The sequence below is a fragment of the Methylorubrum podarium genome (assembly GCF_040270385.1).
GTDB classification, from domain to species: Bacteria; Pseudomonadota; Alphaproteobacteria; order Rhizobiales; family Beijerinckiaceae; genus Methylobacterium; species Methylobacterium podarium.
In genome coordinates, this window is the sequence record NZ_JBELQE010000085.1 from 111,042 (window position 1) to 168,712 (window position 57,671).

Sequence of the window (57,671 nt, forward strand, 5' to 3'; positions counted from 1 at the left end):
GGCCGCCCCTAGGATCAAGCCGCGAAACGGGAAGGACCCCTGAGGCGTCCGAGGCAGAGTATCCCGGGCTGACGCAGGTGCATCGCGGATCGTCGCAGGTCGCGGGCCGGCACCGTCGCCTGCCCGGCTACACGACCCTGTCCGCCTCACCCTGCATGTCGTCCTCCGGCTTCCGCCTGCGATAGCGCCCGCGTTCGGCCCTGGCGAAGAGCCGTTTGTGATGGATGCGCTGGTTGATCTTCTTCCTCAGCGTCGTGTGGTTCCATTCCTCCTGGTGACCCCTGCATTCCTCCACGAGATCTGCCCCGAGACGCTGCTCGATCTCCTGGACGCTGAGGGCGCCTTCCTCCGGCAAGAGCTTCCAGATCTCCTGCACGACGCGTTCCCAGTAAACATCGGCGCGGACGGCCTGTAGGTGCCTCCTCGCTTCCTCCAGTTCGGCCTCAAGCGCCGCTACGTGACCCGCCAGAAGCCGGGTTTCCGCCTCATGGCCCTCCAGCAGGGCAAGCGCTTCGTTCCGCATCTCGCGTTCGCCGTCGACCTCCTGTTGCATCCGCTCCCTGTCGCGAACGTAGACCGCGGACGCTTCAGCCTGGGCCGCCTTCCAGAGCGCCACCCCGGCTGCGGCCATCTGGGCCGCGACCGCTTCGGGCATGCCGGCGAGTTCAATCTTCGGGCTGTACGCTCGCTCCCGCTTCCAGTCGTTCAGGAGGGGGCCGACGTCGTTTGGCGAGCCGGCGGCGCCCCGGTTCTCCCTGAGCCACGCTCTGACTGTACGGAGAGAAACACGCTCCCTCGCGCCGGCGCGAAGCTCGTCCGCCGCCTCGAAGACATCCCGCTTGGTCACCATCTGTATAGCCCTCCAAGCAGAATGGTGGGTCAGATACGGTTAATAGAATGTGCCGTCGTCTGTAGAGCATATCGGGTTGCGATATGCGCTACCCATCACGGGTTCCGTACTTCTACAGGCGCGCGACCGTGCCTGACCGCGGCTCGAAGTCAGCCCCAAGCTCGGAGTGGGGGAAACCGCGCGATGGGGTGGACGCGAGGACGCGGAGGCTGAGGAGTACCTCGGGGACTAGGGGCCGGAGTTCCCCCACGGCGCGGTCGACCGGCGGATTGCGTATCAGAAGTTTTTTGCCAGTTACGAAAGCGACCGGTACGGCAGGCGCCGGCCCGAGGACGATGCAGCCTGAACACAGCGAACCGACCCTCCGGGGCGAACGGATGGAGTATGTGTGCGATCTGCCGTGGACGAGGCCAAGGTGCTACCATAGGGCGTCGAAGAGCCGTTCCCTCCCCAAGGCGTTCAACAAAGTCGGAGATCGCCCTACAAATCTACGCAGAATATAGTGATTAATATCCTCACGCGCTGATGCAATGCCAAGTAACACGATGACATTATGACAACTAAAATAAAAAACTAGGACTCTCAATACAAACACTTCCCGTATAATTTTCAAATTTGAGAATGTATAGCAGACGCCAAGTCATCGGCGCCGAAACCTCTCAACGGAGCACGAAAAACTGTTCCGTGTTGCATGATTGTTACTACGTAGATAGATTACTTATAATATAGTTTGATTCGCGATTTCTAAAGTAAGGGAAATCAAATGGTATCCGCGCGCATTGCGTATAGGAAATTCGTGCGCATGTTCTTGTTGGCATGCGCAGGATCACTGACTTCTGGATGCGCTATAATACCGTTTACAGAAAATGCGGCCGGAGTAAATAGCCAGCAAATTTCAGAAAAAATCAAATGCGAAACTAGAACCGCTCTTAAGCGCATTGTTCTTGACGTAATTCGCGACCCAAGATCAGACGGCGCGAAAAGCAATGCATCTGCAGCGAATGATATCGAAAAAGATGACTCGATACTCAAGAACAAAAACTATTTCCGAAGGTTGAGTAGAGATACCAGGGCTGCGCTGGAAAAATATGACGGCGCAGCCATCGGATTTGATTTCACCTTTACGATGACTGAAAACAATTCCCTTCAGGGCAATTTGAATCTCCTATCGACACTAGGGCGCGGAACGGATGGTTTGAATTTCGGAGCAAGTAATACTAGAGAGCGCAAGAACATCGAAAATTTTAGAATTACGAAAATACTTTCCGATTTTTTTCAGCCAAACTTGCGGTGCGACAACTATCATGGTGCAAGCAATTACATTTACCCCATATCAGGAGAAATCGGAATTTATGAAATATTAAAGAGATTTTTTGACTTGAACGAAGGCGGGGATCTTGGGATTTCATCTACTGACAAAACATCTTTGTATGCTGTAACAGTGACTTTTACAACTTCCTTTACTGGGTCCGTCAACCCAAAAATAACAATCATTCCAATTGGAAAAGCCTATGGAATACCGGATGCCGGCATAACTGCTGCAGCAACACGGAGCGACATACATACCGTGATCATAGCTTTGTCGCTTCCTCCGGACCGCACAGTCAATTTCGTTGGTCCTGGCGGTGTGCCATTAGGTCCGCTGCAAGGAAGGAGCTTGGCAAGGGCGAACGTAGATGCGCAGTTAACATATCAAATTGATAAAAATCGGCCTCTTTTATTCTTTCGTCCTGGTGTGTTCGACGGCGGCCTGTTTCAATAAGACTGTCAATTAAGCAGATATCCATAACTTGCAAATTTACCCTATAAATTAAGCCGAGATTCTCCCATACCATTCCTATCGGGTCCAGTTCCTCGCGTCTGGGTGTAGCTGGAGTTACGTAGAGGGACCCGCAACGCGCTATTTCAAAAGCCGCGTGTCGCGTCGTCGACTCTTGAGCGCGGCGAACTCCTGCAGGTGGCAGGCACAGGTTGGGTTGTCCGCCCCATCTGCCTGACGGCGAGATAAGCGGTATTTCAAGCCTCCTGTTAGACTGACGGCTCTGGTCGCTCCGAGCTACCCAAGACCGTGCATCATCGCTTACGAAGTCTTGCTCGCCAAGGACGTGTAGGCGATCATTGCTTTTTTTTATGAGGAGATCCTTCAACATGAAACGCGCGGCCCCGCCCCCCTTCAATTGATTCTGGAGTGCCGCGCCGCGTGCCGAGCCTCCTTTGTGCGAGGCTCGTATGTCATCCCGAACCCTTTTCGTTTCGGACACCCACTGGGGCCACAGGGCGACCCTTGGAAGTCGCCTCGGCCTGAACCGGCCCTTCGCCACTATTGAGGAACACGACGAGGCACTGATCGCCCGCTGGAACGCGGCCGTTGGCCTTGATGACATCGCCTGGCACCTCGGCGACTTCTGCCACCGGTGCTCGGAGGACCGTGCCCGCGCCATCTTCGCGCGCCTGAACGGTCGCCAGCGCTTCCTCGTCCAGGGCAACCACGACCGCATCGGTGCGCGCCTGCCCTGGGACGGCATCTACGACGTAGCACGCGTGCTCGTCCCGCTCCCGGATGGCACAGTGCAGGGAGTCTGGTGCTCGCATTGGGCGTACCGTGTCTGGCCTCGGCAGAACCGCGGCGACATCCACCTCTACGGCCACTCCCACGGACGGCTGTCGGGCACAGCGGCGAGCACCGATGTTGGTGTGGACTGCTTCGACTTCCGTCCGGTCACCCTGGATGAGATCCGAGTGCGCCTCGCTGAGAACGCCAGGGCCGCAGGAGGCACGCCATGACCGTGCCGGCCCAACGCCTCTGGATCTTCAGCGACCTACATCAGGAATGGCCGGAGAATGCCTGGGACCCTACCGCGCACGCGCCGGCGGGCGGCTTCGACGTAGCCGTCGTGGCCGGCGACGTCCACATGCCCCTGACGCGGTCACTGGACTGGCTGGCCGAGCGCCTTCCCGGGATGCCGGTCATCTATGTCCCAGGAAACCACGACTTCTGGTGGGACCGCGGCGAGGAGCGCTATACAATCTACGACCAGCTCGAACGAGGCCGGGAGCGGGCCGCCACGCTCGGCATCCATCTGCTGCTCGACGACGCCGTGGTGATCGGCGGCACGCGCTTCCTGGGCGGCACGCTCTGGACCGACTTCCGGCTGGGAAGCCTCGGCCTCACGCACGCCTTCCGGTCCGCCCAGGGGCACTTCGGCATGGTGGACTACCGGCGCATCAGGACGGGCCCACGGTCTCGGAACAGGATCGAGCCCGGCGAGGTGCTGGCCATGCACCGGACGACGCGCGCCTTTATCGAGGCGGAGCTTGCCCGGCCGCACGACGGCTCGTCTGTGGTCGTGACCCATCATGCCCCGCATCCAGACAGTCTGCCGGACCCGCACGCCGATCTTACGTGGTGCTACGCGTCGGACCTGACAGACCTGGTCGTGGACCGGGGACCGGACCTATGGATGCATGGTCACGTGCATCACGCGGTCGACTATGGGGTCGGGCGGACGCGGGTAATCTGCAACGCAAGAGGTCACACGGACGAGGCAACGGGATTTCTGTCCGGCCTCGTGGTCGAATGCGCTTGATCCTCAGGCGGCCGGCCGAAGGCCGACGATCTGGCTCACCCTATCGCGCAGGAGTTCGCTCCTGCGGAGCACCTCGGCGCCGCCTGGTACGTCCTGGACAGCTGCCCCGGTCGTGATCCCGAGTTGGACGTTGTACCGGTTCCACTGCTGCCCGCTCGGGTGGAGCACGCCACCCAGGAGCCGGTCACTGTTGATAAGGCCACGCGCGGCGAGGTCTTCCAGCACGAGCAGAGCGTTGATGCCGAACGGCACAATCCAGGCATTCCGCACCCGGGCCAGCTCCGGGACAAGGTTCTCCTCGACCATACGCCGCATGAGAGGACGCGACATGATCCGCCGGTCGCCGGCAAAGTTCGAGCCGTCCTTGAGGACCGGATAGCGCAGCACCGAGGTCGAATGGACGCGCGAGGCGGCAGAGGTGAAGAGGTCGGCGGTGCTGCGCAAGCCGAAGACCTGGTGAAGACCAAGATGATCCATGAGGCGGGCACCCAGGTCCCGCATACCGGCGAAGGATGCAGTGGACTTGGCGGCCGCGGCAGCCTCCTCGACCGACGCTCCTCTCACCGCCGCCGAACGAAGCGCCAGGAGGGCATCCTTTGCTTGGCGCCTCCCCGGGGTGACGCCGACGATGACAACATCGGCCTCGTCATTGATCCAGTCGAAGGGGGCATAGAAGGCGCTGAAGCGGCCCTCGTAACCGAGGCCGAGGATGTCGTCCCGGAAGGGGGAATGTCCGGGCGCGTCGATGCCGCGTGCGATCTCATCCGCGGATCGGGACAGCAGGGCGGGAAGGGCGCGCTCGATATGGGCGCGAGCGGAATCGTTGAGGCTCATCTGGGAACTCCTTTGTCGCTAGCGGGTCGAATGCAGTTGGGGGTCAGATCCGAGCAGCGGCCTCTGCAGCCATCCTGTCGAGGGCGGTTCGGGTGGTTCGCTCCCAGCGAACCCCGCGTGCCTGTGTTCGGAGCCCACGCGGTGTCGGGCGCCGCCAGATCGGCTCAGCTGACCTCTGCAGCGCCGTCAGCGCTTCCTCGAAACTCGGCCAAGTCGTCTCCTTACCGGTCGGCCCGGTCGTGTAGCCGTCCTCACCACCGACGCCGGGATGGAAGGTCGAGCCATCGGCGGCGACGGGGACGAACAGCATCTCCTCGTCCAATTCAAAGCGGTCGGCCGTGGCGAGGTCCTCGAACGTGTTCTGGTCGCGCCAGGTGGAGGGGCGGAACTGCTTGCGCTGCTTGAGCCAGTCCAGAGCCTGCGCCGCAGGCACCCCGCCATCCTTCGGTTCGAAGACACGCTCGCCACCGGCCATCATGTTGCGGATGCGCCTTTCGCTGACGCCCCCGAACTCGGCGAGCGCCCAGGGTTCGATGAGGTCGCCGGTGTCGAGGGCGAAGCGACCGCGCGCCAGCCGCAGGGTGCGACCCGCGTCAGCCGGATCGATCTCCCAAGCCGCGAACGGCACCTTGTCCATGAAGGCGCCGGCCAGCGCGATCTCGCCCTTGAGATAGGCTTCCCGGTCCTGCGCAGCGGATGCGCCAGTCAGCGCGATGCCATAGTAGGCGTAGGCGTTCAGGTTGTGGAACGTCGCCCCGAGCTTCCATGAGAATGCGTCACCGAACGCATCGTCCTTCAGGACCTCGGCCCAATCCTCAGGAGCTTCGACGCGGTAACCGAGCTGCCTTACGAGCGCGGCCATGCCGACGTTGGCATTTTCCGGCCCGACGATATCGGTCAGTAACTGGCCAGCGCCGACAACGATGTCGATGAGCGTCGAACCCTCGAAATCGTACCCGTTGCCGTACTGGCTGTGAAATTGCTCACGGAGCATTTCAGCGTCTGTCGGTGCATCATCAGTGGCCATCGCTATCTCCGTGATGTCGGGCAGTACCGCCGTCACGGATAGGTGTCTCATAAGCTGGACGGCACCTCAACGAGGTTTTCGTGATGATGGGCCATCACGTCATCCTACGGGGTCTGCCTTTCTGCCACAGTTATGCGGATTTGGACTGAACGAGGGTATGGTTTGTTCGCATATGCCGCTTGGAGTCCACCGTGTCCGACCTCCCGCTCTCCGTCCGCTACGTGAAGAACGGCGCGGGCGGCCGCTGGTGGCCCGATGCCAAGGGCCGGTCGCGTTTGCACGCCGGTTGGAGCCAAATTCCAGATGACGCGCTGGAAGAGATCAATATCGCGGTCATCTCAGCCACCCTCCGCGAGCAATACGGCTCGAAGCCCGGTGCCACGCAGGACCTCAACGCGCTTCGGACACTTCTAGAAGGCCCCAGTCAACATCTGTGGATCACGTTCGAAGACGGCTTCATGTGGTGGGCCACCGTACGCGACGGCATAACTGTCAGCCCGCTCAACGACAGGGCTCAGCATGGCCATTTCTGGCTCGATCTCGAACGTCCCTGGGACAACCGTTCGCTGGCTGGCCGCTACCTCGCGATGTCAGAATTGCCCGGCACCGTCACTACGACGGCCGGATTCCAGGGTACGGTCTGCGAGCCGAAGGGTTGGCGCGAGATCCTTCGCTTGATCCGCGACGAGGAGGATGCCGACACAGTCGCCGCGATGTCCGCACGACTCAATTACCAGGCAGCGGTCGGCAAGCTCGTCGCGCGGCTCCGGCCGAAAGATTTTGAGCTACTCATCGACTTGATCCTCTCTCGGTCAGGCTGGACACGGATCGCGAAGATCGGCGGGGCTACGGAGGGCATCGACGTCGAGGTTGAGAACCCAGCAATCGACGAGGTCGCCTTCGTGCAGGTGAAGGGCGAGGCCGGGCAGGCCATCCTCGACGACTACGTCGCCAGGTTCCGGGCACGCCGCGAACGGTACCATCGCATGATCTTCGCAGCGCATACGCCCAAGGGAGCGCTCAAGGCACCAGATGGGGAGCCGGTCCAGGTCTGGGATGGCACGAAGGTCGCGGAACTTGTCGTCCGCCTCGGCCTCGGCGATTGGCTGGCAAAGCGAGTTTGAGCGGAGCCTCGGATTCGGCTTTCTATTTTCGATAGACCAGCACGTCACCAGAAACGGATTTTTTTTGGCTTCCGCCTAACGAACACGCTCAAGAGGGGCATTTTCGATCCGAAGAGCATAGAACTACTCAGCCCCGATCCCCAGGCTGGTTCCGAGCGTTACTTTGAACTTCGCCACCGCCTCCTTCACTGCATTCTCATCTACCAACTCTGCCACATCAAAGCTTTGCCTAACAATCTTGAAGGGCGGCGTCGCATGCTCCACCGGAATACCATCCTCCTCCGGCCATTCACCCTGATGCCACACCCCATTGAGCCAGTTCCGCTCGCACGATGCCGTGCAAAGCCAACCATGCAGGTAGATCGTCGACGACGTTGACGCGGCATCTGCAAAGTCCGCGGCATCGGGCTCATCGCCGGTTTCTGGATCAACGAACCCGTCATCCGTCTTGACCACGACCTCAAGCATCCACTGACCTGCAGTGGGGCGGTGGCGGTCGGCGTCCGGGGGCAGATAAAGGAAGCTCGCCTGATGAAGAGGCAGCAGGTCCCACGCCCACTTTACGGTCGGATCTTTCGAACGACCGCAAGGCCTATCGCGGGGATACGTCTCCCACACGTAGAACTCGTGCTCTTCGAACTCGCCCGCGATCAAGGCTACTATATCGAGGATACGCCGCTGGTATGACCATACGAGGCGGTAGGCACGACGAACGTCGGCGAGTGCGGACTTCATCTCTTCAGAGGCCGGCATCGGATCTCCTAAACTGCATCACGCTGGGCTTCGCCGAGATCGTCCGCCAGGGAGCAATTTTATCGGGCCAGCCAGAAAGCGTTTTCGGGCGAGGCTCCTCAACGTTACTGGTCAGACGTTCGTGCATAGGGCGGAGGACTTCCGCCGATCTTGCGAAGGAACCGACTCGATTTTCAACTGAAGCAGCGAGGTCGCTAAGTGGCCTGACGCGCCGGTAGCCATGTAGTGCAAGTGCCCGACGCAGATCCTCGACGACTCTTCTTTCAGCCCCCTCAGGAATCTCCACCTTGTGGAGGGCATGCATCAGGTCAGACCAGTCGGCAGCCGCCGCCATTATAGGTGTGCTAGCTCCGACCGATGCCGGCGTTGCAAAGGCAGAGACCATCTCCTGCGGCTTGCCTTTGAACACGCCAAGCCCTCCAAGAGCGAGGAAGAAGCATTCGTCAGGTTCATCGTCCCCCGCGAACTCCATCTCGTGAGCGATCCATTCCCGGCGCCACTGACCTGCCTCCTGCCAGCGGCCGAGCTTGCACTCGATGACGAGAGTGACCCTGACTGGTGGATCTCCCACAGAGAACCGCAAGATCACGTCCGGCTCGACATCCTGTTCGAGCGTTGGATTGGCCTTAGACCACCGTGGCCAGAACTCGATCTCGTCCAGTTCCACCACCTTGCGATCAGGGAGAACGTCGGGACGGAAAGTGGCCCGAAGGACGGCCCAAAGCGTCGAGCCGCCGAGATAAGCCAGACGCTCGAAAACGGTCGCGGTCAGAAGATCCTCGGAGACCTTGTAGACCCGTCTCAACGAGTCTCCGGCCTTCAGTCCTTCCGGAACCGTGCGGCCCTTCCCGTCGAGAATCGCCCTCAGCATCCGCCTGACTCATGCGAGGCGCCTAGATGGTGTTCGACCGGCATCGACTACCTTCCCCGCTACGCATCGACCATGGCAGGCACGTCGCCCGACCGAGCCATCTCCAGAGCTTTCAACGGGCGTCGTTCCAGATCGAAGGTGTCGACGAACCGCATCGTGGCGTCCGGCCGCGACCCGATTAGGGCCGTTACGTCCGCCGCGGAGCTGCGCCAGAGCGGATGGAGAACGATCATCTTAAGCGCCGACCTGCCGGTAGTCTGTACGATGGAAGCCAAGCCCATCGGCCCAACCAACTTCACCTCTAGGCTGCCTGGACGCATAGCAGCCACCGATGACGCGAGCTCCCTGCTGCGCTCCAGCCAGCCGCTCAGCTCGGGGTACGCGTCAAAGCGGTTGTCGAGTCCACAGACATAGTCCGGATCGACCATTGCCCTTAGGTAGGACAGGGCCAGCCGCCAGTCCAGTAGGTTGTGGACGCGTCGATTGCCGTACTGCTGGATGCAGCGGTAGCAGGCGGTTTTGCAGTTGGAGTGGTGGTCCTCCGCCCGCAGCTGCGCCAGCGCCGAGCCCCGATCCGCTTCTGATACGATCCGCTCGATCAGGCGGACGATCTCGGGCCTCGCGCCTTCACCGAGCCTACGGCAGAGGCCGGACCCGTTGATCAGGGTATCGGCTATCTGAAGCATGGGACGGCCCTCTCGCCGCCGCGGTTCGAGCGCTTCGAACTCGTCGGGGGCGACGTCGAGAAGGAGTGCGGCCCGCTGCACGAGCAAATGGGTCGCGCTGATCGCGGCGGCCCGAACCGCGGTCGCGGATTGCGCCGGGCCTCCCTGCTTCGCAACCAGATCCAGACGGAGGCGCGGGTCGAACTGCGTGAGCTCGATGTAGAGAGCGTCCGTCTCCTTCCGCGAGGCGAGGCCGAAAGGCCCCTCCTGCCCCAAAGAGTTTTTCCAGCGCGAAGGCTCGTTCGCCTTGGATATGGTCGGATCGACCGCCTGCAGCTCAAGCGGGGTCGCCTTCGCGAACCGGAACTCGCGCTGAACCCACGTGTCCGTCAGATGATCGACGCCGAAGCGCTGGGGCGTGCCGTCATCGCCCTCCGGCCCGTCGTTGAGGTGTATGACGGTCACCCCAGCGCCACTCCAAACCTTTATTGGGCCGCACTGGGTCTTCTCGCCCTCGTGCAGCACCGTCGCCACGGTTCTGGTCGACATGGTGCCGACCTCGTCGACTTCAGTACCTTCGGGACGGAAGTCCGTCCGGAACGCGGTGGGCGTCACGTAACGGATGAAGTTTTCGGGCGGGACCTGCTCGTTGCAGTCGTCGCATTCTATGCCCTCGTCCGGGTTGAGATGGCGGTAGGACGCCGACCCGCAGGACGGGCACTTCGCGACGTAAGCCTCCTCCGTAAACCAGTTGCCGAGCGGCGTGCCCACGTCGATCAGGTTGCCTTGCTTCTCCGGTTCCGGGAGCGTTCCCGTGAAGCCGATGACCCGATGCTTCATCTTGTCCTTGGTTAGGACGGCGCCTGGCGCGTACTCGAAGACCGCGAGTTCGACGTCACGGTCCATCGTCGACCATTCGAAGTCCCTGTCTTGCAGCGGGCCGCGCCCCGTCTCTGGCGCCAGGCCGGTGTAGAGCAGCCTCACACGTGTCGGCATGCCGTACATCGGGAGCTTCCCACGCTCGGCCAGGAACTGGGCAAGGCCCGCTCGGCCCTGCGGCCGCTGAGCGGCGAGTTCCATGATCTCGGCAACCACGGCATCCGCCTGGGCGTCGTGAAGCAGCCGTTCCCGCTGACGGTCCCCGATGATCGATGCCTCGACGAAGCGGACCATCTCCGGCCGGGTATGGTTCAAAGCGCTCCGAAGCCTCTCCGGCCAGGCGGAACCATCGGCGTAGAACTCGTCGGTTGGGACGAACTCGCCATGGACGTCGGGCGGTGTGAGCCGGTCGCCCGGATAATCCTCGCCCGCGGCCTGACAGTTCGACCTAAGGTGGGCGAACGCTGCGCGCAGCCAAACCTTGCGCAGCAGCCTCTGCGGGATCGGCAGGTGATCCACCGCAAGGAACGGCGGTGGCGGCGGATCGCCGGTGATCGCGCGCGGGTTCCGGAAGTAATACTCGTCGTGACTCCGTCCCCTGCAGAAGGTCGTGACGAACGAGAATGCCTGGCCGCGCCGGCCCGCACGGCCGACCCGCTGCTGGTAGTTGAACCTCTGCGGCGGCATGTTCGCCTGCAGGACCGTCTGCAGCGAGCCGATGTCGATTCCGACCTCCATGGTGGTCGTGACCGACAGGAGGTCGATGTTCGCGGCCAGACGCTGCAGGGGGGTCGGCGGCTTGCCTGAGGTGCCGACGAGGATGTCTTTGAAGCGGCGCAGCCGGTCGCCGAAGTCGTCCGTCTGGCCCGTGAGCTCCTCGCACTTCAGGCCGAAGCGGGCCACCTCGTCACCGCGTCCGCGGACGATGCGCTTGCCTAGGAAGTTGCTCTCCCAGAGCCTCTCCACGTTGCCGGAGTGCTCCTCCGGCAGCGCCTTCCGGCAACGGGTGCAGTACCCGACCCCGCGGTGAAGGTGGATGCGCTCGCAGGATACACAACGCCAGAATGGGTCACCCATCTTTGAGACACGGATGTACAGCTTGCCCACGTTGACCACGCAGTTGTTGTGGCCAATCGTATCCATCTTCTGAATGACTTCGTTGAAGCGGGCAGGCGCTTGATCTTGCCCGAAAACGTCCTCGGCGAACCGCTTCACCTTCTTCCTGTTCACCGTCGAGTAATCGGTCCACTGCTTGATGTTCTGTGGATTGAAATATTTGTTCTCTTGGACGCGATAGACCCCGGCGAACACACGCAGCCAAGCGTCGAGCTCGTCGGTTTCCCGGCTGGCATCGTGCCTCACAGAAGGATAGCCGAGACCTGTCTCCTCCATGGCGAAGAAGGTGTTCGAGAAGATCACGTCCTCGACGAGCTCGGACTGAGCCTCCAAGATGGCCGTGCCGACCTTTGCGCGCTCGACGGCGCTCAGGCTCGGAGCGTACCGAACCTTGCCATTGTCCAACTCGAAGGCGTCGTACCAGGGCCGGTCGCCGACGCCCTTCCGGCCGAGCTCGTCGAAGGGATGGATGCCGAGGCGCACGTACTCTGATGCCACGTACGAAATCGGGCTCTCGGAACCTCCATCGTCGTCCTTGAACTGGAGGAGCCGGTCGATCTTCACCTTGCCCGTGGAAACGTCGACTACGCTTTTATCGGCCTTAGCCCATTCGGCCATGAGACCCATGAGCTTGTTCATGCCGTCGACGCCTTGCTTCATCAGCTCGTTGGAGATTCTTAATTTCTCTGCTTCGGGGACCTGCTTCGCCTCGGCTTCTTTCATCAGTTTGATGGCCGCTGTGACGAAGATCTCGCGGCGCAGGTCCCTGAGGTGCAGCCTCTCAATTTCTAAGCTCTGGTTGGCGGCATCCTGCCTGCTGTCGGAGAAAATGATGCTCTTCGGCTGGGAGCCGATGGCATGGAGTAACTCGAACATTTCGGTGGCGACGAGCTGCGACGCCTTCGTGAATCCAGTCCGGAACGCACGGATCGGAGACTGCCTCATCGTCGAGGGCCTTGCCGCATAGTCGGTCCCGCACCGCGGGCAACAGAACGGCTGCGCGGACCTCTTCGAAGGGTCCTTCTTGGGATCGGGATGCTGGAAGTAGATGCGACCGTGCAGGATCCCTGGCCGATCATTCTCCCCCTTGGTGGATACGACCCCGGTGCGGGTGTCGAGGGTCGCGCGGTCCCAACGGTCCCAGTTGTTCTCGGCGTTGAAGGGCTCGACCTCGGACGGCCAGAAGACCGCGAACTGATCGAACGACATCCTGTCGTAGAGCTCAGGGGCGCCGCGGTCCGGAGCACTCTCTAGGTCCGCCGCCGACGGAAGCAGCTCGAACTCCTCGGCGGTGTCCGCTGGCTCGCCCCGCTGGCCGCCGAGGAACAGGTCGCCGCACGCCTCGCAATAGAGCATCTCGAAGAGGCGGGCGCCCTTCTCCGAGCCGTTCCGCGCCTTGCCGTGGGAGACGCCTCGGACGATGGTCAAGTCGGAGAACTTGACCTTCTGCCCGCCGCCGGCGGCAGGAGCGCCGAACAGGCCTTCCACGTTCCGAATGAAGGTGTGGACCCGGAACGACGGCGTGCCCTTCGGCGCCTGGGCTTTCCATAGGGCGCTGTCCGGAATGGCGCGGGCGAGGAGCAGCCCGCGCACGGCATCGGGGGCCGGGCTTCCGAACACCGCTTCGCCGATCTCGGAAGTGGGCGTGGCACGGGAGGTGCCGGCGGACACGCAGGCAGCGGCGAGGGCTGAGGCGGCTTTTCCGGCCACCTTGCCGGCAAGCGCGTCCGCATTGGATTCGTGCACGCCCAGCGCTGCCCCGACGTTACGGAGCGCGTCGATCTCCGCATCCGCCTTCGGAAAGTCGGCGATGAGTTGCCCAGTCCCGCCGGCGGCGACCAGCAAGTCCTCGAAGGGCTTCCGGGGCAGCTTGGCATCGAGCGGCGGCGGCGTTTCCGGGTCGCCGGGCACCACGCAGCCCTTCCAGAAATCCGTATCGAGCGAGCCTCCGTCCGTCTTGCTTGAGAAAGTCCCGAACGGCGCGAACAGGTCGCGCAGGTACCTCCGGCTCTGCTCCCCCCGCTCATCCTCCATCGGGAGCGACGCACTCGATGCCAGAATGCGCAGCTTGTGGCGGTGTTCCGGGCTGTCGAGGCCGAGGCGCGTCAGCAGGCTCTTGACCAGGAACGACACCTCCGTTCCGGCCGAGCCGCGGACCAGGTGGAGTTCGTCGAAGACGAGGTAGAAGTAGGCCTCCGGGTCGTTGGCGATCCATGTGCGGGTCTGGTCAAAGATCGGGTCCTCGACTTCGCGGGCAAGCATCGCGCCAAGCATCGATGCGTTGGTCACCATGATGTCGGGCGGCGCATGCTGCATGTCCCAACGTGACACCATCTCGCCGCCGTCGAGCGCCGGGAAGATGAAGGACGTCTTCTCAGGCTTCGGCTTGCCCGCCTTCCGTGCCTCCTCGGCGGCATGGCTGTCGTGGTCGATGGCGGCCCTTTGGTCCTCGTCGAACCGCTTCATCGCCTGCCGCAGCCGTCCCAGCCGCCGGCTGCGCCGCTGCTTCTCGAACTCCTCGGCATGGAGCCGCGGATGACGAAGGTGTCCGGTCACCGGCGTCTCGCCGGTGTAGTGGCCGAAGAAGATGCGGTTGCCGTCGAACCGCTCCTCCATGATCTCCCGCGCCTCGTCGGAATCCAGCGCCTTGCGAAGCCTCACCATCTGGTCCGCGACGAGTGCGTTCATCGGGTAGAGGATGAGAGCCCGGACCGCCGCCGGCCGGTTCTCGCCGGTGCGCTGACGCTTCGTGGCATCGAAGCGCCTATCCGGGCGCCACCAGTGGTTTTCGAGGTAGCCGGCGGACGGGCGCGGCCACTGGATAGCTTCGTTGGACAGGCTGGCGAGGATCGGAAGCATGAAGCTTTCCGTTTTCCCAGAGCCCGTCCCGGAGGTGACGATGCTCGGGAGGCCCGGCCGGATGCCGCGCTCTAACATCTTCACTTGGTGCGTGTAGGGCGCGTACTCGGATTTCCTCTTGACCGGGCCGGCGCTTGGCTGGCCGGAAAACAAACCGCTCAATGCAAGTTCGACGAAGGCGGTCTGTCCCTTCTCGTCGAGCGGGTCGAGGATGTCCGTGCCGATCAGGTCTTCTAGCTTCGTCTTGCTTTCACGGTAGCGCAGAACCGGCTCGACGAGAGGTTCGGTGGAAAGGACGTCGGTTTCCTCAAGCAGGCGCCGCCGCTCGTCTGCCGTATCCTTGTCCGCGATGCGGAAGGCCGTCTCGATGTACGAGACGAAGAAGTCGCGCATGCGGGTGAACCCGCCGATTGGATCAAGCATTTGAGGCCAAGCTCAAGCGGATTGGGGTTGCGGTCGACGATGGCTGTCCAGGTGGTGCCGGGCAGAGGATGCCGGCCATCCGCCCGGCGAACGTTCGTCCACGCTCCTCACCCAGAGCGGCTCTCGCTGCGGCATAGATGCGGCTGAGCCTGAGCGCCGCTGTTACGGAAGTGACCCCATGCTTGGAGAGGAGCAGGGCATCCGCCGCGTGATCTTCGGCCGGCGGCCTGAGATCAAGCTCTCGGGGTTTCGTCGTCAGGGAGGACGTCAAGCTGGGCAGAAAGGGGATGGCCTCCCGATTCAACAGCCCATCGGCGTCAATCAACGCGCGATCCTTCGGCATCGCCTTCGCTTCCTCGGACTTTCCGTCGTCCAGCGAGACGATGATCATGAGCTCGCCGGGTACCAGCCCACGACGCTTGGCTTCGGCGAGGGCTGGGAACCAGAACCGCGCCGCGGACCGGTCCGCACCGGACACATGCGCCACTAGCGGAAGTCCGGTATCCGCCACCCATGCCGCCGCCGCCCCGAATGCCGTCAGACCGGCCCCGCTTGGCCGAGACCAGAGGTCATCGAAATTGACGAGGGTCGGGTCCGCGTGGAGGCTGGCCAACCTACCGCCAGCAAGGAGCATGGCAGCCATATCGGCCACATCCGTTGCGGGCCCGGTGACGACAGGAACCTCCCTCGCGGCGGCGAGCACCGCGAACTCAATCATCACTTCGACGCCTCGATCCGAGAACACTCCGGCGTCGCGGGCCGCTTGCTCGATATCCTTGAGCTGCAAGCGGTCAACATCTTCTTGGACCTCAAACACCGGATGACCGACAGCCGACCGCGTTCGACGGATCAGACGCCGCTCCTCGATCGTGAGATCCTCCATCCGGCCGGCAAGCGCGATTTCTGCCGCGCCCAAGTCCTCGACAGCTTTTGAGAGGTCGGAGTGGCGGACTTCCAAGTCCGCGAGCTCTGCGGCGGCTGCATCGACACGGCCCTGGTATTCCGCCATTTCAGCCTGCAGGCGGGCCTTCGCCCCCTCGGCGGCCTCTTCAGCCGTTCGCAAGGCTTCGGCCTTGGCGGCCTCAACGCTCGCCTCGATCTCTGAAAGAGCCTCGTTCCGCTTGCGCGAAAGATCTGCAAGTTCGCTCGCTTCCAGTTCCGCGACAGCGGCGCGAACCTGCTCCAGCCTACTCGCGGTTTCGACGTCCCACTCCGCCTTCACCTTGGACAGAGCTTCGGCTTCCAACCTCGGGATTTCGGCGAGGGCCTTCTCGTCCGCGAGTCTCCGCAGGGCTTCCTTTGTCTCCGGCTGCGAGGCGAGCGCGATCAGGAAGCCACCCATGGCGGCCATGTCTGACTCCAGCCGTTGGGCTATGGCGCCAGACCGCACCGCCTCTTCCAACACGAGGACATCGACGCCGCCGGCGACCGACAGTTCTCCGATCTCGTCCGCACGGGCGGCTAACGCCTCCAGCGCGGCAGCGGCTTCCTGTCGTGCGCCGGTTGCCAAAGCGCCCGAAACTGCACGCAGGTAATCCGCGTCGGACAACCAGTTCAGGGAACGGCCCGCCTGACCGGAGCTCTCGATATCGTAGAGTGTTAAGGGCTCGCCATCGACATCCAAGGGCAGGACTGCGGCGGGGTCGAATGCTCGAACGGGCAGACGGGCGAGATCTTTCCCGTAGGCACGATACCTGCCGTCAGCCTGCTGGTTCATGGCGACCCGCACCACTTCGGTGGCGCTGATTTTAACGGCCCAATCCCCGGCCGAGGCACTTTCGAGCCCAATCTCCACGAGCGCGCGGCGGCGGCTCTCAGGCGTCTCGCCCTCCGGAAGGTCCAGAAACCGCGAGACCCGTCTCGCGGCCAGGGCCTTCATCTTGGTGGGTGCGCGGTGTCTGTCGTTGGTGCCCGCAGAGAAGACGAACCAGTCCCCATCCTTCATCTGGGATGCCAGGACGCCGCGAAGCTCAACCGCTCCCTCCGGCGGAAACAGCGCGCGCCCATCCGCAACCTGTTTCCAAGTGCCGTCCTCCTGCCGCTCGGCAAACGGCGTGATCGTCCCGATAGCGTTCTGGCCCCGGGTCCCCCGTCCGGCCAGAAGATCCTTGCCCTTCGGCATCAGGACTGTTCCCCCCCAAAAACCGCACGACCGGGATCGAATGCGGCAAGCTGACCGCCGCTCCAGGCCAAACGAATCCTACCGTTCGCATGACGCGAAGATGATACCGCGTCGGTTCCAGTCTTACGATCGGTTACCGGCAAACCCTCGATCAGGGATGGCATGATCTTGCCAAGCCATGACAGGTCGTCATCGTCGACAACATAGGTTCTAATATTATCTAATACGCCCGCGTTGGAAGCATTCTTGATCCTCAGCGTTTCCGCCAAAGCATCCGGCAGATGAGCCTCCCGGGAAAGGCCAATCATCAGACCGTCCCTCGCCGCGAACAGGTGAGCGCCTGCGAGGCCGTGCGCGAGCACGACGGCGGCTGCGCGCGAGAGGAGCCTGGTCGTCTCGCCGGTCTCGTTGTTCGACACCAAGTAGATGTCGTGATCGCGGGCCCCGGGCTGTGACCATCGGGTCAGGGAAATGCGGCCCTTTCCCTCCTGGCCGTCGGCGACGAACCGCCTGGATTGCCAGTCCCATCTCGATGCTGGCTGACGGCCGATGAGCAGCAGAGGGGTGGGTTTCACTGCAAGACGACCGCCCGGACGTGCCACGTTCGGCAAAATGGGCCATCCGAGCCTGGCGCAGACCAGGTCGGCCCCGTCAGCTGCACACCCGATCACGGCCGGTGCAAGCGGCACCCGGCTGTTGCGCCTGAAGGCCTTCACGCCCGCAAGGGCGCATGCTTCCTTGAACTCGGCGATGAGCCGGGTGCCGACCGCTCCGTCTACGACCGCTACGTCGCCTGCCATGCGGAGCGCCGGCGGGCGAAGCGTCCAAACCCTGCCCCTCCATTGCGGGCGGAGGCGCGGCTGTACGAAGGATGCGTCCGCAAGCACCCGCAGGATCGCCCAGGGATCGACTGTCGGACCCAAACCGCTTTGGATAAGCGCGGTGAGTTCCGATTCATCCCACCCGGAGCGACCGCCGGCGTATACCGCTTCCGCAAGGTCATCCAACCCGGTCAGCTCGTTTGACCAACCGGTGGAGAAACCCTTGGCCAGGACAGGCGTGCCTTCGGGACCTTCCCAATCCACGGCCATCTCGAAGTTCGCCGTCGCGCCTCTTGGCCCATCGTGGACGTAGGCGGCTGTTGCGAAGGTCAGCCGCTTACACCACGCGCGGCCTTCGGAGGGTTCGACGAACCAGGGACCGCCCACCGGTCGCGTCGAGCGAAGCTGCATGGTGCCTCCCGCGTTCACCACGGAAAGATCGCCCTCCGCCTCGCGGCCCGGCCGCACGGTGCCGGTAGCACTCCCCGATGCGATCCGTGGCAGGAAGGGCGGAAGGCCAAGCCAGCTGCCGCCGGTCCTAACCCCGTCGAAGACCGATACGGGCTCCAATCGGACGTCCTTGTCCGCCCTGACCCCAGCGAGCGATGCCAACTCGTCGGCCTTGCCCGCCGGCATTGGCTTGATCGAAAAGTACCATGCCTCGGACAGGGCGAAGAGGCCCCGGAAGTCTCGAAGCCTCTTGTGCGCGTCCGGGGCGAACGCGAGCCGCAGCGAACCAGCGGTCGCCTCAAGTCCCGGCACGGAGCGCCACTGGCCGTACCCGGACTGCTCGAAGGCCAGCATACCGTAGCGCAGGGTCGGCGCCCTAATCGGCGCCTCCTTCTCCGCGACCCTCAGAGCATCCGAGAGGGTGGTCGGAGCCGGCGTCGGGGTGGTGCCGTCGGCCCGGACCACCCTGAAGATGGGCACACCGTCCTCGTCGAAGCTGCAGATGATCTGCCCCTCTGTCGCCGCTTCAACGTCCGTCGTCGGTGCGACGCAGAAATTCGCCAACCTCCAGAACGGATGCTCGGCGATGAAGCGATCCCCGGCCAGCCGCGCCGTCGAGAATTCCTGGAAGCTTTCTCTCATTCCGTCGGACGCCCTGGGAGAGTTGGCCAGGTACGGCTGGAAGAGGTGGATGAATTCAAGCGGCCGGGAAAGAATGTTCGGGTTGGACGTCAAGAACGTCCGGATCAGCGTTGCGTCCGACTTTGCCGGAAACGCGAGCTTACGGGTGAGCCCGATGTGGATCCAGTTCGCAGGGTAGGCCGGGAACACCAGGCTTCGGTATGGAAGGCCGGCCGACCGGCGGGTTTCCAACCATTCCTGAAGGTCATGCCACTTGGTCGCGACGCCAGGCAGCGCCCGGTAGCCGACGGTGACATTGAGGAAGCGGCGCAGCTTGTCATGGAAGTCGCCCCCAAGCCTCCTGCCGTCGTCGGGGCTGCTAGCGACGAGAAGCGTCAGGCAGAGGTAGGCGAAGTACCCCGGGCTCTCGTCGGACGCAGCGCTTGCCGGAAACCAGTCATGCTCAAGAGCGTCACGGAGGTTGGCGCTGCAGACGTGACGCTTGAACGAGGCGAGTGCCTGGCCGGCTGCATCGTCGCCGTCGAAGAAGCCAGCTTCTGCCAGCGTGGCCGCGGTAACCTCGAAGCTGGTGATGGGTGATGCATCGCCGCTCTCGTCGACCATTAGAAAGTGCCGCGTGAGCGCGCGTTCCCATCCCACAAAATCTGTGGGTGGAGCGTTGCCCCCCATCTTTTTCGTTCCCGAGGTCACACGGCCAAGGTAGCACCTTTTGGTTACGCCGCCAGACCTAAGCGAGCCTGCTACGATCTTAAGTCTGCGGCAGTTTCATGCTTGGCCGTTGGCTATGATCCATGCACTCCTGGACGGCACCAGGAGATTCGGGGGCGGGGTTCAGGGGGCGATGCCTAAGGCGGTTTCACTGTTCACCGGGTGCGGAGGCAGCGATGCCGGCCTCCACGCGTGCGGCTTCGACGTCGTCATGGCGAACGACGTCATGAGCTACGCGCGCGACGTCTACCTGGCCAATCTCCCGGAGACCGACTACGTCGTGGGCGATGTGAAGGGTATCGAATCCTTCCCCAAGGCCGACCTGCTCGCCGGTTGCTATCCATGCCAAGGGTTCAGCGTCGGCGGCGTGCGCGATCCCGACCGCGGCATCAACTACCTGTACCGTGAGTTCGACCGCGCGCTGCGCCAGATCAGGCCGAAAGCCTTCATCGTCGAGAACGTTTCCGGCATGCGCCGGGCCAACAACCAGCACCTCGCCGTCAATCAACTGACCCGCTTCCGCATGGCGGGGTACAAGGTTTCCTGGGCGGTTCTCGACGCACGGGAGTACGGGGTCGCCCAGGAGCGCTCCAGGATGTTCTTCGTCGGCATCAGGTCCGACCTCGGCATCGAGTACGAGTTCCCGGCGCCCACCCATGCCCTGCCCGGCAATGCCGCATCCGGTCTTCCCGGTTGTCCGACGATCAAGGACAGGATCGGGGGCATGCCCGAGTGGCCCGAAGGCGAGTTCGACGCCCAGCCATTCCATTGGTACTACCTGTCACGCGACCGCTGGCGCGGGTGGGATCAGGTGAGCAGGACCATCGTTGCCAACAGCCGGCATACGCCGCTGCATCCGATCAGCCCGAAGCTAGAACGGCTGGGGCCCGACGAGTGGCGCTTCGTTAGCGACGCGCCTGCCCGCCGGCTGTCCTACCGCGAGGCGGCGGCCCTGCAGGGTTTCGATGCCGACATGACGTTCCCTGACACGGGCGGCACCCGGCTGCGTTACCGGGTCGTCGGCAACGCAGTGCCCCCGCCGCTCTTCCAGGCCGTGGCGTCGGCCATTCCAGACATCTGGTGAGCGCCCACAAGAGCTGGGAAGGCGTACCGGAAGCCGTACGCACCTCGATGCGGGCGAACCGGTCGAAGGATACGCGTCCGGAGATGGCCGTCCGCTCCCTCCTGTGGGGGGCCGGTTACCGATACAGGCTCCATCGTCGCGACCTGCCGGGCAAGCCGGACATCGTGTTTCCAGGACGCCGGAAGGTGATCTTCGTCCATGGCTGCTTCTGGCACCAGCACGAGGGCTGCCGACGGGCAAGCAAACCGAAGTCCCGAATGGACTACTGGCGTCCCAAGCTCGAACGGAACCGGTCCCGCGACGCTGCTGCGCGGGAGGGCCTCTCCGCGGGCGGCTGGTCTTCCCTCGTCGTATGGGAGTGCGAGATCAAGGATCTCGACGCGTTGCTTGTGAGACTGCGCTCCTTCCTCGGCGTGAATGGAACACCCGAGGATGATTGACGCAAAGCCGTCCGCGGCGGATCCTGCACGCCGCTGCCGGCTGGACTGACGTGACGAACTCATACGAGACAAGAGGTCCTGGATCGCTTCCTCAATCGGGCGAGGGTGCAGCAGGACAGCATTGGACAAGGGAAGAGGTCAAACTCGTCGTCGCCGATTACTTCGCGATGTTTGAGAGCGAGATATCCGGGCGCAACTACAACAAGACCCTTCATAGAGAGGCGCTTCAAAAGCTGCTCACTAGAAGCAATAAATCTATCGATTTCAAGCACTGCAACATCAGCGCCGTACTGTCCGAGCTCGGGCTTCCATGGATACCGGGATACCAGCCGCTGCACCATTACCAACGGCTGCTGGTCGAAGAGGTAGAGCGTTATCTTGACCGTCTCGCGGAGATTGCTGGCCAACCGCCCAGGAAGACGCGACATCAGGCTGAGCCTGCCAAGATCTTCGTGGATGCGCCTCTCAGGCGACCCGGCGAGGCTAAGGTCCTGGAGCGGCTGATCCACAAGTTCGACCCGGCAGAGCGTGACGGGCGCAACCGCGCCTTGGGTCAGGCAGGGGAAGAGTTCGTGTTGGAGGTGGAGCGGAGCCGCCTGCATGCGGTAGGACGTACCGATCTCATCAAGGACGTCACATGGATCTCCCGGGATCTAGGAGATGGAGCCGGATACGACATTCTTTCCTTCGACCCTGCGACAGGCGGCGAAAAATACATCGAGGTCAAAACAACTCGCGGCGGCATTAAGACGCCATTTTTCTTGAGCCGCAATGAGGAGGCGTTCTCACGCGAACAACCAAAAGCATTCCACATTTATCGCGTCTTTGAGTATGGCGAGAAGTCCAGGATCTTTACGCTCAGGCCTCCTCTGGAAGATGCTGTAAGCCTGACCGTATCAACTTGGTCGGCGTCGTTTCGCTAGCTTTGCCTTCCTGATGCTGAGCTCACGCGGAACCATCGGGAACAGAACCAAGCAGCCTGGCACCAAGACCGAGATGCGCGCACCGCTGCGGAATAACTTGTTAACCATAACCTTGGTCTGCTGTGCGCTCCCACGTTGGGACGTCTTGCGCCGGTCCCCGTTTACCTGCACTTAAGGACCCATGTTCGCACGCACGAAATCCGTGGCGAGCCGGACGGGAGCTCCCGTGCCGGCCTGCGCCGATTCCTCCTCCCGAGGATAGCCACGCGGCGCTCGCGCTCGTGCCCGGGAGGCCGTTTGACGGAACCCTCCCGATGATCCCTGCGAACCGAACTCTTCTGAAACGAGCTGCCATCCCGGCCAGGGCCTGCCCTGGCCGCGACCAGTCATCGGCGCGCTTGCGCCACCTCGACACCCGCTTGGGCTGACCCGCCGCCACGGACGCGGCCGGCTGCCCCTGCGCGGAGGCAGCCGAAATGATCGAGTACATGAACGGCCCCGACCGGGAACATCACCGGGATCACTCCGACCAGGCGGATAACGCCGGACCCGCAGCCCTCTCGGCGCCCCCACCCGTCACTGAGGATCCCGCCCGGCACGTCGGCGAGATCTTCCGCCGCCTTACCCTCGCCAGCGAGACCTTCCCCGGCGCCGGGTTCGCCCGCATCGTCGCGGCGGTGCTCGTCGCCCTGGGCCGGGCCGCCCTGGATGAGGCCGAGCGGCAGGCCGCCAGGCTGCGCGAGCGGACGGCTCCGGCCGCGCCGGGGATCCGGGTCTCCGCGACCGCCCGGCGGGTCGACTTCGACGGCCTGGACATCGACCGTCCCGAGTAGCCCCCATGCCAAGGAGCAACCCGATGCCGCTTCACCACCGCTCGAAACGAATGACGCACGCTGCCGACTGGCAGCCAGGCCGCCGCGTGCCCGCGGGGAGCCGACCTTTCACCCGATCCGAGAGACCCACCGGGGCCTGACCGGCGCGCATGGACGCGCGGCGGCCTCGCGATGGAGGCCGCGATGAGTTTCAAGAAGCCCCGTACCATTCTGCGCGATCATGCTCGGGTCGCAGCCCATCAAACACACGACCTCGACGTTTTTGAAGGGCTGCCCGATGCGCCCGAGGCCGACGCCGGGCGGGAGCGTTCGCTTGCCGCCGCAGCCCAGCACCTGCCCGTCACGACCATCCTCGCGACGGTAATGGCGTTTGAGGCCCTGTCCGCTAGGGACCGCCGCCGCATCGAACGCGGCCGAGGTATCGCGGTGGTCGTCGGCGTGCCAGCCGCCGACTGGCTCACGCCAGTCGAGGACGCCATGTCCCGGCTGCGGTCGTGGGGACGAATCTTCAAGCGGTCCGGCGAAAGCCGGACGAACGACAAGCCGGAGGCCGGGAACGACGTCACCGCGGAGTTGCTCGCCGACGGCAGCAGCGTCCTCGGCGTGTCGACCGCGCCGGAGCGCTACCTCCCGTCCGCCCTCATGGCGGCGGCCGACGTCCGCGTCACACTGGGGATCCCGTCGGCGAAGGCCATCCGGACCGTGATCCGGCTGGCGACCGGCCGAAGCCCCCGCTCGGTGTCAGCGGGACTCGCGGCGGGGCTGACCGCGACGGAGATCGCGGCCTGCATCCGGAAGGGGAGCGGCGCCGCGGCCTGCGTCCGCCGACTGGAGGCCGCCTCCGCCTCGAAGCGCGCCGACGCGGACCAGGGGCTCGACGACGTGCCGCTCCTGGCCGACTGCCTTGGCTACGGCGAGGCCCAGGCATGGGGCCTCAGGCTCGTCGCGGCCATCGAGGAGCATAGGCGCGGCGAACGGCCCTGGTCGTCCATCGAGAACCGCAACATCCTCCTGTCCGGCGACGCGGGCACCGGCAAGACCAGGTTTGCGAGGATCCTGGCCAAGTCCGCTGGCCTCCCCTTAATCGCGACCAGCGTCTCGTCGTGGTTCGCCTCCACGGGCGGGTACCTTCACGACATCTGCAAGGCGGTGGACGCCGCTTTCGCCCGCGCCTCCGCACAAGGCGGACCGGCGATCCTACTGCTAGATGAAATCGACTCGGTCCCGAACAGGGCAACCGTCGACAATAGGTACCGTGACTATTGGGTGCCGGTCGTCAGCCACATCCTCCTGGCGCTCGACTCGGCGGTCTCGGGAGGCAACTCGCGGCTGATCGTCATCGGGGCGACCAACTTCCCGGACCGCCTCGACGAGGCGCTGGTTCGGCCTGGAAGGCTCGACAAGGCCGTCCACATCCCGAGACCGGATATCTCGGCCATCGCCGGCATCCTCCGGCAGCATCTCCGGGAAGCGCTGCCCGCCGAGGACCTGTTGCCCCTGGCCGCTATCGGCCAGGGAGCCACCGGCGCTGAGGTCGCCGGCTGGGCCCGTGGCGCGCGCATGCTCGCCAGGGAAGCCGGACGCGAGATGGTGCTCGGCGACCTCCTCGGGCAAATCGCCCCGCCCGAGACACGCTCGCCGGCCCAGCTCCTCGCAGTGGCCAGGCACGAGGCTGCCCACGCCACCGCGACCGAGCTTCTGCAGGTCGGCACGGTGACGAACCTCTCCTTGGTTTCAAGGGGTGCTTTCGCGGGCCGCACATCGGCGCGCCTGCGTGAGACCCTGTCGATGTCGGCGGCGGAGTTGGACGCCCTCATCGTCTCGACCCTGGCGGGACGCGCCGCCGACGAGCACTGGGGCCGGGTTACATCGGGGTCGGCCGGCAGAGCTGGCTCCGATCTGGCAGTCGCCACCAGCCTAGTCGTGGGCAAGCACGGCACCTGGGGGCTCGGCGGCTCGCTGCTTTACCGCGGCGACCAAGCCGCGGCGACGAACCTGCTCAAGGATCCGGCCTTCAGAAAGACCTGCGAGGCCGACCTCGACCGTCTCTACGGGCGCGCACGGGACTTCCTCAACCGGCATGCCGGCCTTGTCGACCGCCTGGCGCACCGTCTGGTCGAGCGTCGGGTAATGGGCGGCGACGAGGTCCGCAGCCTGATCGGCGCGCAGGCGTCAGGCGCAGGCGACGAGGGTGCCGTCGTCGCGGTGGGCGGCGTCCATGCCGGCCGCGAACTCGCGGCAGCCTTCGAGGGAGGGTCGCGTCATGGATGAGCGCATCCTCGCATTGCTCGGCACCTTGGCGGAGATCGAGCGCGAGCTCGGTCCTGCTGTCTATGACGGTGCCGTAGAGCGCGCCCGGTTGGCCGTGGCCGCCGAAATCATGGTCGAGGCCGAGCGCCGGGCGCTGCGGCACCGGGACCACCACAAGACCGGCAACGTCGTCTACCTGCGGGCGGTCGATCAGAGGGACGGAGGCGGCGATGCGAATCGCTAGCCCCTCCAAGCCCTGCCGCCGCGCGATCCCCAGGCGATCCGCCCCCTGCGATCACCGGTCGCAGGGGGGCCGTTTTGGGGGCTTAAATCGGGCCTCCGGGCGGGGCTGGGGCCGCTCGCCGCATGCGGCCCGAACCTGCATCCGGACCGCCTCCCGAGACGGAGGTCGGGCGGCGCTTTCAAACCGAAACGACGGGTCTGGCGGCCGCTCGACGGAACTGCCCGGCGCGGTTCCGGAGCAAGGAATAACGCGCCAATTCTATCAGGATCAAATTCCTGATTTTTGCGGCTCGCCGCCATGTTCAAGGATTGTCGTCAGGATCGCTTGTCCGATCCTTGGTGCTTGGGGTGGGCACCGATCCGGGCTTTCAGACAGCCCGGAAGGGTCCGCCGGATCGATCCCAGACCCGGCCTTCGGCCGGTTCGGCGGCCAGGAGACCGCGTGGCTTCGCCGGGTTTTGGCGCCTCATCTGAGCCGACCGTCGCCGGCCGCGGGTCGGGGCTTTTCGACCGATTCGCGCTCTTGGCGAGGCCGACAAGCGCTTGCCTCCGCCTCGAATTCGAGTCTGGATGGGGGTGCCCGATGACCGGGCCTGGACCGAGCGACGGCCAGGCCCCGGCCACCGCGGCCCCCATCACGATGGGCGACCTCATCACGGAGACGGAGGCCTACGAGGTCTACGGCGATGTGCTTGAGGACAAGCAACTGCGGCGCGCCAGGCAGGAGCGCCGCATCGGATACCTGCGCCGCAAGCGTAGGATTATATACCGCAGAGACGAACTCGAAAGATACGTTCAGGCCATCCTTACAGAAGGGTACGTGGAACCATGTCTGACCCCCGAAAGGCCGCGTTCAACGCGGCCGAGAATGACGACGTCGCCCCCGACGCCCCCCGTGTCGGCAGGTCCACCCGCCGCTTCAGGGCGACGGACGGACGCCGTGCTTCTAAGAGCCGCCGAGAGGCTCCGCCGCCCTCCATCCGCAACGCGCTGAGAAAGCAGCGGAAGAGCCCCGCCCGGCCGCCGCACGTGGCCATCGTCCGTGCTCTCCTCGCGATGGGCGAGGCCGCCGAGAAGGACGGCGGGACCTTCGTCATCGAGGGGTACAAGCTGAAGACCCTGGGCATCTCGCCCAACTTCTACATCGCCAAGTACAACGAGGCGCTCGGCTACGACGACAAGGTCAGCCTCGGGATTGCGGACGAGCAGGAGGCGAAGACGCAACTCGCGACCCTCGTCGCCCAGGAGCTCGGCGGGGAAATCTCCGGGCCGTTCGCGGGCGAGAACGACCTGCCAGTCGAGGTCGTCGTCGAACTCTACCTGCTTAGCAATCCCAAGAGGAATAAGAGCTGGGCGAGCACCTCCGGGTCGACGCTCCGCGGTCTCGAAAGGGTGCTGCCCGGCGTGACGGTGGGCGAGTTCTCCAAGCGCAAGCAGAAGACCCTCATCAACGAACTCGCTGACGGGGTTGCCGGCAGGGCGATGATGGTCGGCTCGGTCTCCAACTGCATGATCCTGATCAAGGCGGCCATCAACTGGGCCTGCGAGGAGGACGACGACCGCAACCGGCTGCTCACCGTGCTGCGCCCGCCCGTCCTGAGCAGCAAGGGGGATGTCGCCGCCGTCCTGGGTGTCCCCGAGCCTGAGGCGCGGAACTGGCACGCTTCCCTGGAGCAGACCGCCGCCTTCCTCAGGCTCGTCCAGGATGACGAGAAGCTGCGGAGGTGGGCGCTCCTGGAACTCGCTTTCGTCTGCCGGGCGGACGCGGCGGCCGCCGCCACCTCGGCGCAGATCGACCTGCGCCAGGGCGTCTACCACCTGAACCCGGAGGGCCGGCGACAGGAGAAGCACAAGTACCGTCCGTCGCTCCCGCTGCCGCCATCCCTTCTCGCGGAAATCTCCTGCTGGGGTGAGGGCTGCTGGGTGGGCGAGGAGGTCGTCGATCTCCGTGCGCGCTTCAAGGCCGCCGGTGCCCGGCTCGGCCTGGGCATCGACTTCGTCCCGTCGAGCATGCGCGACTTCGGGGCGACGATGCTGCGCGAGGCCTATGTCCGCTACGGCTGCCCGGTGGTCCCCGAGCACCAGCACAAGATGTGGATGGGGCACCGCGAGAAGAGCATCAACCACCTCTACGGCCAGTTCTCGCCGGCCTACCTCCTGTTCGCCAGGAACGCCATCGAGTGCGTCCTGCACGACCTCGACCGGCTCAGCGGCGGGGTGCTGTTCCGCAACGCCCGCGCCGCCGGCACGCTGCCGCCCGGCCCGGTCGTGATCGACCCGGAGAAGCTCCGCGGCGTCGGCATGGACGCGCTCTCTGGCAAGTCTGGCAAGCCGGCCGCCGCCTCCGAAGGCGAGGAGGGGGACAAAATTACTGCGCGTCCCATTCCCACCAAGGGGGAGGGGGAGATGAAAGCCTGGGGCCGGGCGGTCGTCATCGGCTCCAACCGGGCAAAAACGGGCGGTGTCGGGTCCCTGCAGGGGCGGTTCTGCCAAGTTCAGGCAAGCCCGGATTGGGTGAACGAGAGGCCGGACGGCATCGCCGCCCGTCTCCTGGAACAGGGCTTCAGGATCGTCGAGTTCTGGCCCGAGGGCGATGAGAGCGGCAACCCGCAGCTGTTCGTCGTCGGCAAGTCGGCGAAGCTGCTGTCGGACGAGGACGCCCGGCGGGTCTGCAACTCCTCCTGGACCCAATGGGTCAAGGGGCGCCGGGTGTTCGAGCCCGGCGCGCAAGCGCCCATGGGCATGAAGGTCGACGACGAGGTGGCGCCTATGGTCAAGGTCACGCGCTCGCCGCCGCTCCCGCCTGGCCGCCGCAAGCCCGCGTCCAAGCGGCGCAACAAGTACGACCCCCGCTAAGCGCGCAGGGCTACCAGGAACCCAGCACGGCCTGGAAGCTGTGATGGTTAGAACCTACCGAAACTGCCCTTAACGGGTTCATCCACCGTTTGCCGGCCTACCCGCATAATTGTTACGACGTGATAGATCCCCGCCGCCCGCAGCACGTCGTTGGTCTCGTTCGAGATCAGCCCGCGCTTTCCCGTGACGAGGGCCGCCGCGACGGCCCCAGCCTGCCCGCCGATCGCCTCGGTGATGCGCCGGGTGAAGGCGTTGCGGGCCGCGTCGATCGCGGCCGCGAGGCGCAGCGACGGCGGCAGGGATTCCGCCGGGGCCCCGATCTCGACCTTGCCGACCAGCGAGCCCACCGCGCCGATCCCGCGGAAATAGGCGTCGCGGGCGAAATCGTAGCCGCCCGGACGCACCGCCTCCGGCGGCGGCAGCAGGCGGGCGGTGGCGCGGATCGTGTCGCCCGGCCGCACCGACGGCGCCGCGCGGGTCGAGACCCGCACCCGCCGCGGGCGCTGCGCCGCGTCGAGATCGCCGAAGGTCTCGACCCGTACGATCAGCCGCGCGCCGCCCTCCCGCTCGTCGAGCCCTTCGACGAGGCCGGCGAGCGGCGCGATGGTGACGCGGGTCAGCACCGGCCCCGCGACGGAGGCGACTCGCCAGATTCCGGCCGCGAAGCCGAGGAAGAGCGCGGCGAGGGCGAGGACCAGCGCGAGCGCGACCGGGCGGGCGCGCAGGACCGGCGTCACGGCGAGGCAGAGCCCCGCGGCGATCAGCGGCGCGGCGAGCGAGGGCGCCCCGTCCGTCGCCGTAAAGAAGACGAGAATGCCGGCGCCGAAGGCGACGGCGAGCCAGGGGAACAGCCGGCGCTGCTCCGCCTCGCGGGCGAGGCCGGCGCCCAACGCCGCGATCGTGCCGTGCCAGAGCTGCGAGGGGGCGGGCGCGCGACCGCCGAGGAGGGCCGGAACCGCCCCGCCGATCGCCCTGCCGCCGCCCTGCGCCATGCCCCGCCACGTCCCGAGACCTGCGATGCCCGCGCGACGGGCAAACGTGACGAATTCTTAACGCATCCGCTCGCTCGTGCTACACGCCGGCCGAGACCGGCCGCGGCCGCCCTCCTGCCATCCCCACTTTCTCAAAAGAAGCCTCCCAGCCGCCGATGTCGTCACCGGTCGTCACGCGCTTTGCGCCCTCGCCCACGGGCTTCCTGCATATCGGGGGAGCGCGCACGGCCCTGTTCAATTGGCTCTACGCCCGCCGCTTCGGCGGCCGGATGCTGCTGCGCATCGAGGACACCGACCGGGAGCGCTCGACGCAAGCCGCGATCGACGCGATCCTCGACGGGATGCGCTGGCTCGGCCTCGATTGGGACGGGGAGGTGATCTACCAGTTCGCCCGCGCCGAGCGGCACCGCGACGTCGCCGAGAGCCTGCTCGCCTCGGGCAACGCCTACCATTGCTACGCCAGCGCCGAGGAGCTGGCGCAGATGCGCGAGACCGCCCGCGCCGAGGGCCGCGCCCCGCGCTACGACGGCCGCTGGCGCGACCGCGACCCGTCCGAGGCGCCCGCGGGCGTGAAGCCGGTGATCCGCCTGCGCGCACCGACGGAGGGCGAGACCGTGGTCGAGGACGCGGTGCAGGGCCGCGTCACCTGGGCCAACCGCGACCTCGACGACCTCGTGCTGCTGCGCTCCGACGGCACCCCGACCTACATGCTCGCCGTCGTCGTGGACGACCACGACATGGGGGTCACCCAGGTGATCCGCGGCGACGACCACCTTACCAACGCCGCGCGCCAGAGCCAGATCTACCGCGCGCTGGGCTGGGAGGTGCCGGCGATGGCGCATATCCCGCTCATCCACGGGGCGGACGGGGCCAAGCTGTCCAAGCGCCACGGCGCGCTCGGCGTCGAGGAGTACCGCGACCGCGGCTACCTGCCCGCCGCCCTGCGCAACTACCTCGTGCGGCTCGGCTGGAGCCACGGCGACCAGGAAGTCTTCTCCACCGAGGAGATGATCGCCGCCTTCGACCTGAAGGCGATCGGCCGCTCGGCGGCGCGGTTCGACTTCACGAAGCTGGAGAGCCTCAACGGGCTCTACATCCGCGGCAGTGCCGATTCGGTGCTGGTCGATGCCATCGACGCGATCCTGCCGGCACGCGGTCCGGAGCGCGGTCTGCCGACCGCCCTGACGCCGGATCTGCGCGAAAAGCTCGTATCGGCGATGCCCGGCCTGAAGGAGCGCGCCAAGACCCTCGTCGAGCTCCTCGACAGCGCCTACTACCTCTACGCCCCGCGCCCCTTGGCCCTCGACGCCAAGGCGGAGGGCCTGCTCGCCGGCGAGGCGGTGGAGCGGCTGCGCGCCCTCCTGCCGGCGCTGGAGGCCCTGCCGGAATGGAATGCCGCGGCGACGGAAGGGGCCGTGCGCGGCTTCGCCGAGAGCGAGGGGGTCAAGCTCGGTCAGATCGCCCAGCCCCTGCGGGCGGCCCTCACCGGCCGCGCCACCTCGCCGCCGGTGTTCGACGTGATGGCCGTGCTCGGCCGCGACGAGGCCCTGGCCCGCCTGCGGGATCGTCTGCCGGCCTGACGGCGCCGCGCGCGGCGGATCAACGCATCCGGCATGCGGGCGCGTCGATCGGATCGGCTCGTCCGACCGCGATCTCGCCGCCGCCGTCGGCATGGCAGCGGCACGAATGACAATCCAGCGTGAATGACAGCGCTCGACTCGGACGGCGGCAGACGATGTCGCCTGACACCCGAAACTCTTGCCTCACGCGGCGTTTCGGCGTCATCATCGTCCCGGCGGAGCGCTTAGACTGTTCGACACCTGTTGCGCCGAGGGGCTCGAAGCAGGTTTCATCCCGCCCGGACGGTGACAGACACGGCCCATTTTTCGCATATGCGAAGAAGCCGTGAGCGGCCCACCGTTGCTGGGCGCCGACCGATCCGCTAACCCGGTGCTTCAGTGAGCGGGCGCAGTGCTCTGCTGCGGCGCCACAACGGAGCGGGAGGCGGGCCTCCCGCTCCGGTGCTGTTCCCGTCGCGAGAAAGGGTCCGCGATCCCATGAGCGCTTCCGCCAGCACCATCATCGTGGGCGACAACCACGTCGAACTTCCCATCAAGACCGGAACGATCGGCCCCGACGTGGTCGATATCGGCAAGCTCTACGCCCAGACCGGCAAGTTCACCTTCGATCCCGGCTTCACCTCGACCGCCTCCTGCGAGTCGAAGATCACCTATATCGACGGCGACGAGGGCGTGCTGCTCTATCGCGGCTACCCGATCGAGCAGCTTGCCGAGCAGGGCGACTTCCTCGAGACCGCCTACCTGATGCTGTTCGGCGAATTGCCGACCTCCGCCCAGAAGGCGGATTTCGATTACCGGGTCACGCGCCACACCATGGTGCACGACCAGATGAACCGCTTCTTCCAGGGCTTCCGCCGCGACGCCCACCCGATGGCGGTGATGGTGGCCTGCGTCGGCGCGCTCTCGGCCTTCTATCACGACTCGACCGACATCTCGGACGAGCAGCAGCGGATGATCGCCTCCCTTCGCATGATCGCGAAGATGCCCACGCTGGCGGCGATGGCCTACAAGTATACGATCGGCCAGCCCTTCGTGTATCCGAAGAACGACCTCGACTACACCTCGAACTTCCTGCGGATGTGCTTCGCGGTGCCGTGCGAGGAGTACGTCATCAACCCGATCTACGCCCGCGCCCTCGACAAGATCTTCATCCTGCACGCCGACCACGAGCAGAACGCCTCGACCTCCACGGTGCGGCTGGCCGGCTCCTCGGGCGCCAACCCCTTCGCCTGCATCGCCGCCGGCATCGCCTGCCTGTGGGGCCCCGCCCATGGCGGCGCCAACGAGGCGGCGCTGAAGATGCTGATGGAGATCGGCCACCCCGAGAACGTGCAGAAATACGTCGCCAAGGCGAAGGACAAGAACGATCCCTTCCGCCTGATGGGCTTCGGCCACCGGGTCTACAAGAACTACGACCCGCGCGCGCGCATCATGCAGAAGACCACCCACGAGGTGCTCAACGAACTCGGGCTCAAGGACGACCTCTTGGAGGTCGCGGTGCAGCTCGAGCAGATCGCGCTCAAGGACGAGTATTTCATCGAGAAGAAGCTCTACCCGAACATCGACTTCTACTCGGGCATCACCCTCAAGGCCCTCGGCTTCCCGACCTCGATGTTCACGGTACTGTTCGCGCTCGCCCGCACGGTCGGCTGGATCGCGCAATGGGCCGAGATGATCGAGGATCCGTCCCAGAAGATCGGCCGCCCGCGCCAGCTCTATATCGGTCCCGACCGGCGCGACTACGTGGCGATCGGCCAGCGGAGCTGAGTACAGCCAGAACATCGGGGGCGCTCAAGCGCCCCCTTTTTCCGTCGCGGGCCGTGCCGTCTATCGGTCCCAGCGGCGATACACGTTGTCGTGCGGCCCGAGATCGACCGCTGCATACACATCATCACCGTCCTTCCGTAGGATGATGCGATCCCCTCTCGTCGGATTGATGATGAAATAACCGATCCGGCCGACGAGCGGACGGAATCGGAGGCTCGGCAAGCCGGGCTCCTCGGCGAACTTCAGCAACGCCCGCCCGGCCGCCTTCCGGCGATCGGGCGGCAGGCTTCTGAGGCCGGCTTCGAAACCGGCCTCGATCGTCAGTCGGATCGTCACGCAGCGCCGAGACCGGCGAGGTAACCGGCAAGGTCATCCGTCGTCTCGAATGTTCGCCCCCCCCGGGCGGCGGGATCGATGTCGGCCCGGACAGCACGCAGAAAGAGAGCATAATCGAGGAGCGCATCGACGATCCGCTTCTCCGTTGCCACGATCCGGCCCCCGAACGCGCGGTGGGCGGCCGCGAGCGAAGGATCCGTCCGGAACGCCGTCTTCACCTCGCGGGCGATGCGCTTCTGCAATCGAGCGCCCTGCTTGGCCCGCATCTCCGCAACCGTTTCAAAATCGTCGATCGTCGCCGAGAGGAGCCGCAGATCCTCGGCGGACCGGCTCTCGATCGTCGCGCCTTCGACCGAGCGGCGCGCCCGTTCCATGGTCGCGATCCATGAATTGGCCGCTGCGTCGAAGCCATCGGCCAGCCGACGACCGATCCGTAGCGCTTGCTCGGCGGCAGCACTGCGCAGAACCTGCTCCTCCACCAGCGCGGGTCGCTCGGGAGGGAAGGGGATATGGAGCGATTCGATGATGGCGGGATCGAGCATGCCGCATCCTACAGCATCGGCTTTGCCCGAGAAGCGGCGTCGCCCATGATCGGTCGGCGAAAGGACCGGCCGCGCATCGCGCGACCTGACGTCAGATCCCAAGATCGCGCTTCAGGCGCACGACAGCCCGATCCAGCGCTCCGAGAAACGCCGAGCGGTCCTTCGGCGAGAACGGCTTCGGCCCGCCGGTGATGGCACCCGCTTCCCGCAGTTCCTGCATCAGATTGCGGGTCGCGAGCGCGAGACCGACGGACGAGTCCGTGAAGGCTTTTCCGTTCGGCGCGAGCGCGACGGCGCCGGCCTTCACGCAGCGGCTCGCGAGCAGCACGTCGGCGGTGACGACGATGGCGCCGCGCCCCGCCCGCTCGGCGATCCAGTCGTCGGCCGCGTCGAACGTGTCGCCGACGACGACGCGCTCGATCCAGGGCTCGCGCGGCAGATTGAGAAAGCTGTTCGAGACGACGTAGACGTGGAGGCCGTAGCGGGCGGCCACGCGATAAACCTCGTCCTTCACCGGGCAGGCATCGGCATCGACGTAGATCGCGATCCTCGGAACCGTGGCGTCCTCGCTCATGCCGCCCGCCGTGCCTCCAGCACGATCCGGGCGGCCGCCCGGCTCGGTTCCTCGTCGCCGGCGAGTCGCATCCGGCCGTCGATGCGGGCGAGCGCGTCGAGCTGGGTCCGCCGGGCGGGGCCGCCGGCGAGGAGCGGCGCCAGAGTCTCGGCCAGCCGCTCCGGCGTGCAATCGGCCTGCACGAATTCCGGCATGGCGTTCTCGGACAGGATCAGGTTCGGGAGCACGATCGTCGGCACCTGGATCAGGCGCCGGGCGATCACCTCCTCGACCCGCGAGACCTTGTAGGCCACCACCATCGGCACGCCGGCGAGCGCCAGTTCGAGCGTCACGGTGCCGGAGGCCGCCAGCGCCGCTCGCGCCCGGCGGAAGGTGGCGTACTTGTCCGCTTCGCCGTGCACGATCCGCGGATGCCGCTCCCAGGCGGCGGCGAGGCGCTCGATCAGGGCGCGGTGGCGGCTCACGGCGGGCAGCTCGATCTCGAACGGTCCGATCCGCCGGGCGAGGTCCGCGACGGTGCGGCCGAAGACCGGCATCAGCCGCTCGATCTCCGAGCGGCGCGAGCCCGGCAGGACCGCGAGGACCGGCGGGCGCCCCTCGCGGATGGCGGCCTCCTCGGGGGAGGGGCGCAACTCGGCCAGGCGCTCGATCAGCGGGTGGCCGACATAGGAGCAGGGCGGCCCGCCGAGGCGGCGATGCGCCTCCGGCTCGAAGGGGAGGAGGGCGAGCACATGGTCGATGAAGGGCACCATGCCCTTGGCCCGCCAGGGCCGCCACGCCCAGACGCTCGGCGAGACGTAATCGACGATCGGCAGATCCGGCAGGCGCTTGCGCACGCGGGTGGCGACGGCGTGGGTGAAGCCGGGGCTGTCGATGATGACGAGCACGTCGGGTTGCCCCGCGACGACGTCGTCCACCGTCTCGCGGATGCGCCGCAGCAGGGTGCGGGCACGGGCGAGCACCGGCAGATAGCCCATCACCGCCACGTCATCGATGGGGAAGAGCGAGCGGAAACCCTCCGCCTCCATCGCCTCGCCGCCGACGCCGCCGAGGGTCAGCGGCGCGGGCGAGAGGGCCCGCAGCGCCCGGATCAGCTTGGCGCCGAGCTGGTCGCCGGAATCCTCGCCCGCGACGAGCCAGATCCGCCGGTGCGTCACGGGGCGACCTCCACGCCGATCAGGAAGAGGCCCGCCGCATCCGCCGCGGCCACCGTCGCCTCGCCGTCGATCACCAGGGTGTGGCCGGCGCCGATGGCGATGCCGGCGCAGCCCGCCTGCGCCGCCCGGCGCACGGTGCGCGGGCCGATGGCCGGCAGGTCGATGCGCAGATCCTGGCCGAGCTTCGGCAGCTTGACGAGGACCGTCCCCTTGGCGGGCGTGCCGCGGCCGAACGGCTTGCGATTGAGCGCGCGGGCGCGGGCGAGCATGCGGTCCGTGCCCTCGGGCCCCTCGACGGCGATGATGCGCTCGGCAGCCACCACGGCCGCCTGCCCCACGTCGAACGGGCTCAGGGCGCCGAGCATGGCCCGTCCCGTGGCGATCGACAGGATGGCGTCGGCATCCGGCTCCACCTTGCCGTGACGGCCGAGCCGGCCGAGCAGGTCGGGCGCGACCTCGTGGACGCCGAGCACCCGGTGCCCGTTCTCCTCCAGCAGCGACAGCACCGCCCGCAGGAGCCGGTCGTCGCCGCCGGCGAGGCTCTTCAGGATGTCGCGGTTGCGCACGGCGTGCGCCGCGTTGAGGAGGGCGGCCGGGCTTGGGCGGGTGACGCCGCCGGCCGGCACCACGGCGGCGGGAGCCCATTCCTTCAGGATGCGCAGGGTGCCGGGGATGTCGAGGAGATCGACCACTGCGTCGGCCCGCCGTCGCATCGCCCGCTCGGTGAAGCCGCGCACGGCGAGGATCCGGAACGGCCGGCGCGCCCGATCGAGGGAGGCCGCGACCAGTTCCGGCAGGTGGCCCGCACCGGCCACCAGGGCGAGGGGCCGGGCGGGATCGGTCACGGCGGGTCGCCTCAGGCCGCCGCGGCGACGGCGCGGGGCGTGCAGATCGAGCGCTTGCCGCCCTCGCGGATGAAGGCAAGGATCTCGTGGATCGCCGGATGGGTGTCGAACTCGGCCGCCACGTCCTCGACGCGCTCCATCAGCGTGCCTTCCTGGGCGAAGAGCAGCCGGTAGGCCCGGCGCAGGGCGTGGATGTCCTCGCGCGAGAAGCCGCGGCGCTGGAGGCCGATGATGTTGAGACCGGAGAGGTAGGCCCGGTTGCCGAGCACCATGCCGTAGGGGATGCAGTCGTTCTCCAGCCCCGAGAGGCCGCCGACGAAGGCGTGGTTGCCGACGCGGGCGAACTGGATCACCGCCGCGCCGCCGCCGAGGATGGCGTAGTTGCCGACGTGGCAATGGCCGGCGAGCATCACGTTGTTGGAGAAGACGACGTGGTCGCCGACCCGGCAATCGTGGCCGACATGGCTGTTGGCTAGGAAGGCGCAGCCGTTGCCGACCACCGTCTCGAGGCCGCCGCCGGCGGTGCCGGGATTCATCGTCACGCCTTCGCGGATCAGGCAATCGGAGCCGACGGCGAGCGTCGAGGGCTCGCCGCGGAATTTGAGATCCTGCGGCGGGTGGCCGATCGAGGCGAAGGGATAGATCTTGGTCCGCGCGCCGACCGTGGTCCGGCCGGCGACCACGACGTGGCTGATCAGCTCGCAGCCGTCGCCGAGCACGACCTCGGGTCCGATATGGCAGAACGGACCGATCCGCACGCCGTCCCCGAGCCGGGCGCCGTCCTCGACGACGCTGCTCGGGTGAATGCCTTCCCGCACCGCGCTCACTCCGTCACCAGCATGGCGCCGATCTCGGCCTGCGCCACGAGCGTGCCCTCGACACGGGCCTCGCCGCGGAACCACCACATGGTCTTGCGCTGGTTCAGCTTCGTCATGTGGAAGCGGACCTGATCGCCGGGCACCACGGGCTTGCGGAACTTGCACTTGTCGATCGTCATGAAGAAGACCTGCTTGGTCTTCAGCTCGTCGCTCATGATGTGGCGGCAGCAGATCGCGCCCGCCGTCTGGGCCATGCCCTCGATCAGCAGCACGCCGGGGAAGACCGGAAGGCCGGGGAAGTGCCCGGTGAATTGCGGCTCGTTCGCCGTGACGTTCTTGATGCCGATGCAGCTCTCGTCCCGGTCGATCTCTATGATGCGGTCGATCATCAGGAAGGGATAGCGGTGGGGCAGCAGTTCCAGCACCTTCTGGATGTCGGCCGAACCCAACTCCCGCGTCTCGCTCATCGGTCCCAACGCTCCCCGCCCATGCCTGTCCGGCGGCATCCGCCGCGGGATCCGGTGCCTTTATCCGGTGAAGGCCGCCCTCTTCGGCAGAAAATCGGGCAGATGCAAGACTTTTGCGCTGGCGGACGCCCCGGCCGAGTGCGAACGGCACGGTTGCCGGCCCCGCTACGGGCTCAACCGCCGAGCGTTTCCTCGACAAGGCGCGGGTTCTTCTCCAGGAGCGCGAGGAGCACGCGGGCAGGTCCCTCCGGCCGCCGCCGACGCTGCTCCCAGTTCCGCAGAGTGCCGACGGCCACGCCAATGCGGCGGGCAAAGGCGTCCTGCGAGAGGGCGGACGCCTTCCGCACCGCCGCCACGTCGATCTCGTGGGGAACATGGACCCGCAAGCCGGGGACGGCCTCGCCGCGGGCATGGGCGGCGGCCTGCTCGATGCTGCGCGTCAGTTCCTGGAACGTCGCCTCATCCATGGATTCATCCTCGGACGAGCCATCGCACGGGGCCGGCATTCCATCAATTCCCCTCATCCTGAGGTGCCCGCGCCAGTGGGCCTCGAAGGATCGTCCAGACATCGCGCGGGATCTGGAGGATCCTTCGAGGCCGCTTGCGCGGCACCTCAGGATGAGGGTGCAGGTTGGATGATACGGTTTCCGTTTGATCGCTTTGGTACTGCTTCCCGTCGTCCCGGGGCCGCGCAGCGGAACCCGGGATCCATCCGAGATGCGTGGCTCAAAGCGGCATCCTCAAAGTGGCATCACGGGTAGATTGCACGCCTCCGGCGCGCCCCTTCGGGTCCGGGTTCGCCTTCGGCGCCCCGGAATGACGGCGGTGGGGGTCTGGACCGAACCAATCAGCCGGAAACCGTATGACGCGTTGCGATTGCCGTCGAGATCGCAGGCTGACGTCAGATCGATCGGGAGATGCAATCCTCAAACGACTTCCGATTGGTCAGCTCGGGCTTTGCTCCTCTCCGTCATCGCGAGGCGGAGCCGAAGCGATGACGGCGAAGGACCGAAGCGATCGACCGGATGCCGTATCAAACAATCCGCCGATCCAGCCGGATGATCCGGCACGGGTCGCCCGCCTTGGCCGGGCCCGCATGGGCTGAGCGGATCAGGAGGGCCTCGCTGCTGCCGAGCACCGAGAGCATCGAGGAATCCTGGCGCGTCTCGGGGTGGACGACCGGCAGGCGGTCCGGCGCCGTGTCGAGGCGGGCGCGCAGGTAGTCCTGGCGAGCATCGTTCTCCGGCATGTCGCGGCCGAGGATCGCCGGCTCGCTGCGGTCCTCGCCCGCGCGCGGGTCGCCGAGGAGCGCCCGGATCGCCGGCACCACGAAGAGCAGGCCGCAGACGATCGAGGAAACCGGATTGCCCGGCAGGCCGATCACCGACATCGGGCCGAGTCGCCCGTGCATCAGCGGCTTGCCGGGGCGCAGGGCCACCCGCCAGAAGCCGAGTTCGAGCCCCTCGGCGCCGAGGGCCGCCTGGACGAGGTCGTGGTCGCCGACCGAGGCGCCGCCCAGCGTCACCAGAAGATCGGCCTCCGCCGCGCGCGCCCGGCCGACCGCCTCGCGCAAAGAGCCGAGATCGTCGCGAACGATGCCGAGATCGACGACCTCCGCGCCGGCCTCCAGGCTGAGGGCGCCCAGCGCGAGACCGTTCGAGGCGGTGATCTGGTCCCAGGCCGCCGGCTCGCCCGGCCGCACCAGCTCGTCGCCGGTCGCGAGCACGGCGACCCGCGGCCTGCGCCGCACCGGCAGCACGGCGTAGCCGGCGCTGGCGGCGAGCGCGAGGCGGCGCGCGTCGAGGGTGTCGCCCGCCCGCACCAGCGTCTCGCCCTCGCGGAAATCGAGGCCGGCCCGGCGCAGGAAGCGTCCCACCGCCGCCGGCTCGCGGGCGATCACGGTCTCGCCCTCGGCCGCGACATTCTCCTGGATCAGGATCGCGTCGGCCCCCTCGGGCACCGGCGCGCCGGTGAAGATCCGCACCGCCTCGCCCGGCCCCAACGTTCCGGAAAATCCGTGGCCGGCGGCGCTGGTGCCGATCAGGCGCAGGCGCGCCAGGGCGTTCGTCACGTCGGCGGCGCGCACGGCGTAGCCGTCCATGGCGGAGGCCGGGAAGGGCGGCTGGGTCCGCTGGGCAGTGAGATCGGCGGCCAGGGTGCGGCCGGCGCCCTGGGCGATGGGGATCTCTTCGACCGCCACCGGTGCGGGGATGGCGGCGAGGATCTTTGCAAGCGCCTCGGCGACCGGGAGCAGGCTCATGGCTCGGCGTTCCACGCGCCGGACTTGCCGCCCTCCTTCGACAGGAGGCGGATGCCCTCGATGCGCATGCCGCGGTCGGCGGCCTTCACCATGTCGTAGACCGTCAGGCAGGCGATCGAGACGGCGGTGAGCGCCTCCATCTCGACGCCGGTCTGGCCCTGCACCTTCACCTCCGCGGTCAGCCGCAGGCCGGGCAGGGCGCCGTCCGGCTCGCAGGTCAGCCGCACCTTGGTGATCAGGAGCGGGTGGCAGAGCGGGATCAGCTCGTGGGTGCGCTTGGCGGCCATGATGCCGGCGAGCCGCGCGGTGCCGATGACGTCGCCCTTCTTGGCATCGCCCTCGCGGATCAGCGCCAGGGTCTCGGGGCGCATCACCACCACGCCCTCGGCCACGGCCGTGCGCGAGGTCGCGGCCTTGTCGGAGACATCGACCATGTTGGCCGCGCCGGTCCGGTCGATATGGGTCAGGGCGACGCCGCTCACCGGCCGGCCTCCCCGAACAGCAGGGCCCTGGTCGCCGCGGTCACGTCGGCCTGCCGCATCAGGCTCTCGCCGACGAGGACGGTGTCGAGCCCGTGCTGCCTCAGCCGCAGCACGTCGGCGTGGGTGCCGATGCCGCTCTCGGCCACCGCGATCCGGTCGGCGGGGATGCCCGGCTTCAGGTCGATCGCCGTCTCGAACGAGACCTCGAAGGTCTTGAGGTTGCGGTTGTTGACGCCGACGAGCCGGGTGCCGAGCGGCAGCGCCCGCTCCAGTTCCGCGGCGTCGTGGACCTCGACCAGCACGTCCATGCCGAGGTCGTGCGCGGTCTCTGCGATGGCGGCGGCCTCCGCGTCGTCGAGGCAGGCCATGATGACGAGGACGCAATCGGCGCCCCAGGCGCGTGCCTCGTAGACCTGATAGGGCTCGAACAGGAAGTCCTTGCGCAGAACCGGCAGGTCGCAGGCCGCGCGGGCCTCGGTCAGGAACTCGGGCGCGCCCTGAAAGGAGGGCGTGTCGGTGAGTACCGACAGGCAGGTGGCGCCGCCCGCTTCATACGCCTTCGCCAGCGTCGTCGGATCGAAATCGGCGCGGATCAGGCCCTTGGAGGGCGAGGCCTTCTTGATCTCGGCGATCAGCGCGGGGCGGTTTTCGGCGATGTGCCGGGCGATGGCATCGGCAAAGCCGCGGGGCGGCTCGGCCTTGGCCATCTGCTTCTCGAGCTTGGCCAGCGGCACGCGCAGTTTCGCCTCGGCGATCTCGCGGCGCTTGTAGGCCTCGATCCGCGCCAGCACGCTCGCCCGCTCGGGAGCGGTCGCGGCAGGCCCGATGGTCACGTCGGCCACGATGTCGTCCATCGGTCTGTCCTTGGAGGCGTTCCAGGCCGTCTATCACGCATTGGAGACGGCGACGAGGCGCGCGAGGGTCGCCCGCGCGGCGCCGGAATCGATCGCCGCTTGCGCCCGCGCGACGCCCTCGGCGAGCGAGCCGGCGGCCCCCGCCACGACGAGGCCGGCGCCCGCGTTCAGCACGGCGATATCGCGGTAGGCGTTGCGGGCGCCCTCCAGCACGGCGCCGAGCGCGGCCGCGTTGTGCTCGGGGTCCCCTCCGCGCAGGTCGTCGAGGGTCGCGAGCGGCAGCCCGACCTCCCGCGGATCGATGGTGAAGCGCGAGAGCGCGCCGTCCTCCAGCGCGACCACCGCGGTCGGGCCGGTGGTGGTGATCTCGTCGAGCCCGTCCGAGCCGTGCACGGTCCAGACCCGGCGGCTGCCCAGCGTCGCCAGCACCCGCGTCAGCGGCTCGGCCCAGGCGGGCCGCGAGACGCCGAACACCTGCGCGGTGACGCCCGCCGGGTTCGAGAGCGGCCCGAGCATGTTGAAGATGGTGCGGAACGGCAGTTCGGTCCGCACCGGCGCGACGTGGCGCATGGCGCCGTGATGCGTCTGCGCGAACATGAAGCAGAGGCCGGCCTCCGACAGGCAGCGCGCCAGGGCCTCGGGCGGCAGGCCGATCTTCACGCCGAGCGCGGCGAGCACGTCGGCGGCGCCGGAGCGGGAGGTGGCGGCGCGGTTGCCGTGCTTGGCCACCGGCACGCCGCAGGCGGCGGTGAGGAGCGCCGCCAGCGTCGAGACGTTGTAGCTGCCCGAATGGTCGCCCCCGGTGCCGACGATGTCGATGGCCCCCTCGGGCGCCGCCACGGGCAGCATCCGCGCCCGCATCGCCGAGACCGCGCCGACGATCTCGTCCTCGCTCTCGCCCCGCACCGACAGGGCGGTGAGGAAGGCGCCGGCCTGGATCGGCGTGACCTCGCCGGAGAGCAGGTCGTCGAAGGCGGCGCGGGCCTGGTCGCGGCTCAGCGGGGCACCGGACGCGACGGCTGCGAGGTGGGTCTTGAAGGCGTCCATCAGGATCGTGGCTCTGTTCGAGCCCTCTCCCCTCCGCGGGAGAGGGTGGCCCCCGAAAGGGGTCGGGTGAGGGGAGCGCCGCTTCCGGAAAGACCTGAGCCGGCCCCTCTCCCGCCTCGCATCCGCGAGGCACCCGCCCCCGCGGAGGGGGGAGGGGGAGGTCGCCCGTCAATGCACGGCGCGGCCGCCCTTGTCACGCTCGGGGCGCGGACTCCTTCCGCCACGCGGCGGCGATGTCGAGGAAGTTGCGCAGGATCTGCGTGCCGTGGTTCGAGAGGATGCTCTCGGGGTGGAACTGCACGCCGTGGACCGGCAGTTCGCGGTGCTGCAATCCCATGATCAGCCCGTCGGCCTCGGCGGTGACCGCGAGATCGTCCGGGCAGCTCGCGCGATCCACCACCAGGGAGTGGTAGCGGGTGGCCGAGAACCCCTCGTTGATGCCGCGAAACACGCCCTTCGCCTCGTGGCGGATGGTCGAGACCTTGCCGTGCATGGGGGAGGGCGCGCGCACCACGTCGCCGCCATAGGCCTGCCCGATGGTCTGGAGGCCGAGGCAGACGCCGAAGATCGGGATCTCGGAGCCCAATTCCCGCACCGCGTCGAGGCAGATGCCGGCCTCGTTCGGGGTGCAGGGCCCCGGCGAGAGCACGAGCGCGTCCGGCGCCCGCGCGCGGATGCCGGCGACGTCGATCTGATCGTTGCGCACCACGTCGATCCGCCCGCAGAGCGGGCCGATCAGGTGGACGAGATTCCAGGTGAAGGAATCGTAGTTGTCGATGACGAGGACGTTTGACATCGAACTCAGCCGTGACGCGAGAATCCCATCCACTCCCTCATCCTGAGGTGCCGCGGAGCGGCCTCGAAGGATCTTCCAGCGATCGCGCGGAATCTGGAGGATCCTTCGAGGCCGACGCTCCGCGCCGGCACCTCAGGATGGGGACGTGACTTGGATGGACCTTTCCGAAGGGGTGGCGAGCAGCGGCCGGCAAGTCAAGGCGGCGTGAGCGCGCCGCCTACTGCCCCCGCTTCGCCCGGCTCGCGAACTGCACCGCATCCTCCGCCGCGCGGAACAGGGCCTTGGCCTTGTTCACGCATTCCTGCTGCTCGGAAGCGGGATCGGAATCGTAGACGATGCCGGCGCCCGCCTGCACGTGCATGCGGCCATCCTTCACGATGGCCGTGCGCAGGACGATGCAGGTGTCCATCTCGCCGCGCGCGCCGAAATAGCCGATGCAGCCGCCGTAGGGCCCGCGCTTCTCGCGCTCCAGTTCGTCGATGATCTCCATCGCCCGCACCTTCGGCGCGCCGGAGACCGTGCCGGCGGGAAAGCCCGCCGAGAGCGCCGAGAGCGGGTCGTGGCTCGGGTCGAGGTCGCCCTCGACGTTCGAGACGATGTGCATGACCTGGGAATAGTACTCGAGGAAGAACGAGTCGGTGACGGTGACGCTGCCGATCTTCGAGACGCGGCCGACATCGTTGCGGCCGAGGTCCAGGAGCATCAGGTGCTCCGAGCGCTCCTTCGGGTCGGCCAGGAGCTCGTCGGCGAGCGCCCGGTCCTCGGCGGGGGTGGCGCCGCGCCGCCGCGTGCCGGCGATCGGGCGGATCGTTACCTTGCCCTCGCGCACCCGCACGAGGATCTCAGGCGACGAGCAGACCACCTGGAACGCCTCGAAATCGAGGTAGCACAGGAACGGCGCCGGGTTGGTGCGGCGAAGGCTGCGGTAGAGCGCGAAGGCCGGCAGGGTGAAGGGCGCCTCGAAGCGCTGCGACAGCACCACCTGGAAGATGTCGCCGGCGACGATGTACTCCTTGGCCTTGGCTACCATACCCAGAAATTCATCCGGCTCGGTGTTCGAGACCGGAGAGGGCAGGGGAAGGCTCGACGCGTCCAGGCGCGCCTCGACCGGCAGCGGGCCTTCCAGCGCCTCCGCCACCCGGTCGAGCCGGGCCTGCGCCGCTTCGAGGGCGGCGCGGGCGCTCACGCCCGCGGCCGGGCGCACGGGGGTGACGACGGTGAGCGCGTCGGCCACCGCGTCGAACACCACCATCACCCGCGGGCGGATCAGGATCGCGTCCGGCACGCCGAGCGGATCGGGATTGGGCTCCGGCAGCCGCTCCATGGCGCGGACCATGTCGTAGCCGAGATAGCCGAACAGACCCGCCGCCATCGGCGGCAGCGCGGCGCTCTCGGCGTCGTCGCCGACGGCGCTCTCGGCGATCAGCGCCCGCAGCGAGGCGAGCGGCGCCCGCTCGTCCGGCACGAAGTCGGAGAGGCCCGCGTCGCGGGCGATCGCCGGGCGGCCGTCGCGGCAGCGCCAGATCAGGTCGGGGTCGAGCCCGATCATCGAGTAGCGCCCGCGCACCGCGCCGCCCTCGACCGATTCGAGCAGGAAGCCGGGGCCGGCATGCGTCGCCTTCAGCTTGAGGAAGGCGGCAACCGGCGTCTCCAGATCGGCCACCAGGGTCAGGCCGAGCAGGCTCGCCCGTCCGGCCTCGTAGGCGCGCGTCGCCGCCTCGTGCGCAGGCTCGCTCATGAGGGGCCTCAGTACTCGCCGCCCAGCGCCCGCCGCAGGGCGGTCTGATTGACGCTGACGCCCGCGCTCTTCTGCACCTCGGCGATGAACTCGCCGAGCAGGTCGTCGGCGAGCGCGGTGCGCAGCGAGGTCACGAGTTGCGTATCGCTCGGCGTACCGGCGACGAAGGCCGGCACCGTCGCGGCGGTGACCTTGAACACCGCGCGGCCCTCGCCGGAGGGCGCGGAGGCGGCCTTGCCGACCGGCGTCGTGAAGATGCGCTCGACGATCTCCGCCGAGAGGTCGTCCTTGGTCTGGTTGCGGGCGATGTCGGCGACGGCCTTCAGCGGCACGCCCGCCTCCTGCGCCACGGTCTCGATCGCCTCGCCCTTGTCCAGGCGCTCGGCCAGCTCCTTGGACTTCGCCACGAGGCGCTTCTCGACTTCGGCCCTGGTCCAGCCCTTCACCGCCTCGTCGCGCACCTCCTCGAGCGGCTTCTCGTGCGACGGGTCGATCTTGACGACGTCGTACCAGATCGCGCCGCCGTTCTTGGTGCGCAAAGCCTCGGTGTCGTTGCTGACATCGGCCCGGAAGGCGGCCGGCAGCGTGGTCTCCTTGTCCGGAATGCCCTCGACCGGCTTGCCGGAGGGATCGTTGCCCTGGGCATCGACCGCCGGGATGGTGAGCAGCGTCAGGCCCTGGTCCTTGGCGATCTCGGCCAGCGGCTTGGCGGACGAGCGGGCGTCCTCGATCGCGTCCTGCACCTTGTCGAAGCCGCCGTCGCGCACCCGGCGCAGCGCGATCTCCCTGCGGATCTCGTCCTTCACCTCGTCGAACGGCTTGACCGTGCCGGGCTCGACCGCCGTGACGCGCAGGAGCACGGTGCCGAAGCGGCCCTTCACCGGCTCGCTCACCTGGCCCTGCTCCAGGGCGAAGGCGGCGTTGCCCACCGCCGGGTCGAACAGCTCCGCCCTGGTCAGGGTGCCGAGATCGAGCTGCTTCGGGTCAAGCCCGCGCTCCGCGGCGACCGCCTCGAACGGCGTCTGCCCGCTCTCGATCTTGGCGCGCGCCTCTCGTGCCGCGGCCTCGTCGGGGAAGCTGATCTGCTGGATGGTGCGCCGCTCCGCCTTGCCGAACCGGCTGTGGTTGGCGTCGTAGACCTTGCGCGCCTCCTCGTCGGACACCGCGTCGGGCTTGGCGAGGGCGGCAGGGTCGAGCACCAGCAGGTTGAGGCTGCGATATTCCGGGGCGCGGAAGGAGGCCTTGTTGTTGTCGTAGTAGGCCTTGAGCTCCTCGTCGGTCGGGGCCGGGATCTCGCCCGCGACGGAGGGGGCCAGCGTCAGCACGGCGGCCTCGCGGCGCTCGGTGGCGTAGCGGTGCACCGCCTCGCGCATGGCCTGCGGCACCGGCGGTTCGGCGACGATGGCGTCGGCGAGCTGCAGGCGGGCGATGACGGAGCGCTGCTCGCGCACGAACATCGCCTCGTTCAGGCCCGCCCGCTGGAGCGTCTGGAAGAACAGGGTCCGGTCGAAGCTGCCGTTGGCGTTCTTGAAGCTCGGCTCCTCCTGGATCGCCCGCAGCACCGCCGCGTCGGAGACGGCGAGTCCGAGATCCCGGGTCTTCTGATCGAGCGCCGCCTCGGTGATGAGCTGGGCCAGCACCTGCCGCTCCAGGCCCATCGCCCGCGCCTGGTCCGGCGTCAGCGTCCGCTTGAGCTGGGCCTGATAGCGTTGGAGCTGGTTCTGGTAGGCGGTGCGCACCTCCTCGGCCGAGATCGCCGTGTTGCCCACCGTGGCGACGGACGTGTTCGATCCGCCGCGGAAGAACTCCTCCACGCCGAAGATCGCCACGCCCGCGATCAGGAAGGTGAAGATCACCGTCAGCACGACCTTGCCGAGCCAATGCTGGCTGGCACTGCGAATGGACTGGAGCATCGGACGCCCGGGCCTAGATCTCTCGAAACGCCCCGCCCGCGCGGGCGGGGACCACATGTGAGCCCCGCGATAGACGATCGGGGCGGCGGCGCAAAGGGCATGTCTGTTGCCTGCCCGAACGGGAGCGGGATGGCCGCAAAGGTTGTTTGCGCGCCTAAGCTTGCTCTGCTAGGTCCGCCCACACGCCGAAGACCTTGGATCGAGAGACGGAGAACCGGGACGCCATGGCAAGCGAGGGACGCCGTCCGCTGGTTGCCGGCAACTGGAAGATGAACGGCCTGCGCTCCTCGGTCCCCACCGTCGAGGCGATCCGCGACGGGCTCTCGCCCGCGCTCTCCGAGAAGATCGACGTGCTGATCTGCCCGCCCGCGACGCTGATCTCCTCCTGCGTGGCGGCGGCCTACGGCTCGCCCATCGCCATCGGCGGCCAGAACCTCCATGCCCGCCCGAGCGGCGCCTTCACCGGCTCGATCTCGGCGGAGATGTTCGCCGACCTCGGCGCAACCTACGTGATCGTCGGCCATTCCGAGCGGCGCGCCTACCATTACGAGACCGATGACGGCGTCCACGCCAAGGCGCTCGGCGCCCGCCGCGCCGGCCTGCGCGGCATCATCTGCGTCGGCGAGACCATGGAGGAGCGCCAGCAGGGCCGGGCGCTCGACATCGTGCGCGCGCAGCTCGCCATCGGCCTGCCGAAGGGCGCGACCGGTGACGACACGGTGATCGCCTACGAGCCGGTCTGGGCGATCGGCTCGGGCCGCACGCCGACGGCGAAGGAGATCGCCGAGGTCCACGCGTCCCTGCGCGAGATGCTCGACAAGCTCGCCGGCGAGGAGGCGCACAAGATCCGCATCCTCTACGGCGGCTCGGTGAAGCCCTCGAACGCCCGCGAGCTGATGGCGGTGGAGAACGTCGACGGCGCCCTCGTCGGCGGCGCCAGCCTCGTGGCGGAGGACTTTCTGGGGATCTGCCGCGCCTACGAGGCGTAGGGCGGCTCCGGAGCGCGGAAGCTCGCCTGCATTCACGACGAGGAGAGCTTGCCGGTCCGGCGCCACGGCCGCGAGGATCGATCCGCCCTCAGTCCCGGCGGGCCGGCGCCTTCGACACGGCTTCCTTGGTCCGCTCGATCATCGAGAGCACCGCGACGTAGAACGCCTGCTGCAGCGGACTCATGCCGTCTGGGCGGATCCGGTCGGAGAGGGCGGCCTGCACGTCGTCCATCGCCTTGGCCCGTCCGGCCGGATCGGGCCGCTCCAGGGCGATCCGCAGGAGATCGCTCTGGACCGCGGCCATCTCCTCGCGGTCGGCCCGGTCGATGAAGGCGGCGAGCCGCCCGGCTTCGTGCTGAAAATCGCTCATCCCCGACTCCTCGCACGGGCCGTGCCCTCATGACCATGCTCGCCCGGCGTTTTTCGGGGCGCCCGGTCTCGGCGTTCTGCTGGCGGCCCTGCTCGACACCCCGGCGCGACCGATGCCGCGCCGGGCGTTTGTCCCGCCCCGACGCGCGAAGCCCGGTTGGCTCGGGTGGGCAAACGGTGTAGGAGCCCCCACTTCGTGCAGCGGATACGCGGGCGCGCCGCTTTGGCGCGCGCTCCTGTTCGGCACACCGACAGCGTCCGCGCGAGCGGGCACCGGAATCGCTATGCAGACCGTCCTCATCGTCGTCCACCTCATCATCGTGCTGGCGCTCATCGCCGTGGTGCTGCTGCAGCGCTCGGAGGGCGGGCTCGGGCTCGGCGGCGGCGGAAGCGGCGGCGTCTCCGGCTTCATGACCGGACGCGGCCAGGCCAACGCGCTCACCCGCGCCACCGCGATCCTCGCGGCCCTGTTCTTCACCACCAGCATCGCGCTCGCGATCATGGCGCACCGCAGCGCCGCGCCCCGCTCGATCCTCGACGAGGCCGGGACGCCGCCCGGCCAGACGCGGCAGACCGACAAGCCGGTGAACGCCGACAACCTCCTCGACACGCTGCGCGGCGGCGGCGCAGGTCAGGCCGGGCAGCCCGCCTCGGTGCCGACCGACGCCCCGGCCAAGCCGGCGACGCCCGCCCCCGCACCCGCCCAGAGTGCGCCGGCCGCCCCGGCAACTCCCGAGGCGCCGCAGTCGCGCTGACGCCACGGCGCGGCTATACCGCACCGTCCGCGGATAAGACCCTTGCGGCCGGCGCATCGGCCGCGGGGATGGAAAAGACGAATTCCTCAACGGCATGAGGGGCGTGGCCCCGTGCCGCCTCCCGCGTGGCCGGCGGGGTGCGGCAACCGTTGCGGTTTGGCGAATCGCTTGAGCCCCTTTATGGACCAAAGCCCATGACGCGGTACGTTTTCATCACCGGCGGCGTGGTTTCCTCCCTCGGCAAGGGTCTCGCCTCGGCGGCGCTCGCCGCCCTGCTCCAGGCCCGCGGCTACCGCGTCCGCCTGCGCAAGCTCGACCCCTATCTCAACGTCGATCCGGGCACGATGAGCCCGACGCAGCACGGCGAGGTCTTCGTCACCGACGACGGCGCCGAGACCGATCTGGATCTGGGCCATTACGAGCGCTTCACCGGCCTGCCGGCGTCCCGCGCCGACAACGTGACCACGGGGCGGATCTACCTCGACATCATCACCAAGGAGCGGCGCGGCGACTATCTCGGCGCCACGATCCAGGTGATCCCGCACGTCACCAACGCCATCAAGGCGTTCGTCCTCGACGGCAACGACGATTACGACTTCGTGCTCGTCGAGATCGGCGGCACCGTCGGCGACATCGAGGGCCTGCCCTTCTTCGAGGCGATCCGCCAGATCGGCCAGGAGCGCCCCCGCGGCAGCGTCTGCTACCTGCACCTGACGCTGCTGCCCTACATCCCCTCCGCCGGCGAACTGAAGACCAAGCCGACGCAGCACTCCGTCAAGGAGCTGCGCTCCATCGGCATCCAGCCCGACATCCTGCTCTGCCGCTGCGACCGGCCGATCCCGATCGAGGAGCGGCGCAAGCTCGGCCTGTTCTGCAACGTGCGGGAGAGCGCGGTCATCGAGGCGCTCGACGTCGACACGATCTACGCCGTGCCGCTCTCCTACCGCGAGGCCGGCCTCGACCGCGAGATCCTAGCGCATTTCGGGATGGAGCCGCCCGAGGAGCCGCGGCTGGAGCAGTGGCAGAAGATCCTCGAGCGGGTGCGCAACCCCGAGGGCGAGGTCACCATCGCCATCGTCGGCAAGTACACGGGCCTGAAGGACGCCTACAAGTCGCTCACCGAGGCGCTGACCCACGGCGGCATCGCCAACAACGTCCGCGTCAACCTCGAATGGATCGAGGCGGAGGTGTTCGAGCGCGAGGACCCGGCGCCGTTCCTGGAGGGCCTGCACGGCATCCTCGTGCCCGGCGGCTTCGGCCAGCGCGGCGCGGAGGGCAAGATCCGCGCGGCCCGCTACGCCCGCGAGCGCAACATCCCTTATTTCGGCATCTGCTTCGGCATGCAGATGGCGGTGATCGAGGCGGCGCGCTCGCTCGCCGGCATCGCGGACGCCAACTCCACCGAGTTCGGCGAGACCAAGGAGCCCGTGGTCGGCCTCCTCACCGAGTGGATGCGCGGCAACGAGCTGGAGCGGCGCGCGGCCGAGAGCGATCTGGGCGGCACCATGCGGCTCGGCGCCTACAAGGCGACGCTCCGCCCGGAGACCAAGATCGCCCAGATGTACGGCGACACCGAGATCTCGGAGCGCCACCGGCACCGCTACGAGGTCAACATGGCCTATCGCGAGTGCCTGGAGGCCAAGGGCCTGCGCTTCTCCGGCACCTCGCCGGACGGGCTCCTGCCCGAGACGGTTGAACACGAGGGCCACCCGTGGTTCATCGGCGTGCAATTCCATCCGGAGCTGAAGTCGCGCCCCTTCGAGCCACACCCGCTGTTCAAAGGCTTCATCGCCGCCGCGATTGATCAGAGCCGGCTGGTCTGAACCGAAGAAGGAAGCACGGTTGACGACGATCTCGGGCCTTCCGGCCTTCCTCGCCTACTTCGTCGTCTCCCTCGGGCTCACCGCCCTCTACCTCGCGACCTATCTCACCGCGACGGCGCACCGGGAGATCGCCCTGGTGCGCGAGGGCAACCTCGCCGCCGCCCTGGCGCTCGGCGGCAGCCTGCTCGGCTACTCGATCCCACTCTCGGCGGCCGTGCGCTACGCCGGCTCGCTCCTCGACTGCATCGTCTGGGGGCTCGTCGCCCTCGTGATACAGGTCGCGATCTACTGGCTGATGCGGCCGCTGCTGCCGAACCTGTCGCGACGGATCGACGAGGGCCAGACCGCGCCCGCCGTGCTGCTCGGGGCCGCCTCCCTGGCGGGCGGCCTCGTGAACGCCGCCTGCATGAGCTACTGACGCCGTGGCGGACGACCGCGAGTCCCGGTCCGAGTTCGGCCGGCGCAAGCCGGTCGAGCCGGCACCGGCCGTGACACCGCCCGACAGGGCCGCGAGCAAGCGCTCCCAGACCGTCTCCACGGTGCTGGTGGCGAGTGCGGGTCTCGCCGCGCTGGGCCTCGGCAGCCTCGACCGGACCGCGCCGTCGCGAGACGTCCTCGTCTACATCGATGCGGCGGCCTGCGCCGCCGACGGCATCCGCCCGGCCGACGAGTGCCGCAGCGACTATGCCACCGCCCGCGCGGCCTACCCTTCGACCGCGCCGCATTACGGCACCGTGACGGAGTGCGAGGGGCATCACGGCGCGTCCCACTGCCTGACGGATCCGACTGCGCCGTCGCAATTCGTGCCGCGCATGGCCGGCTTCCTGCTCGGTCGCCGCGCCTCCGACTGGGTCACACCCGAACCCGTCTACGAGCACCGCCAGGGCCACGGCGGTCATCACGGCAGCTACTGCACCGGGTCGGGCGGCAAGGTCTCGACCGGGAGCGGGGGCCACGCCGCCTCGGGCACGCTCAAATCGGCGGCCGGACAGCCGACCAAGTTCGGCGGCTTTGGCGGCAGCGGCAAGAGCTTCTCCTCCTTCGGCGGCACCTGATGCGCCGCCTCGCCTGCGGGGAACGGCCGGGCTGGCGGGCCATCGCGCGCGACGCGGGCTTCGCCTTCCACACCATCGACGGCGCGCCCTACTGGGACGAGAGCCACGCCTACGCCTTCACCCTCGCCGAGATCGAGGAGGCGATCGAGGGGCCGAGCGGGGAGCTGCACGCGCTCTGCCTCGCCTTCGCCGCCGAGGCGGTGGAGGACGAGCGCATCCTCGCCTCGCTCGCCATCCCCGAACCGGCCTGGGACACGGTGCGGACGAGCTGGCGCCGGGGCGATCCGAGCCTCTACGGGCGCCTCGACTTCTCCTACGGCGGGACGGGACCGGCCAAGCTCCTCGAATACAACGCCGACACGCCGACCGCCCTCTACGAGACCGCCGTGTTCCAGTGGCTCTGGCTCGAACAGGGGCTGGAGGACGGGCGCCTGGCCCCGGGCAGCGACCAGTTCAACGCGGTCCACGAGCGGCTGATCGCCCGCCTTTCCGAGATCGCGCCGCCGGACCTGTTCGCCTTCGCCGCCGATGCGAGCGGACCGGAGGACCTCGGCACCGCCGGCTACCTGCAGGACTGCGCCGTGCAGGCCGGCTGCGACACCATCCTTCTCGACCTCGCCCAGATCGGCCTGCGCGCGGACGGCGCCTTCTGCGGGCCGGACGAGCGGCCCTTCGCCGCCCTGTTCAAGCTCTACCCCTGGGAATGGGCGTTCCGGGACGCGTTCGGCCCGGCGGTCGCGGCCTCGCCGACGCGCTTCCTCGAACCGCCCTGGAAGATGGTGCTCTCGAACAAGGGCCTGCTCGCCCATCTCTGGGCGCGCGAGCCCGGCCACCCGAACCTGCTGCCGGCCTATTTCGAGGGCGACCCCGCCTGCGTGGGCCTAGGCGCCTGCGTGCGCAAGCCGCTGCTCTCGCGCGAGGGCGCCAACGTCGAGATCTTTTCGGGGGAGGGGGTGCGCCTCGCCGGGGAGGCGGGTCCCTACGGCGCGGAGGGGTTCATCCGGCAGGGCTTGGCAGACTTGCCGGATTTCGACGGCCGCCGGCCGCTCGTGGGCTCCTGGATCATCGGGGATGCGCCATCCGGCCTCTGCATCCGCGAGTCGGACGGGCCGATCACCGGCGACGGCGCCCTGTTCGTGCCGCACCTGATCGAGCAGGCCTGATCGCCCACGAAAAAGGGGCCGGACAGGATCCGGCCCCTCCCGTCGCGGGATGCGTCCGGCTCAGCGGCCGGCGGCGCTGTTGCCGCCCCCGGCGCTGCCCGCGCCGCCGCCCATGGTGCCGCCGGTGGTCGAGCCCTTCGCAGCTCCGGGCGCCATGGTGCCCGTCGAGCCGGTGGTCGCCCCGGCGCCACCGCCCGTCGTCGGCCGCATGCTGTCGCCGGTGTTGTTCCGCATGGGGCTGGCGCCGTCGGTGGTGCCGCCGGTCCCGCCCTTGCCGGTGCTCGACTGGGCGAGCGCCGCCCCGGAGACGGCGAGCGTCAGCGCGGCGGCCAGAGCGATGGTTTTGGTCGGCATGGTGCGTTCCTTCCCTGATTGCGAATCGTGGAAGACGAACCCGCCGCCCCCAGCATGGTTCAGCGCCAATTCGTCGCCCCGGCCGCGCCGGGCCGGATCGGTGCGGCCGCGACGCTGCGTCCGCCCTGCCGAAACGCCGCCGGACCCTATATGCAGCGATGCCGTGACCGAGATCCTGTTCTACCACCTTCAGCGCCAGCCCCTCGAGAAGGTGCTGCCGAGCCTCGTCGAGAAGTCGCTCGAACGCGGCTGGCAGGCGGCCATCCAGGCGGTGAGCGAGGAGCGGCTCCAGGCGCTCGACGACGGCCTCTGGACCTACACCGACGAGAGCTTCCTGCCGCACGGCACGGACCGCGACACGGATGCCGCGACGCAGCCCGTGGTCCTGACCCTGCGGGAGACCAACCCTAACGCCGCCTCGATCCGCTTTCTCGTGGAGGGCGCCGAGCTGCCCGAGGACGCGGGGAGCTACCAGCGCATCTGCATCCTGTTCGACGGCACCGACACCGACGCGCTGCTCCACGCCCGCGAGCAGTGGCGCGGCGCCAAGGCCGCCGGCCACGCCGTCGCCTACTGGCAGCAGGACGAGAGCGGACGCTGGACCAAGAAGGCGTGAGACCCGTGCGCCGTCCGACGGCGAGGCGCGACCAACCGGCCGAGGATCCCGAGAGACCGATGACGCAACCCTTGCCTCACCCATCCCGGACCGCGACGGCCCGGCTCTGCCTCGCCGGCCTCCTCTCCCTCGCCGTCGGGCTTGGACCGCTGCCGGCGCTCGCCCAGCACGGCCCTTCGCAGGGCGAGGGACCGAGTCAGGCGCAGGGACGGGGGCAGGCCCAGCCGCGCAAGGCGCCGGAAGGGCGGCGCCTGCCGCCGGACGCCACCACCGAGCACAGCGTCGGCCTGCCGAACGGGCGCACGCTCGCCTTCACCGCCACCGCCGGCAGCCTCGCCTTGGTCGACGAGGAGGGCAAGCTCCAGTCCGAGATCGCCTTCATCGCCTACTCCAAGGCGGGCAAGCCGGAGGAGGCCGCCGCCCGGCCGATCACCTTCGGGGTCAATGGCGGGCCGGGCGCGGCCTCGGCCTATCTCAATATCGGCGCGATCGGCCCCTGGCGCCTGCCGACCGACGGCGCCTCGATCAGCCCGTCGCAGACGATCGCGCTCCAGCCGAACCCGGCGACCTGGCTCGACTTCACCGATCTCGTCTTCATCGATCCCGTCGGCACCGGCTACAGCCGGGCCGCGGACGGCGACGGCAAGAAGTACTGGAGCGTCGATGCCGACGCCTCGGTGCTGGCCGCGGCGATCGCCCGTTACCTGCGCCAGAACGACCGCCTCGCCTCGCCGAAATTCTTCGTCGGCGAGAGCTACGGCGGCTTCCGTGGGCCGCTGATCGCGCAGAAGCTGCAGCAGGATGTGGGCGTCGGCCTCTCGGGCCTCGTGCTCCTCTCCCCCGTGCTCGACTTCGCGTGGCTGCAGCCCTCGCGCACCACGCCGTGGGGGTTCGTGACCAAGCTGCCCTCGTTCGCCGCCGCCGCCCTGGAACGGGCGGGCACGCCGCCGAGCCGTGAGCTCATGAAGGAGGCCGAGGCCTACGCCGCCGGCCCCTATCTGACCGACCTCCTGAAGGGCCCGTCCGACCGGGAGGCCGTGGCGCGGCTCTCGGAGAGGGTCGCGGCGCTGACCGGCCTCGATCCGGAGACCGTGCGGCGTCAGGCCGGGCGGCTCACCACCCACAGCTACCAGCGCGAGGTCGGCCGCGACGCCGGCCGGGTCGCCTCGGCCTACGACACCGGCGTGACCGGCTGGGACCCGGATCCGACCGCCCCGCAATCCGGCTTCGAGGACCCGGTGCTCGACGCGCTGCAGGCGCCGCTGACCACCGCCATGGTGCAGCTCTACCAGGGCCGCCTGAACTGGCGCGTCGAGAACATGCGCTACGAACTGCTCAACGGCGCGGTCAACCGCGGCTGGAACTGGGGCACGGGCCGCTCGGCGCCGGAGGCCATGGGGGCCCTCAAGGACGTGCTGGCGCTCGACGGCCGGGTGCGGGTGCTCGTCGTCCACGGCTTCACCGATCTCGTGACGCCCTACTTCACCTCGAAGCTGCTCCTCGACCAGATGCCGGTCTACGGCTCGGCCGACCGGCTCAAGCTCGCGGTTTATCCCGGCGGCCACATGTTCTACACGCGGCCGGACTCGCGCAACGCCTTCCACGACGACGCCGCCGACCTGTTCGCCCGAGCGCTGGAAACCCGCTCCGACGGCAGCGCGAAGGGCGCGAACGCATCGGGCGACACCGTGCCGGAGAAGAGACCGACGCCTTGAGACGTGTACTGGCCATCCTGCCCGCCCTCCTGCTGGCGGGCTGCACCGGCGCGGAGCGCCGCGACCCGATCCAGCCGCCCCCTCCGCCGAGCGCGGTGCTGCCCGCCGTCCCGGCGGCGCCGGCCGCTTCGCTCGGCCCGGTGCTCGACGGGAACGGCGCCTGCACCGGAGCGGCGCCGGCGACGGCCACCGCGATCGCGACCGGGATCGGCGAGTGCGATCTCGTGCGCCTGAAGGGCCGGCCGCCCACCGACGTGCTGGTCGGCGAGGGCCGGGCCGGCCGCGAGGTGCAGGTGCTCTACACCGAGCCCGGTGCCAAGGAGCTGTATTTCTTCGTGAACAACCGCCTCGATCGCATCGTTCGTTAACGCGCGGATCGATTGGGCTCGCGCTTGCTTCCATCCCGGCCGGTCAGGCCGGACAGGCGAGGCGCGCGATGGCACACGAATACCGGTTCGGCATCGAGGAGGAGCTGTTCCTGGCGAGCAGCCGCACTCGGGCCGCCCCGCGCGAGTCGGTCTCGGCCTTCCACAAGGCGGCGCGGAGCCGGCTGGACGGCGTCGAGCGCGAGATGCTGGAGAGCCAGACCGAGATCAGCTCCAACCCCTCGGCGAGCTTCGCGGAGACCCACGAGGCGCTGGCCAAGCTCCGCACCGGACTGTGCGCCATCGGCCGCGAGCACGGCCTGAAGGTCTTCGCCGCCGGCACCCATCCGACCGCGATCTGGACCGACCAGCGCGAGACCGCCAAGGTCCGCTACCGCAAGATGATCGAGACGCTGCAGATGGTGGGGCGGCGCTCCATCGTCAGCGGCCTGCACGTCCATGTCGAGGTGCCCGATCCGGACCAGCGCATCGCCCTGATCAACCGGCTGATGCCGTTCCTGCCGGTGCTGCTGGCGCTGTCCACCTCCTCGCCCTTCTACGAGCGCCACCGCACCGGGCTGGCCGGCTACCGCCTGCGGGCCTATGCCGAGCTGCCGCGCACCGGCCTGCCCGAACTGTTCGACGGCCGGGACGATTTCGAGCGCTACGTTCGGGTGATGACGCGGGCCGGCGCTGTCGAGGACGCGACCTACTTCTGGTGGCATATCCGCCCGTCGGTCCGCTACCCGACCCTCGAATTGCGGGTCGCCGACAGCTGCACCCGGCTCAAGGACACGCTGGCCGTCGCCGCGCTCTACCGCTGCCTCGTGCGGCTCTGCGTGCGCCGGCCCGAGCTGAACGAGACGCCGACGGGCGCCTCGCGCGGCTTCGTGATGGAGAACCTGTGGCGGGCGCAGCGCGACGGGATCCACGCCGCCCTGATCGACGAGGCGAAGGAGGAGGCGGTGCCGATGCGCCACCTCGTCGGCCGCCTGGTCGATCTTGTCGCGGAGGACGCCGCGGCTCTGGGCTGCGCCGCCCAGGTCGCCCACGCCCTCACCATCGCCGAGTGCGGCTCCAGCGCCGACGGCCAGATCCGCGCCTACGAGGCGTCGCTCGCCGCTGGCGGCAGCGAGCGCAAGGCGCTCTCCTGCGTCATCGACTGGCTCGCCCGCGAGACGGCGAACTGCGACGCGTGACGGGGCGCCGCCGGCCCGCCCAGGAACATCGGCCGCCCGCTCCGGTTGCTCCGAGAGGTACGATTCCGCCTTGAGGAGACTTCCATGAGAACGCCAATCACCGCCGCCGCCTGCCTGCTCCTGCTGGGCGCGGCGGGGATGCCGGCCCATGCCCAGTCGGTCGGCGAGAAGACCGGCGTGAATTCGCTGATCGGCGTCGCCCCCTCGTCCCAGGACTTCGTCACGCAGGCCGTGATCAGCGACATGTTCGAGGATCAGTCGAGCAAGCTCGCCCTGGAGAAGTCGGACGAGAAGACCAAGGCCTACGCCAAGAAGATGATCGAGGACCACAAGAAGACCTCGGACGAGCTGAAATCCGTGGTCCAGACCGGCGACATGAAGCTCACCCTGCCGACCGCCCTGGATTCGAGCCATCAGAGCAAGCTCGACAAGCTCAAGAGCCTGAGCGGCGAGGACTTCACCAAGCAGTATCACGACGATCAGGTGACGGCGCACAAGAACGCCACCGACCTCTACAAGCGCTACGCCGACGGCGGCGACAACGCGGCGCTCAAGGCCTTCGCCATCAAGACCAAGCCGCATCTCGACGAGCACCTGAAGATGGCTCAGGACCTCGACAGCAAGAAGTAGTTTTTTGTGTTTTGGGGCGGCGTTCCTCGGTGAGCGCCGCCCGTTCCGCAATCAGTCCTCTGGGAGATTGTTCGACCTGCCCATTCTGGCAGCCTGAAGTCTCCTCTTGC

At 67.7% G+C, this 57,671-nt stretch carries 50 protein-coding genes and 1 pseudogene (1 of these 51 only partly in view); 25 read left to right on the forward strand and 26 right to left on the reverse strand.

The genetic code is table 11. The features are described 5' to 3' along the window. Positions 1–43, forward strand: the final stretch of a protein-coding gene (locus ABS772_RS16435) for a recombinase family protein (RefSeq protein WP_350395885.1). 1,739 nt of this gene lie to the left of the window's left edge; 43 of the gene's 1,782 nt are visible here — the last part of the coding sequence; the start codon falls outside the window, past its left edge; it ends in the stop codon at positions 41–43. Between the two features lie 84 nt (positions 44–127). Here ABS772_RS16435 and ABS772_RS16440 read toward each other — a convergent pair whose 3' ends face one another. Then, positions 128–850 carry a DNA-binding protein gene (locus tag ABS772_RS16440; RefSeq protein WP_350395886.1) on the reverse strand — a complete coding sequence of 241 codons (723 nt, stop codon included), beginning with the start codon at positions 848–850 and terminating at the stop codon, positions 128–130. A gap of 796 nt (positions 851–1,646) precedes the next feature. Between ABS772_RS16440 and ABS772_RS16445 the strand changes: the two genes are divergently transcribed. From ABS772_RS16445 to ABS772_RS16455, 3 genes are all read left to right on the forward strand, one after another. Further along, a complete protein-coding gene (locus tag ABS772_RS16445; protein WP_350395887.1) occupies positions 1,647–2,612 on the forward strand; it encodes a hypothetical protein in 966 nt (321 codons plus the stop codon). Between the two features lie 467 nt (positions 2,613–3,079). Next, complete coding sequence (locus ABS772_RS16450) at positions 3,080–3,634, forward strand: metallophosphoesterase (RefSeq protein ID WP_350395888.1); 555 nt, start codon at positions 3,080–3,082, stop codon at positions 3,632–3,634. After that, complete coding sequence (locus ABS772_RS16455; protein ID WP_350395889.1) at positions 3,631–4,437, forward strand: metallophosphoesterase; 807 nt, start codon at positions 3,631–3,633, stop codon at positions 4,435–4,437. The genes ABS772_RS16450 and ABS772_RS16455 overlap by 4 nt, the downstream gene beginning before the upstream one ends. A 3-nt stretch (positions 4,438–4,440) precedes the next feature. Here ABS772_RS16455 and ABS772_RS16460 read toward each other — a convergent pair whose 3' ends face one another. Both ABS772_RS16460 and ABS772_RS16465 read right to left on the reverse strand, forming a co-directional pair. Continuing rightward, positions 4,441–5,271, reverse strand: coding sequence for a hypothetical protein (locus tag ABS772_RS16460; RefSeq protein WP_350395890.1), 831 nt, complete (start codon positions 5,269–5,271; stop codon positions 4,441–4,443). 43 nt (positions 5,272–5,314) lie between these two features. After that, entirely contained in the window at positions 5,315–6,334 is a 1,020-nt protein-coding gene (locus ABS772_RS16465; RefSeq protein WP_350395891.1) for a hypothetical protein, read from the reverse strand. 155 nt (positions 6,335–6,489) lie between these two features. Here ABS772_RS16465 and ABS772_RS16470 point away from each other — a divergent pair, with 155 nt between their 5' ends. Then, entirely contained in the window at positions 6,490–7,422 is a 933-nt protein-coding gene (locus ABS772_RS16470; RefSeq protein WP_350395892.1) for a restriction endonuclease, read from the forward strand. Positions 7,423–7,545: 123 nt separating this feature from the next. On the opposite strand, the gene ABS772_RS16475 is transcribed toward ABS772_RS16470, so the two are convergent. Genes ABS772_RS16475 through ABS772_RS16495 form a run of 5 tightly spaced genes read right to left on the reverse strand, consistent with a single transcriptional unit; the run spans position 7,546 to position 19,626 of the window. Further along, positions 7,546–8,175, reverse strand: coding sequence for a hypothetical protein (locus ABS772_RS16475; protein ID WP_350395893.1), 630 nt, complete (start codon positions 8,173–8,175; stop codon positions 7,546–7,548). Beyond that, entirely contained in the window at positions 8,162–9,046 is an 885-nt protein-coding gene (locus tag ABS772_RS16480) for a hypothetical protein (RefSeq protein ID WP_350395894.1), read from the reverse strand. The genes ABS772_RS16475 and ABS772_RS16480 overlap by 14 nt, the downstream gene beginning before the upstream one ends. A 59-nt stretch (positions 9,047–9,105) precedes the next feature. After that, positions 9,106–14,958 (reverse strand): DEAD/DEAH box helicase, encoded by a 5,853-nt coding sequence (locus ABS772_RS16485; RefSeq protein WP_350395895.1) that lies wholly within the window; start codon positions 14,956–14,958, stop codon positions 9,106–9,108. A gap of 22 nt (positions 14,959–14,980) precedes the next feature. Continuing rightward, on the reverse strand, positions 14,981–17,110 hold the full coding sequence (locus ABS772_RS16490; RefSeq protein WP_350395896.1) for a hypothetical protein: 2,130 nt from the start codon (positions 17,108–17,110) through the stop codon (positions 14,981–14,983). Beyond that, positions 17,110–19,626: a hypothetical protein gene (locus tag ABS772_RS16495; protein ID WP_350395897.1), complete on the reverse strand. Its 2,517-nt coding sequence runs from the start codon at positions 19,624–19,626 to the stop codon at positions 17,110–17,112. The genes ABS772_RS16490 and ABS772_RS16495 overlap by 1 nt, the downstream gene beginning before the upstream one ends. Before the next feature lie 238 nt (positions 19,627–19,864). On the opposite strand from ABS772_RS16495, the gene ABS772_RS16500 reads away from it, so the two are divergent. The 7 genes from ABS772_RS16500 to ABS772_RS16530 all read left to right on the forward strand — a co-directional run bounded on the left by ABS772_RS16500 (position 19,865) and on the right by ABS772_RS16530 (position 28,360). Then, on the forward strand, positions 19,865–20,815 hold the full coding sequence (locus ABS772_RS16500; RefSeq protein WP_350395898.1) for a DNA cytosine methyltransferase: 951 nt from the start codon (positions 19,865–19,867) through the stop codon (positions 20,813–20,815). Then, positions 20,812–21,255, forward strand: a complete 444-nt coding sequence (locus ABS772_RS16505; RefSeq protein ID WP_350395899.1) for a very short patch repair endonuclease — start codon at positions 20,812–20,814, stop codon at positions 21,253–21,255. The genes ABS772_RS16500 and ABS772_RS16505 overlap by 4 nt, the downstream gene beginning before the upstream one ends. Then, positions 21,252–22,178 (forward strand): DUF3883 domain-containing protein, encoded by a 927-nt coding sequence (locus tag ABS772_RS16510; protein WP_350395900.1) that lies wholly within the window; start codon positions 21,252–21,254, stop codon positions 22,176–22,178. The genes ABS772_RS16505 and ABS772_RS16510 overlap by 4 nt, the downstream gene beginning before the upstream one ends. A gap of 476 nt (positions 22,179–22,654) precedes the next feature. After that, the gene (locus tag ABS772_RS16515) at positions 22,655–23,011 is read left to right on the forward strand and encodes a hypothetical protein (RefSeq protein WP_350395901.1); all 357 of its coding nucleotides are present in this window, start codon (positions 22,655–22,657) and stop codon (positions 23,009–23,011) included. Positions 23,012–23,194: 183 nt separating this feature from the next. Further along, positions 23,195–25,282: an AAA family ATPase gene (locus tag ABS772_RS16520; RefSeq protein WP_350395902.1), complete on the forward strand. Its 2,088-nt coding sequence runs from the start codon at positions 23,195–23,197 to the stop codon at positions 25,280–25,282. Next, on the forward strand, positions 25,275–25,505 hold the full coding sequence (locus tag ABS772_RS16525) for a hypothetical protein (RefSeq protein ID WP_350395903.1): 231 nt from the start codon (positions 25,275–25,277) through the stop codon (positions 25,503–25,505). The genes ABS772_RS16520 and ABS772_RS16525 overlap by 8 nt, the downstream gene beginning before the upstream one ends. A 1,028-nt stretch (positions 25,506–26,533) precedes the next feature. After that, positions 26,534–28,360: a hypothetical protein gene (locus ABS772_RS16530; protein ID WP_350395904.1), complete on the forward strand. Its 1,827-nt coding sequence runs from the start codon at positions 26,534–26,536 to the stop codon at positions 28,358–28,360. 107 nt (positions 28,361–28,467) lie between these two features. Here ABS772_RS16530 and ABS772_RS16535 read toward each other — a convergent pair. Then, positions 28,468–29,352: pseudogene (locus ABS772_RS16535) on the reverse strand (DUF4131 domain-containing protein); the annotation flags it as partial. Positions 29,353–29,507: 155 nt separating this feature from the next. On the opposite strand from ABS772_RS16535, the gene gltX reads away from it, so the two are divergent. Together gltX and gltA are read left to right on the forward strand one after the other, a co-directional pair. Continuing rightward, a complete protein-coding gene (gene gltX, locus ABS772_RS16540) occupies positions 29,508–30,932 on the forward strand; it encodes a glutamate--tRNA ligase (RefSeq protein ID WP_350395905.1) in 1,425 nt (474 codons plus the stop codon). A 477-nt stretch (positions 30,933–31,409) separates the two neighbouring features. Then, positions 31,410–32,699 (forward strand): citrate synthase, encoded by a 1,290-nt coding sequence (gene gltA / locus ABS772_RS16545; RefSeq protein ID WP_238255471.1) that lies wholly within the window; start codon positions 31,410–31,412, stop codon positions 32,697–32,699. A 60-nt stretch (positions 32,700–32,759) separates the two neighbouring features. Here the strand turns inward: gltA and ABS772_RS16550 are convergent, their stop codons facing one another. The 15 genes from ABS772_RS16550 to ABS772_RS16620 form a co-directional block, all read right to left on the reverse strand. Then, positions 32,760–33,035: a hypothetical protein gene (locus ABS772_RS16550; protein WP_238255472.1), complete on the reverse strand. Its 276-nt coding sequence runs from the start codon at positions 33,033–33,035 to the stop codon at positions 32,760–32,762. Beyond that, the gene (locus ABS772_RS16555) at positions 33,032–33,577 is read right to left on the reverse strand and encodes a hypothetical protein (protein ID WP_350395906.1); all 546 of its coding nucleotides are present in this window, start codon (positions 33,575–33,577) and stop codon (positions 33,032–33,034) included. The genes ABS772_RS16550 and ABS772_RS16555 overlap by 4 nt, the downstream gene beginning before the upstream one ends. Before the next feature lie 91 nt (positions 33,578–33,668). After that, entirely contained in the window at positions 33,669–34,151 is a 483-nt protein-coding gene (locus ABS772_RS16560; protein WP_350395907.1) for a YaiI/YqxD family protein, read from the reverse strand. Then, complete coding sequence (lpxB, locus tag ABS772_RS16565) at positions 34,148–35,308, reverse strand: lipid-A-disaccharide synthase (RefSeq protein WP_350395908.1); 1,161 nt, start codon at positions 35,306–35,308, stop codon at positions 34,148–34,150. Before lpxB ends, ABS772_RS16560 begins: the two co-directional genes overlap by 4 nt. After that, complete coding sequence (locus ABS772_RS16570) at positions 35,305–36,153, reverse strand: LpxI family protein (RefSeq protein WP_350395909.1); 849 nt, start codon at positions 36,151–36,153, stop codon at positions 35,305–35,307. The genes lpxB and ABS772_RS16570 overlap by 4 nt, the downstream gene beginning before the upstream one ends. Positions 36,154–36,164: 11 nt before the next feature. Continuing rightward, positions 36,165–36,971, reverse strand: a complete 807-nt coding sequence (lpxA, locus tag ABS772_RS16575) for an acyl-ACP--UDP-N-acetylglucosamine O-acyltransferase (RefSeq protein WP_238256684.1) — start codon at positions 36,969–36,971, stop codon at positions 36,165–36,167. A gap of 5 nt (positions 36,972–36,976) precedes the next feature. Beyond that, on the reverse strand, positions 36,977–37,438 hold the full coding sequence (gene fabZ, locus ABS772_RS16580) for a 3-hydroxyacyl-ACP dehydratase FabZ (protein WP_238256685.1): 462 nt from the start codon (positions 37,436–37,438) through the stop codon (positions 36,977–36,979). A 173-nt stretch (positions 37,439–37,611) separates the two neighbouring features. Next, positions 37,612–37,905 (reverse strand): helix-turn-helix domain-containing protein, encoded by a 294-nt coding sequence (locus ABS772_RS16585; RefSeq protein WP_350395910.1) that lies wholly within the window; start codon positions 37,903–37,905, stop codon positions 37,612–37,614. A gap of 566 nt (positions 37,906–38,471) precedes the next feature. Then, on the reverse strand, positions 38,472–39,698 hold the full coding sequence (locus ABS772_RS16590) for a molybdopterin molybdotransferase MoeA (protein ID WP_350395911.1): 1,227 nt from the start codon (positions 39,696–39,698) through the stop codon (positions 38,472–38,474). Beyond that, on the reverse strand, positions 39,695–40,180 hold the full coding sequence (gene moaC / locus ABS772_RS16595; protein ID WP_350395912.1) for a cyclic pyranopterin monophosphate synthase MoaC: 486 nt from the start codon (positions 40,178–40,180) through the stop codon (positions 39,695–39,697). Before moaC ends, ABS772_RS16590 begins: the two co-directional genes overlap by 4 nt. Then, positions 40,177–41,034: an indole-3-glycerol phosphate synthase TrpC gene (gene trpC, locus ABS772_RS16600; protein WP_350395913.1), complete on the reverse strand. Its 858-nt coding sequence runs from the start codon at positions 41,032–41,034 to the stop codon at positions 40,177–40,179. Before trpC ends, moaC begins: the two co-directional genes overlap by 4 nt. Before the next feature lie 33 nt (positions 41,035–41,067). Then, positions 41,068–42,081, reverse strand: a complete 1,014-nt coding sequence (gene trpD / locus ABS772_RS16605; protein WP_238256689.1) for an anthranilate phosphoribosyltransferase — start codon at positions 42,079–42,081, stop codon at positions 41,068–41,070. Between the two features lie 193 nt (positions 42,082–42,274). After that, positions 42,275–42,877 carry an anthranilate synthase component II gene (locus ABS772_RS16610; RefSeq protein WP_350395914.1) on the reverse strand — a complete coding sequence of 201 codons (603 nt, stop codon included), beginning with the start codon at positions 42,875–42,877 and terminating at the stop codon, positions 42,275–42,277. A gap of 217 nt (positions 42,878–43,094) precedes the next feature. Then, entirely contained in the window at positions 43,095–44,615 is a 1,521-nt protein-coding gene (gene trpE, locus ABS772_RS16615) for an anthranilate synthase component I (protein ID WP_350395915.1), read from the reverse strand. Positions 44,616–44,623: 8 nt separating this feature from the next. Then, positions 44,624–46,528, reverse strand: coding sequence for a peptidylprolyl isomerase (locus ABS772_RS16620; RefSeq protein ID WP_350395916.1), 1,905 nt, complete (start codon positions 46,526–46,528; stop codon positions 44,624–44,626). A 224-nt stretch (positions 46,529–46,752) separates the two neighbouring features. On the opposite strand from ABS772_RS16620, the gene tpiA reads away from it, so the two are divergent. Next, a complete protein-coding gene (tpiA, locus tag ABS772_RS16625; protein WP_350395917.1) occupies positions 46,753–47,517 on the forward strand; it encodes a triose-phosphate isomerase in 765 nt (254 codons plus the stop codon). 88 nt (positions 47,518–47,605) lie between these two features. On the opposite strand, the gene ABS772_RS16630 is transcribed toward tpiA, so the two are convergent. Next, entirely contained in the window at positions 47,606–47,887 is a 282-nt protein-coding gene (locus ABS772_RS16630) for a hypothetical protein (protein WP_350395918.1), read from the reverse strand. Between the two features lie 283 nt (positions 47,888–48,170). Between ABS772_RS16630 and secG the strand changes: the two genes are divergently transcribed. The 5 genes from secG to ABS772_RS16655 all read left to right on the forward strand — a co-directional run bounded on the left by secG (position 48,171) and on the right by ABS772_RS16655 (position 52,682). Then, a complete protein-coding gene (gene secG, locus ABS772_RS16635; RefSeq protein ID WP_350395919.1) occupies positions 48,171–48,641 on the forward strand; it encodes a preprotein translocase subunit SecG in 471 nt (156 codons plus the stop codon). Positions 48,642–48,835: 194 nt separating this feature from the next. Further along, on the forward strand, positions 48,836–50,464 hold the full coding sequence (locus ABS772_RS16640) for a CTP synthase (protein ID WP_350395920.1): 1,629 nt from the start codon (positions 48,836–48,838) through the stop codon (positions 50,462–50,464). 19 nt (positions 50,465–50,483) lie between these two features. Further along, positions 50,484–50,882 carry a DUF350 domain-containing protein gene (locus ABS772_RS16645; RefSeq protein ID WP_350395921.1) on the forward strand — a complete coding sequence of 133 codons (399 nt, stop codon included), beginning with the start codon at positions 50,484–50,486 and terminating at the stop codon, positions 50,880–50,882. A 4-nt stretch (positions 50,883–50,886) separates the two neighbouring features. After that, the gene (locus tag ABS772_RS16650) at positions 50,887–51,519 is read left to right on the forward strand and encodes a DUF1190 domain-containing protein (RefSeq protein WP_350395922.1); all 633 of its coding nucleotides are present in this window, start codon (positions 50,887–50,889) and stop codon (positions 51,517–51,519) included. Continuing rightward, a complete protein-coding gene (locus ABS772_RS16655) occupies positions 51,519–52,682 on the forward strand; it encodes a glutathionylspermidine synthase family protein (RefSeq protein ID WP_350395923.1) in 1,164 nt (387 codons plus the stop codon). The genes ABS772_RS16650 and ABS772_RS16655 overlap by 1 nt, the downstream gene beginning before the upstream one ends. Before the next feature lie 60 nt (positions 52,683–52,742). On the opposite strand, the gene ABS772_RS16660 is transcribed toward ABS772_RS16655, so the two are convergent. Continuing rightward, entirely contained in the window at positions 52,743–53,036 is a 294-nt protein-coding gene (locus tag ABS772_RS16660; protein ID WP_238256015.1) for a hypothetical protein, read from the reverse strand. A 163-nt stretch (positions 53,037–53,199) separates the two neighbouring features. Between ABS772_RS16660 and ABS772_RS16665 the strand changes: the two genes are divergently transcribed. The 5 genes from ABS772_RS16665 (at position 53,200) to ABS772_RS16685 (ending at position 57,561) form a co-directional block, all read left to right on the forward strand. Further along, entirely contained in the window at positions 53,200–53,652 is a 453-nt protein-coding gene (locus ABS772_RS16665) for a DNA polymerase III subunit chi (protein ID WP_350395924.1), read from the forward strand. A 59-nt stretch (positions 53,653–53,711) separates the two neighbouring features. Beyond that, positions 53,712–55,367, forward strand: a complete 1,656-nt coding sequence (locus ABS772_RS16670) for a S10 family peptidase (protein WP_350395925.1) — start codon at positions 53,712–53,714, stop codon at positions 55,365–55,367. After that, positions 55,364–55,735 carry a hypothetical protein gene (locus ABS772_RS16675; RefSeq protein WP_350395926.1) on the forward strand — a complete coding sequence of 124 codons (372 nt, stop codon included), beginning with the start codon at positions 55,364–55,366 and terminating at the stop codon, positions 55,733–55,735. The genes ABS772_RS16670 and ABS772_RS16675 overlap by 4 nt, the downstream gene beginning before the upstream one ends. 68 nt (positions 55,736–55,803) lie before the next feature. Beyond that, positions 55,804–56,931 (forward strand): carboxylate-amine ligase, encoded by a 1,128-nt coding sequence (locus ABS772_RS16680; RefSeq protein ID WP_350395927.1) that lies wholly within the window; start codon positions 55,804–55,806, stop codon positions 56,929–56,931. An 84-nt stretch (positions 56,932–57,015) separates the two neighbouring features. Further along, a complete protein-coding gene (locus ABS772_RS16685; RefSeq protein WP_350395928.1) occupies positions 57,016–57,561 on the forward strand; it encodes a DUF4142 domain-containing protein in 546 nt (181 codons plus the stop codon). Positions 57,562–57,671 lie beyond the last annotated feature (110 nt).

Bases quoted from the DNA above. Each gene is read 5' to 3' on its own strand.
- ABS772_RS16500 (WP_350395898.1), top strand. From the start codon at position 19,865: ATGCCTAAGGCGGTTTCACTGTTCACCGGGTGCGGAGGCAGCGATGCC.
- tpiA (WP_350395917.1), top strand. From the start codon at position 46,753: ATGGCAAGCGAGGGACGCCGTCCGCTGGTTGCCGGCAACTGGAAGATG.
- gltX (WP_350395905.1), top strand. From the start codon at position 29,508: ATGTCGTCACCGGTCGTCACGCGCTTTGCGCCCTCGCCCACGGGCTTC.
- ABS772_RS16520 (WP_350395902.1), top strand. From the start codon at position 23,195: ATGAGTTTCAAGAAGCCCCGTACCATTCTGCGCGATCATGCTCGGGTC.
- ABS772_RS16670 (WP_350395925.1), top strand. From the start codon at position 53,712: ATGACGCAACCCTTGCCTCACCCATCCCGGACCGCGACGGCCCGGCTC.
- ABS772_RS16460 (WP_350395890.1), bottom strand. From the start codon at position 5,271: ATGAGCCTCAACGATTCCGCTCGCGCCCATATCGAGCGCGCCCTTCCC.
- ABS772_RS16590 (WP_350395911.1), bottom strand. From the start codon at position 39,698: ATGAGCCTGCTCCCGGTCGCCGAGGCGCTTGCAAAGATCCTCGCCGCC.
- ABS772_RS16495 (WP_350395897.1), bottom strand. From the start codon at position 19,626: ATGGTCGACGAGAGCGGCGATGCATCACCCATCACCAGCTTCGAGGTT.
- secG (WP_350395919.1), top strand. From the start codon at position 48,171: ATGCAGACCGTCCTCATCGTCGTCCACCTCATCATCGTGCTGGCGCTC.
- ABS772_RS16490 (WP_350395896.1), bottom strand. From the start codon at position 17,110: ATGCCGAAGGGCAAGGATCTTCTGGCCGGACGGGGGACCCGGGGCCAG.
- ABS772_RS16560 (WP_350395907.1), bottom strand. From the start codon at position 34,151: ATGAGCGAGGACGCCACGGTTCCGAGGATCGCGATCTACGTCGATGCC.
- ABS772_RS16450 (WP_350395888.1), top strand. From the start codon at position 3,080: ATGTCATCCCGAACCCTTTTCGTTTCGGACACCCACTGGGGCCACAGG.
- ABS772_RS16475 (WP_350395893.1), bottom strand. From the start codon at position 8,175: ATGCCGGCCTCTGAAGAGATGAAGTCCGCACTCGCCGACGTTCGTCGT.
- ABS772_RS16440 (WP_350395886.1), bottom strand. From the start codon at position 850: ATGGTGACCAAGCGGGATGTCTTCGAGGCGGCGGACGAGCTTCGCGCC.
- ABS772_RS16455 (WP_350395889.1), top strand. From the start codon at position 3,631: ATGACCGTGCCGGCCCAACGCCTCTGGATCTTCAGCGACCTACATCAG.
- ABS772_RS16620 (WP_350395916.1), bottom strand. From the start codon at position 46,528: ATGCTCCAGTCCATTCGCAGTGCCAGCCAGCATTGGCTCGGCAAGGTC.
- ABS772_RS16660 (WP_238256015.1), bottom strand. From the start codon at position 53,036: ATGCCGACCAAAACCATCGCTCTGGCCGCCGCGCTGACGCTCGCCGTC.
- ABS772_RS16555 (WP_350395906.1), bottom strand. From the start codon at position 33,577: ATGCTCGATCCCGCCATCATCGAATCGCTCCATATCCCCTTCCCTCCC.
- ABS772_RS16610 (WP_350395914.1), bottom strand. From the start codon at position 42,877: ATGTCAAACGTCCTCGTCATCGACAACTACGATTCCTTCACCTGGAAT.
- ABS772_RS16585 (WP_350395910.1), bottom strand. From the start codon at position 37,905: ATGGATGAGGCGACGTTCCAGGAACTGACGCGCAGCATCGAGCAGGCC.
- ABS772_RS16680 (WP_350395927.1), top strand. From the start codon at position 55,804: ATGGCACACGAATACCGGTTCGGCATCGAGGAGGAGCTGTTCCTGGCG.
- trpD (WP_238256689.1), bottom strand. From the start codon at position 42,081: ATGGACGCCTTCAAGACCCACCTCGCAGCCGTCGCGTCCGGTGCCCCG.
- gltA (WP_238255471.1), top strand. From the start codon at position 31,410: ATGAGCGCTTCCGCCAGCACCATCATCGTGGGCGACAACCACGTCGAA.
- trpC (WP_350395913.1), bottom strand. From the start codon at position 41,034: ATGGACGACATCGTGGCCGACGTGACCATCGGGCCTGCCGCGACCGCT.
- ABS772_RS16655 (WP_350395923.1), top strand. From the start codon at position 51,519: ATGCGCCGCCTCGCCTGCGGGGAACGGCCGGGCTGGCGGGCCATCGCG.
- ABS772_RS16640 (WP_350395920.1), top strand. From the start codon at position 48,836: ATGACGCGGTACGTTTTCATCACCGGCGGCGTGGTTTCCTCCCTCGGC.
- ABS772_RS16515 (WP_350395901.1), top strand. From the start codon at position 22,655: ATGATCGAGTACATGAACGGCCCCGACCGGGAACATCACCGGGATCAC.
- fabZ (WP_238256685.1), bottom strand. From the start codon at position 37,438: ATGAGCGAGACGCGGGAGTTGGGTTCGGCCGACATCCAGAAGGTGCTG.
- ABS772_RS16525 (WP_350395903.1), top strand. From the start codon at position 25,275: ATGGATGAGCGCATCCTCGCATTGCTCGGCACCTTGGCGGAGATCGAG.
- ABS772_RS16480 (WP_350395894.1), bottom strand. From the start codon at position 9,046: ATGCTGAGGGCGATTCTCGACGGGAAGGGCCGCACGGTTCCGGAAGGA.
- ABS772_RS16485 (WP_350395895.1), bottom strand. From the start codon at position 14,958: ATGCGCGACTTCTTCGTCTCGTACATCGAGACGGCCTTCCGCATCGCG.
- ABS772_RS16630 (WP_350395918.1), bottom strand. From the start codon at position 47,887: ATGAGCGATTTTCAGCACGAAGCCGGGCGGCTCGCCGCCTTCATCGAC.
- ABS772_RS16685 (WP_350395928.1), top strand. From the start codon at position 57,016: ATGAGAACGCCAATCACCGCCGCCGCCTGCCTGCTCCTGCTGGGCGCG.
- trpE (WP_350395915.1), bottom strand. From the start codon at position 44,615: ATGAGCGAGCCTGCGCACGAGGCGGCGACGCGCGCCTACGAGGCCGGA.